The sequence below is a fragment of the Bradyrhizobium sp. MOS001 genome (genome assembly GCF_004634465.1).
GTDB lineage: Bacteria > Pseudomonadota > Alphaproteobacteria > Rhizobiales > Xanthobacteraceae > Bradyrhizobium > Bradyrhizobium barranii.
In genome coordinates, this window is sequence record NZ_SPVJ01000014.1 from 1 (window position 1) to 54,297 (window position 54,297).

60 protein-coding genes and 1 tRNA gene (1 of these 61 only partly in view) are annotated in these 54,297 nt (G+C 63.6%); 28 read left to right on the top strand and 33 right to left on the bottom strand.

Going from position 1 to position 54,297, the window contains the following annotated elements:
- Positions 1 to 364, top strand: a 364-nt coding sequence (locus CT676_RS44855) for a hypothetical protein (RefSeq protein WP_205124605.1), incomplete at its 5' end; no start/stop codon positions are given.
- A 170-nt stretch (positions 365 to 534) separates the two neighbouring features.
- Here the strand turns inward: CT676_RS44855 and CT676_RS19105 are convergent.
- Genes CT676_RS19105 through CT676_RS19120 form a run of 4 tightly spaced genes read right to left on the bottom strand, consistent with a single transcriptional unit; the run spans position 535 to position 2,291 of the window.
- Positions 535 to 1,182: a hypothetical protein gene (locus CT676_RS19105; protein WP_135215184.1), complete on the bottom strand. Its 648-nt coding sequence runs from the start codon at positions 1,180 to 1,182 to the stop codon at positions 535 to 537.
- Positions 1,179 to 1,397 (bottom strand): hypothetical protein, encoded by a 219-nt coding sequence (locus tag CT676_RS19110; RefSeq protein ID WP_085400407.1) that lies wholly within the window; start codon positions 1,395 to 1,397, stop codon positions 1,179 to 1,181. Before CT676_RS19110 ends, CT676_RS19105 begins: the two co-directional genes overlap by 4 nt.
- A gap of 51 nt (positions 1,398 to 1,448) precedes the next feature.
- Complete coding sequence (locus tag CT676_RS19115) at positions 1,449 to 1,853, bottom strand: nuclear transport factor 2 family protein (protein ID WP_085400409.1); 405 nt, start codon at positions 1,851 to 1,853, stop codon at positions 1,449 to 1,451.
- A 21-nt stretch (positions 1,854 to 1,874) separates the two neighbouring features.
- Positions 1,875 to 2,291 (bottom strand): AEC family transporter, encoded by a 417-nt coding sequence (locus CT676_RS19120; RefSeq protein WP_244623201.1) that lies wholly within the window; start codon positions 2,289 to 2,291, stop codon positions 1,875 to 1,877.
- 92 nt (positions 2,292 to 2,383) lie between these two features.
- On the opposite strand from CT676_RS19120, the gene CT676_RS19125 reads away from it, so the two are divergent.
- Positions 2,384 to 2,950 (top strand): DUF4126 domain-containing protein, encoded by a 567-nt coding sequence (locus tag CT676_RS19125; protein ID WP_244623203.1) that lies wholly within the window; start codon positions 2,384 to 2,386, stop codon positions 2,948 to 2,950.
- A gap of 20 nt (positions 2,951 to 2,970) precedes the next feature.
- On the opposite strand, the gene CT676_RS19130 is transcribed toward CT676_RS19125, so the two are convergent.
- A complete protein-coding gene (locus CT676_RS19130) occupies positions 2,971 to 3,915 on the bottom strand; it encodes an AEC family transporter (RefSeq protein WP_038932208.1) in 945 nt (314 codons plus the stop codon).
- A gap of 372 nt (positions 3,916 to 4,287) precedes the next feature.
- Here CT676_RS19130 and CT676_RS19135 point away from each other — a divergent pair, with 372 nt between their 5' ends.
- A complete protein-coding gene (locus CT676_RS19135; RefSeq protein ID WP_085400415.1) occupies positions 4,288 to 4,623 on the top strand; it encodes a hypothetical protein in 336 nt (111 codons plus the stop codon).
- A gap of 432 nt (positions 4,624 to 5,055) precedes the next feature.
- Complete coding sequence (locus CT676_RS19140) at positions 5,056 to 5,733, top strand: ParA family protein (protein ID WP_028150667.1); 678 nt, start codon at positions 5,056 to 5,058, stop codon at positions 5,731 to 5,733.
- A 75-nt stretch (positions 5,734 to 5,808) separates the two neighbouring features.
- Here the strand turns inward: CT676_RS19140 and CT676_RS19145 are convergent, their stop codons facing one another.
- The 5 genes from CT676_RS19145 to trxB all read right to left on the bottom strand — a co-directional run bounded on the left by CT676_RS19145 (position 5,809) and on the right by trxB (position 9,802).
- On the bottom strand, positions 5,809 to 5,955 hold the full coding sequence (locus CT676_RS19145; protein WP_014492080.1) for a hypothetical protein: 147 nt from the start codon (positions 5,953 to 5,955) through the stop codon (positions 5,809 to 5,811).
- Between the two features lie 294 nt (positions 5,956 to 6,249).
- Positions 6,250 to 6,420 (bottom strand): hypothetical protein, encoded by a 171-nt coding sequence (locus CT676_RS44105; protein ID WP_167768094.1) that lies wholly within the window; start codon positions 6,418 to 6,420, stop codon positions 6,250 to 6,252.
- A gap of 115 nt (positions 6,421 to 6,535) precedes the next feature.
- Entirely contained in the window at positions 6,536 to 7,444 is a 909-nt protein-coding gene (locus tag CT676_RS19150) for a 4-hydroxy-tetrahydrodipicolinate synthase (RefSeq protein WP_085400417.1), read from the bottom strand.
- A gap of 463 nt (positions 7,445 to 7,907) precedes the next feature.
- Positions 7,908 to 8,831, bottom strand: coding sequence for a LysR family transcriptional regulator (locus CT676_RS19155; RefSeq protein ID WP_027534296.1), 924 nt, complete (start codon positions 8,829 to 8,831; stop codon positions 7,908 to 7,910).
- Between the two features lie 5 nt (positions 8,832 to 8,836).
- Positions 8,837 to 9,802, bottom strand: coding sequence for a thioredoxin-disulfide reductase (trxB, locus tag CT676_RS19160; RefSeq protein ID WP_028150669.1), 966 nt, complete (start codon positions 9,800 to 9,802; stop codon positions 8,837 to 8,839).
- 265 nt (positions 9,803 to 10,067) lie between these two features.
- Here trxB and CT676_RS19165 point away from each other — a divergent pair, with 265 nt between their 5' ends.
- Positions 10,068 to 10,547 carry an Lrp/AsnC family transcriptional regulator gene (locus tag CT676_RS19165; protein WP_028150670.1) on the top strand — a complete coding sequence of 160 codons (480 nt, stop codon included), beginning with the start codon at positions 10,068 to 10,070 and terminating at the stop codon, positions 10,545 to 10,547.
- A gap of 119 nt (positions 10,548 to 10,666) precedes the next feature.
- Here CT676_RS19165 and greA read toward each other — a convergent pair whose 3' ends face one another.
- The 3 genes from greA to CT676_RS19180 all read right to left on the bottom strand — a co-directional run bounded on the left by greA (position 10,667) and on the right by CT676_RS19180 (position 16,129).
- On the bottom strand, positions 10,667 to 11,140 hold the full coding sequence (greA, locus tag CT676_RS19170; protein ID WP_007596674.1) for a transcription elongation factor GreA: 474 nt from the start codon (positions 11,138 to 11,140) through the stop codon (positions 10,667 to 10,669).
- A 210-nt stretch (positions 11,141 to 11,350) separates the two neighbouring features.
- Positions 11,351 to 14,815, bottom strand: coding sequence for a carbamoyl-phosphate synthase large subunit (carB, locus tag CT676_RS19175; protein ID WP_038942752.1), 3,465 nt, complete (start codon positions 14,813 to 14,815; stop codon positions 11,351 to 11,353).
- Positions 14,816 to 14,959: 144 nt separating this feature from the next.
- Entirely contained in the window at positions 14,960 to 16,129 is a 1,170-nt protein-coding gene (locus CT676_RS19180) for an MFS transporter (protein ID WP_085400419.1), read from the bottom strand.
- Positions 16,130 to 16,241: 112 nt separating this feature from the next.
- On the opposite strand from CT676_RS19180, the gene CT676_RS19185 reads away from it, so the two are divergent.
- Positions 16,242 to 16,613: a helix-turn-helix transcriptional regulator gene (locus CT676_RS19185; RefSeq protein ID WP_135215185.1), complete on the top strand. Its 372-nt coding sequence runs from the start codon at positions 16,242 to 16,244 to the stop codon at positions 16,611 to 16,613.
- A 132-nt stretch (positions 16,614 to 16,745) separates the two neighbouring features.
- Here the strand turns inward: CT676_RS19185 and CT676_RS44110 are convergent.
- Positions 16,746 to 16,821, bottom strand: a tRNA-OTHER gene (locus tag CT676_RS44110).
- A gap of 54 nt (positions 16,822 to 16,875) precedes the next feature.
- Positions 16,876 to 17,577 carry a class I SAM-dependent methyltransferase gene (locus CT676_RS19190; protein ID WP_135215186.1) on the bottom strand — a complete coding sequence of 234 codons (702 nt, stop codon included), beginning with the start codon at positions 17,575 to 17,577 and terminating at the stop codon, positions 16,876 to 16,878.
- Between the two features lie 115 nt (positions 17,578 to 17,692).
- Between CT676_RS19190 and CT676_RS19195 the strand changes: the two genes are divergently transcribed.
- A complete protein-coding gene (locus CT676_RS19195) occupies positions 17,693 to 18,217 on the top strand; it encodes a DNA starvation/stationary phase protection protein (protein ID WP_063985503.1) in 525 nt (174 codons plus the stop codon).
- Positions 18,218 to 18,336: 119 nt separating this feature from the next.
- On the opposite strand, the gene CT676_RS19200 is transcribed toward CT676_RS19195, so the two are convergent.
- Positions 18,337 to 18,864 (bottom strand): cupin domain-containing protein, encoded by a 528-nt coding sequence (locus tag CT676_RS19200; protein ID WP_085400424.1) that lies wholly within the window; start codon positions 18,862 to 18,864, stop codon positions 18,337 to 18,339.
- Between the two features lie 155 nt (positions 18,865 to 19,019).
- Positions 19,020 to 20,210 (bottom strand): glutamine-hydrolyzing carbamoyl-phosphate synthase small subunit, encoded by a 1,191-nt coding sequence (gene carA, locus CT676_RS19205; RefSeq protein ID WP_063985501.1) that lies wholly within the window; start codon positions 20,208 to 20,210, stop codon positions 19,020 to 19,022.
- 146 nt (positions 20,211 to 20,356) lie between these two features.
- Here carA and CT676_RS19210 point away from each other — a divergent pair, with 146 nt between their 5' ends.
- From CT676_RS19210 to CT676_RS19240, 7 genes are all read left to right on the top strand, one after another.
- A complete protein-coding gene (locus CT676_RS19210; RefSeq protein WP_085400425.1) occupies positions 20,357 to 21,085 on the top strand; it encodes an alpha/beta hydrolase in 729 nt (242 codons plus the stop codon).
- A 33-nt stretch (positions 21,086 to 21,118) separates the two neighbouring features.
- Positions 21,119 to 21,574 (top strand): GatB/YqeY domain-containing protein, encoded by a 456-nt coding sequence (locus CT676_RS19215; protein WP_085400427.1) that lies wholly within the window; start codon positions 21,119 to 21,121, stop codon positions 21,572 to 21,574.
- A gap of 214 nt (positions 21,575 to 21,788) precedes the next feature.
- Positions 21,789 to 22,931 carry an epoxide hydrolase family protein gene (locus CT676_RS19220; protein WP_085400429.1) on the top strand — a complete coding sequence of 381 codons (1,143 nt, stop codon included), beginning with the start codon at positions 21,789 to 21,791 and terminating at the stop codon, positions 22,929 to 22,931.
- Positions 22,932 to 23,055: 124 nt separating this feature from the next.
- A complete protein-coding gene (locus tag CT676_RS19225; protein ID WP_085400430.1) occupies positions 23,056 to 24,666 on the top strand; it encodes an acyl-CoA synthetase in 1,611 nt (536 codons plus the stop codon).
- A gap of 13 nt (positions 24,667 to 24,679) precedes the next feature.
- A complete protein-coding gene (locus CT676_RS19230; protein WP_028159428.1) occupies positions 24,680 to 25,147 on the top strand; it encodes a MarR family transcriptional regulator in 468 nt (155 codons plus the stop codon).
- Positions 25,148 to 25,227: 80 nt separating this feature from the next.
- On the top strand, positions 25,228 to 25,596 hold the full coding sequence (locus CT676_RS19235; protein ID WP_085400432.1) for a nuclear transport factor 2 family protein: 369 nt from the start codon (positions 25,228 to 25,230) through the stop codon (positions 25,594 to 25,596).
- Between the two features lie 2 nt (positions 25,597 to 25,598).
- Positions 25,599 to 26,042, top strand: a complete 444-nt coding sequence (locus tag CT676_RS19240) for a hypothetical protein (protein ID WP_028159430.1) — start codon at positions 25,599 to 25,601, stop codon at positions 26,040 to 26,042.
- A 2-nt stretch (positions 26,043 to 26,044) separates the two neighbouring features.
- Here the strand turns inward: CT676_RS19240 and CT676_RS19245 are convergent, their stop codons facing one another.
- Positions 26,045 to 28,276, bottom strand: coding sequence for an ATP-binding protein (locus CT676_RS19245; protein WP_085400434.1), 2,232 nt, complete (start codon positions 28,274 to 28,276; stop codon positions 26,045 to 26,047).
- A 299-nt stretch (positions 28,277 to 28,575) separates the two neighbouring features.
- On the opposite strand from CT676_RS19245, the gene CT676_RS19250 reads away from it, so the two are divergent.
- Entirely contained in the window at positions 28,576 to 29,349 is a 774-nt protein-coding gene (locus CT676_RS19250) for a DUF2189 domain-containing protein (protein ID WP_085400435.1), read from the top strand.
- A 28-nt stretch (positions 29,350 to 29,377) separates the two neighbouring features.
- Here CT676_RS19250 and CT676_RS19255 read toward each other — a convergent pair whose 3' ends face one another.
- The gene (locus tag CT676_RS19255) at positions 29,378 to 29,563 is read right to left on the bottom strand and encodes a hypothetical protein (protein WP_085400437.1); all 186 of its coding nucleotides are present in this window, start codon (positions 29,561 to 29,563) and stop codon (positions 29,378 to 29,380) included.
- Positions 29,563 to 30,369 carry a transglutaminase family protein gene (locus tag CT676_RS19260; RefSeq protein ID WP_085400438.1) on the bottom strand — a complete coding sequence of 269 codons (807 nt, stop codon included), beginning with the start codon at positions 30,367 to 30,369 and terminating at the stop codon, positions 29,563 to 29,565. Before CT676_RS19260 ends, CT676_RS19255 begins: the two co-directional genes overlap by 1 nt.
- Before the next feature lie 394 nt (positions 30,370 to 30,763).
- Here CT676_RS19260 and CT676_RS19265 point away from each other — a divergent pair, with 394 nt between their 5' ends.
- Entirely contained in the window at positions 30,764 to 30,943 is a 180-nt protein-coding gene (locus CT676_RS19265; RefSeq protein WP_063985493.1) for a hypothetical protein, read from the top strand.
- 18 nt (positions 30,944 to 30,961) lie between these two features.
- Here the strand turns inward: CT676_RS19265 and CT676_RS19270 are convergent, their stop codons facing one another.
- Genes CT676_RS19270 through CT676_RS19280 form a run of 3 tightly spaced genes read right to left on the bottom strand, consistent with a single transcriptional unit; the run spans position 30,962 to position 32,248 of the window.
- Positions 30,962 to 31,474 (bottom strand): SRPBCC family protein, encoded by a 513-nt coding sequence (locus tag CT676_RS19270; RefSeq protein ID WP_085400442.1) that lies wholly within the window; start codon positions 31,472 to 31,474, stop codon positions 30,962 to 30,964.
- Positions 31,471 to 31,941 (bottom strand): SRPBCC family protein, encoded by a 471-nt coding sequence (locus CT676_RS19275; protein ID WP_085400444.1) that lies wholly within the window; start codon positions 31,939 to 31,941, stop codon positions 31,471 to 31,473. Before CT676_RS19275 ends, CT676_RS19270 begins: the two co-directional genes overlap by 4 nt.
- Complete coding sequence (locus CT676_RS19280; protein WP_085400445.1) at positions 31,934 to 32,248, bottom strand: helix-turn-helix domain-containing protein; 315 nt, start codon at positions 32,246 to 32,248, stop codon at positions 31,934 to 31,936. Before CT676_RS19280 ends, CT676_RS19275 begins: the two co-directional genes overlap by 8 nt.
- A gap of 116 nt (positions 32,249 to 32,364) precedes the next feature.
- Between CT676_RS19280 and CT676_RS19285 the strand changes: the two genes are divergently transcribed.
- The 4 genes from CT676_RS19285 (at position 32,365) to CT676_RS19300 (ending at position 36,092) form a co-directional block, all read left to right on the top strand.
- Positions 32,365 to 33,813: a hypothetical protein gene (locus CT676_RS19285; RefSeq protein ID WP_085400447.1), complete on the top strand. Its 1,449-nt coding sequence runs from the start codon at positions 32,365 to 32,367 to the stop codon at positions 33,811 to 33,813.
- A 2-nt stretch (positions 33,814 to 33,815) separates the two neighbouring features.
- Positions 33,816 to 34,358: a hypothetical protein gene (locus CT676_RS19290; RefSeq protein ID WP_085400449.1), complete on the top strand. Its 543-nt coding sequence runs from the start codon at positions 33,816 to 33,818 to the stop codon at positions 34,356 to 34,358.
- Positions 34,359 to 34,403: 45 nt separating this feature from the next.
- Positions 34,404 to 35,024: a LysE family translocator gene (locus tag CT676_RS19295; protein ID WP_081369126.1), complete on the top strand. Its 621-nt coding sequence runs from the start codon at positions 34,404 to 34,406 to the stop codon at positions 35,022 to 35,024.
- A gap of 84 nt (positions 35,025 to 35,108) precedes the next feature.
- Positions 35,109 to 36,092, top strand: a complete 984-nt coding sequence (locus CT676_RS19300; RefSeq protein WP_085400488.1) for a DUF3592 domain-containing protein — start codon at positions 35,109 to 35,111, stop codon at positions 36,090 to 36,092.
- A gap of 80 nt (positions 36,093 to 36,172) precedes the next feature.
- On the opposite strand, the gene CT676_RS19305 is transcribed toward CT676_RS19300, so the two are convergent.
- Entirely contained in the window at positions 36,173 to 36,976 is an 804-nt protein-coding gene (locus CT676_RS19305; protein ID WP_135215187.1) for an N-formylglutamate amidohydrolase, read from the bottom strand.
- Positions 36,977 to 37,181: 205 nt separating this feature from the next.
- Between CT676_RS19305 and CT676_RS19310 the strand changes: the two genes are divergently transcribed.
- Complete coding sequence (locus tag CT676_RS19310; protein ID WP_028150696.1) at positions 37,182 to 37,580, top strand: gamma-glutamylcyclotransferase family protein; 399 nt, start codon at positions 37,182 to 37,184, stop codon at positions 37,578 to 37,580.
- A 76-nt stretch (positions 37,581 to 37,656) separates the two neighbouring features.
- Here the strand turns inward: CT676_RS19310 and CT676_RS19315 are convergent, their stop codons facing one another.
- Positions 37,657 to 38,220 (bottom strand): chlorite dismutase family protein, encoded by a 564-nt coding sequence (locus CT676_RS19315; protein WP_085400452.1) that lies wholly within the window; start codon positions 38,218 to 38,220, stop codon positions 37,657 to 37,659.
- 203 nt (positions 38,221 to 38,423) lie between these two features.
- Here CT676_RS19315 and dnaG point away from each other — a divergent pair, with 203 nt between their 5' ends.
- A complete protein-coding gene (gene dnaG / locus CT676_RS19320) occupies positions 38,424 to 40,442 on the top strand; it encodes a DNA primase (RefSeq protein ID WP_085400453.1) in 2,019 nt (672 codons plus the stop codon).
- Positions 40,443 to 40,821: 379 nt separating this feature from the next.
- A complete protein-coding gene (gene rpoD / locus CT676_RS19325) occupies positions 40,822 to 42,981 on the top strand; it encodes an RNA polymerase sigma factor RpoD (RefSeq protein ID WP_038942760.1) in 2,160 nt (719 codons plus the stop codon).
- 109 nt (positions 42,982 to 43,090) lie between these two features.
- On the opposite strand, the gene CT676_RS19330 is transcribed toward rpoD, so the two are convergent.
- The 4 genes from CT676_RS19330 to CT676_RS19345 all read right to left on the bottom strand — a co-directional run bounded on the left by CT676_RS19330 (position 43,091) and on the right by CT676_RS19345 (position 46,202).
- A complete protein-coding gene (locus CT676_RS19330; protein WP_028150700.1) occupies positions 43,091 to 43,327 on the bottom strand; it encodes a hypothetical protein in 237 nt (78 codons plus the stop codon).
- A 634-nt stretch (positions 43,328 to 43,961) separates the two neighbouring features.
- Entirely contained in the window at positions 43,962 to 44,900 is a 939-nt protein-coding gene (locus CT676_RS19335; RefSeq protein WP_085400455.1) for an OmpA family protein, read from the bottom strand.
- Between the two features lie 337 nt (positions 44,901 to 45,237).
- Entirely contained in the window at positions 45,238 to 45,678 is a 441-nt protein-coding gene (locus CT676_RS19340) for a hypothetical protein (protein WP_135215188.1), read from the bottom strand.
- Positions 45,675 to 46,202 carry a hypothetical protein gene (locus CT676_RS19345; RefSeq protein WP_135215189.1) on the bottom strand — a complete coding sequence of 176 codons (528 nt, stop codon included), beginning with the start codon at positions 46,200 to 46,202 and terminating at the stop codon, positions 45,675 to 45,677. Before CT676_RS19345 ends, CT676_RS19340 begins: the two co-directional genes overlap by 4 nt.
- Before the next feature lie 533 nt (positions 46,203 to 46,735).
- Between CT676_RS19345 and CT676_RS19350 the strand changes: the two genes are divergently transcribed.
- The gene (locus CT676_RS19350) at positions 46,736 to 47,548 is read left to right on the top strand and encodes a lytic murein transglycosylase (RefSeq protein ID WP_085400458.1); all 813 of its coding nucleotides are present in this window, start codon (positions 46,736 to 46,738) and stop codon (positions 47,546 to 47,548) included.
- Positions 47,549 to 47,735: 187 nt separating this feature from the next.
- Here the strand turns inward: CT676_RS19350 and CT676_RS19355 are convergent, their stop codons facing one another.
- On the bottom strand, positions 47,736 to 48,572 hold the full coding sequence (locus CT676_RS19355; protein WP_085400459.1) for an SDR family NAD(P)-dependent oxidoreductase: 837 nt from the start codon (positions 48,570 to 48,572) through the stop codon (positions 47,736 to 47,738).
- Positions 48,573 to 48,692: 120 nt separating this feature from the next.
- Here CT676_RS19355 and CT676_RS19360 point away from each other — a divergent pair, with 120 nt between their 5' ends.
- The 4 genes from CT676_RS19360 (at position 48,693) to CT676_RS19375 (ending at position 52,251) form a co-directional block, all read left to right on the top strand.
- A complete protein-coding gene (locus tag CT676_RS19360; RefSeq protein ID WP_085400461.1) occupies positions 48,693 to 49,067 on the top strand; it encodes a response regulator in 375 nt (124 codons plus the stop codon).
- A 55-nt stretch (positions 49,068 to 49,122) separates the two neighbouring features.
- The gene (locus tag CT676_RS19365) at positions 49,123 to 49,734 is read left to right on the top strand and encodes a LysE family translocator (protein ID WP_085400463.1); all 612 of its coding nucleotides are present in this window, start codon (positions 49,123 to 49,125) and stop codon (positions 49,732 to 49,734) included.
- A gap of 644 nt (positions 49,735 to 50,378) precedes the next feature.
- Positions 50,379 to 51,590: a GGDEF domain-containing protein gene (locus tag CT676_RS19370; protein WP_167768095.1), complete on the top strand. Its 1,212-nt coding sequence runs from the start codon at positions 50,379 to 50,381 to the stop codon at positions 51,588 to 51,590.
- A gap of 34 nt (positions 51,591 to 51,624) precedes the next feature.
- Positions 51,625 to 52,251 carry a peptidoglycan recognition family protein gene (locus CT676_RS19375; protein WP_085400466.1) on the top strand — a complete coding sequence of 209 codons (627 nt, stop codon included), beginning with the start codon at positions 51,625 to 51,627 and terminating at the stop codon, positions 52,249 to 52,251.
- Positions 52,252 to 52,362: 111 nt separating this feature from the next.
- Here CT676_RS19375 and CT676_RS19380 read toward each other — a convergent pair whose 3' ends face one another.
- The 3 genes from CT676_RS19380 to rpoH all read right to left on the bottom strand — a co-directional run.
- Positions 52,363 to 52,755, bottom strand: a complete 393-nt coding sequence (locus CT676_RS19380; RefSeq protein ID WP_085400468.1) for a hypothetical protein — start codon at positions 52,753 to 52,755, stop codon at positions 52,363 to 52,365.
- A gap of 289 nt (positions 52,756 to 53,044) precedes the next feature.
- Positions 53,045 to 53,386 carry a hypothetical protein gene (locus CT676_RS19385; protein ID WP_063985480.1) on the bottom strand — a complete coding sequence of 114 codons (342 nt, stop codon included), beginning with the start codon at positions 53,384 to 53,386 and terminating at the stop codon, positions 53,045 to 53,047.
- A 389-nt stretch (positions 53,387 to 53,775) separates the two neighbouring features.
- A protein-coding gene (gene rpoH, locus CT676_RS19395) for an RNA polymerase sigma factor RpoH (RefSeq protein ID WP_014492123.1) crosses the window boundary here: on the bottom strand, positions 53,776 to 54,297 show its 3' portion. 378 nt of this gene lie beyond the right edge of the window; only the last 522 of its 900 coding nucleotides appear in the window; the start codon falls outside the window, past its right edge; its stop codon occupies positions 53,776 to 53,778.

Sequence of the window (54,297 nt, forward strand, 5' to 3'; positions counted from 1 at the left end):
CGCCCCGGGCGACATCAAATCGGAAGGGTGGGCGAGATCATCTCGGAATCCTGGGCGAGATCAAATCGGTACACCCGGGCGAGATCATCGGAATCCGCAGATCGGCGACGGTATGCGGCGCGTGCTCGATCCCAAGATGGGTTTGCGAGAGCAAATTTTGTTGTTGCTCTGCACATCGCCTGGCAAAATCGCGACCGCAGAACTGAAGAATTGGACTGGCTACAAGAATAATACCTACTTTAGGAAGCTTCTTCGCGAGATGCACGAAGAGCGTCAGATCGAATTGGACAGCGATGGCAGCGCGGCGCTCATTTTGCCACCCGGGGACAAGATCGCTTCGGAAATTATAGCGAAGCGAGTTTGATAAATGTCCGATTGGATAACGGCAGTGCATCTGCGCCGAAATAGCGGACGGCATCTACCTACTGCATCTCCATAATGCCAAAGCAGTGCGAGCACTCGATCCGCAATGAAAGACGCTGAATGTCAGCAACGTTAATGGATTGGCGCCTTGGGCTTCCATAACGGACGACCCTATGGACTGATTGCTAAGAGCAGATTGTCGAGGTCTCGTGGCGACATTCTAATCCCAAAGCGAGATTCGCAATACGACCTCAGCGTGACGCATTTCAGGACAAATACCCTATAAGTTGGATCGCAGTCGTATTGTGTTTTCTCGTCTGCGCTTTCGGGAAAGGAAAGTGATCGGATGCCCCGGTTCGCACGAGAATCATAGATGAAGAAAAGAGTTGGTACGTGGAAGTGGAGATATTTTGAGGCGAGAGATCGCTTGTTGAGTTCGGTAATTTGGCCGAATAAGTCTGTTGTGCGCTTATGAATCTCCAGCATCACTGGAAGCGCAGATGAGCCATAGGGGGCCACTGACTTGGCTTGGCTTATCCACTTGTCCAGCCCAGACTTCATTATCGCGGGTGCCACTCGCTCAAGGTAAAATTTGTCGTTTGTCTCACCGGGCGAGACGACCTTGCGCCGCTCTATTGCTGCTGCATAGACGCGACCGATGATGTTTAGCTTTGCCAAGATTACTTGCTCGTCCGTGTGATACGGATGTTCGCGACAGAGTCGATAAAGGATTTCATTTGTTAGACTCCAAGGCGTCGTCTCTCTAGCGCTTTCGGCTTGTTTGCGCGTTACGCAACTGATTGACCTGAGTTCTTTCATCGCTCAGCTATCCTTACCCCGCAACGATCACCACCAACCACCGGCAACGTCACCGCGGCCAGCAATGTCGCCAGCGTCACCGTGCCCGACACCGGGTTCACCAGCCGCCGATACTGAACCGCAAAGATATACGCGTTCGCGCCGGTCGGCAGCGCCGCGAACAGCACGACGACGCCAGCCGCAAGCAGGGGCAAGTTCAGGCGCTTTGCGAGCACGAAGGCCTCACGCCCTCCTCAACGCGCGATCCAATCCCGTCTCATCGCGCGTCAGGAGACGATGGCCTTGATTTGCGCAGTGTCCGCGAATTCAATCAGCTCAATGATTTTGCCATCCTGAAATTTGAAGAGGTCCAGGACTTCCGTGCTGAAGACTTTCCCGCTTGGACGGTATCGGATGACAAGGCGGGACCGTATTGCAGCACAATTCCCTTCAACCAATTCGCTCAGGATCTCGCGCTTTTCGAAGTCGAAATGGTCAATGAATTGACCGAAGGCGCCACGCAGTGGTTCGTGCCCCTGCACACTTCCTGTCAGGTGCAGTGCGCTTTTGTCGCCCACCAGGTTGAACAGGCCCTCGGGATGAAAAGCGGCCACCAGGCCTGCCGCGTCACCATCACCGCGCGCGGCGTAAGCGCGCTTGATCACGTCGAGCATTTCCTCGCGATGTCCCATATCCGCCTCCTGCTATGGGTATCATCGCAGGATAGCTACCTTTGCGTGCAAAGGCAAAATTAAAACCACCACCATCACCGGCAACGTCACCGCCGCCAGCAGCGTCCCCAGCGCCACCGCGCCCGACACCGGGTTCACCAGCCGCTGATACTGGGCCGCGAAGATGTACGCGTTGGCGCCGGTCGGCATCGCTGCGAACAGCACGATCACGCCGGCTGCGACCGGAGGCAGACCGAGCAGCTTGGCCAGCACGAACGCGGCCGCCGGCGTCGCCAGAAGCTTGAGCGCGCCCATCACTGCGATGCTCCTCGCCTTTGATCTCGAAGCGGAAGAAATGCGCAGAGTGATCGGCTGCGTCAACATTTCTGGCTTGGTTTGCTCATCCTCGGCGATGTAGCCTGATTGCGCATTGCGATCTGCGTCGATGGCCGTACGCATCCCAATGACCTCGGCCGCATCACGTCTGGCCTTTCCGAGGAAATTCGAGCGCAACAATCGTTGGAGATCTCATGTCGAACTCCGATCTCGCGTTGTCGATTGCGCTCGGTGTCGGTCTTGCGGCCGCGACGGGCTTCCGGGTGTTCCTGCCGATGCTGGTTGCCAGCGTGGCCGCTTACTCGGGTTCGCTTCCTTTGGGCGACGGTTTCGCATGGCTTGGAACACCTGCTGCAATGCTCATGCTTGGCGTGGCCGCGCTCCTGGAGGTTGGTGCGTATTTCATTCCCGGCGTGGACAATTTGCTCGATGTCATCGCCGCGCCTGTCGCCGTGATCGCCGGAGCCATCCTGTCAGCGGCGACCATGGCAGATCTTCCACCGATGATGAAATGGACGGCCGCCATCGTCGCGGGCGGCGGCGCGGCCGGCATCGTGCATGGCGTCACCGCGGCCGTGCGGGCCAAATCGACGGTCCTGACGGCTGGCCTCGGCAACTCAACGGTTGCGACCGCCGAACTGGGCGGTGCACTCCTCGTATCGCTTCTTGCCCTGGCTGCGCCGGTTGCCGCCTTCGTGCTCGTCGTTCTGATGCTCTGGCTGGCGATACGTTTGATCCTGCGCTTGCGGAGGTCAGCTCCTCGCGCGGATCTACCGGAATGACCGCGTGACTGCTCGTGCGGCTACCTCGCCCCCGCCACGATCACCACCACCACCGGCAACGTCACCGCAGCCAGCAGCGTCCCCAGCGCCACCGCCCCCGACACCGGGTTCACCAGCCGCTGATACTGGGCCGCGAAGATGTACGCGTTGGCGCCGGTCGGCATCGCCGCGAACAGCACGATCACGCCGGCTGCGACCGGAGGCAAACCGAGCAGTTTTGCCAGCACGAACGCCACCGCCGGCATCGCCAGCAGCTTGAGCGCGCTCATCGCGGCGACGCTCAGCATCTCGCCTTTGACCTCAAATCGAAACAGGTTGATGCCGAGCGCGATCAGCGCTGCCGGCGATCCGGCCTGTGCAAGCAGCTCGATCGTCCGGTCGACGACGGGGTTGAGGCCGAGTCCCGTAAAGCGCCAGACCACGCCAAAGCCGATCGCCAGCATCAGCGGATTGCGCGCGAGATCCGCGAGCACGGGGCGGATGACCGACAGGACCGAACCTGTCCGCTTGCGGCTGACAAGCTCCATCTGCAGGATGCCGCAGAGCCAGAGCAACGGCGTGTTCACCGACAGGATCAGCGACATCGGCCCCGCGGCCTCGTTGCCCAGCGCCGAGAGCACCAGCGGAATGCCGAGCATCACGATGTTGCCGTAGACCGAGCCGATCGCGAACACGACGCCGTCCTCGCGGTCCTCGCGCCGTTCGCGCAAGCATGCCGAGAGCGCCAGCGCCGCGATCCAGGTGATGGCGAGCGCGCCGTAATAGGCGCCCCACATCCGGTAGGGGCTGACATCGGGGAATTCGGACACGACGATGGTGCGGAACAGCAGCGCCGGGATCGCGATGCTGAAGGCGAATTCGGAGATGCCCTTGTGCGCGGTCTCGGAGACGAAGCGAAACAGCACCGACGCATAGCCGGCCGCGATCAGGGCGAACACCGGCGCGACGATCAATACTGTGGCCATGCGCCCCTCATCTCACGGGGACATCACACGACCACCCCACGTCCTCGATCATGCCATCATGCCGCTGTTTTGCCCGACGAGTCAAATCGATTTCGTAAAATCCGTAACTGGCCGCCGTGGCCTGGCTACTGTGCATGGGGTTGTTTTCGCGTTTTTTTGTTGGACCGAAGCTGAAGCCGCGCGCGGACCCGATCTCGCCAGCCCTGCCAAGGGCTTAGCCTGATAGCGCGACATCGTGCCCGGGATGGGACCGCGCCGGGCCGACCGGCCTGTTGCCCGGAGCGCACAGGTGGCCGTTTTCGCTTCAGGCCTCGTTGCCAACGAACGCCCGTTCACCCACTATTCGCTCTGACTCGACATGTGGGGGGATCGATGCCGGCGCTCCGTTTCAAAAAATCCTTGGCTGCTGCGATCTCGGGCATTGCGCTCGCCGTCCTGGTCCATCCCGGCGCCGGCTTCGCCTACACGCAGGAGGAGCAGCAGGCCTGCTCGCCGGACGCGATGCGGCTGTGCGGCGAGTTCGTTCCGAACGTTGATGCCATCACCGCCTGCATGATCCAGAAGAAATCGCAGCTCTCGCCGCAGTGCAAAGTGTTCTTCCGCCAGGGACCCGAGCCCGGCGAGGCCCGCGCCGGTAAGCCGACGGCCAAGAAGAGCACCAAGCCTTCGCAGAAGGCGGCCAAGAAGAAGAAATCCAGCGAAAGCTGAGCGCGGGGCTAGCGTTCTTTCTTTGAAGCTCGTCGCGTCAGGGCAACAGCGCGAAGCGTCTTCGCGTCGGTGTCCCCTGCATGTGTGTTGCCGGCATCAGCTGCGCGCCAGCCTCCGGACTCCTTTTGTTCGCCTCGCCGTGCGGACGCCTGCGACAATTACCAGCGCGTTCGACGGAAAAGAGTCGCGAGAGGGTTTGCGCGGCGAGGTTGCATTCCGTTTTTCCCGCGTTGCTGCCGAAAAAGCGTGGGATTGCCGGCGTGGAGGGCGTTTCGTTGCGATTGGTATCCTGGTCGCGCGAAGCAGTGTGACTCAAAAGCCAACACGTCTTGTTATTTCGTGGCTCTGAGGCAACTGCCGGTAAATTTTTCTTTCCCGAATCAGCGCGGTGATTCATTTTCGTGATCTGGGGTCAATCTGGAGGCCAGAGGTATGAACGTAATTGTTTTTGCATCGCGTAAAGGCGGCTCGGGCAAGAGTACCCTGGCCGCACATCTCGCCGCGCAGATCAAGGCGAGCAAGCAGGTGATGCTCGTGGACGCGGATCCGCAGGGCTCGCTCACGCTGTGGCACAAGCTGCGCGGCACCAACGAGCCGCCGATCAAGGCTGCGGTGAACTCGGTCAGCGGCATCGTCTCCGCTGCCAAGCGCGACGGTTATGAATGGGTGTTGATCGACACGCCGCCGAATCTGTCGGCCGTCGTCGACGACGCGATCAAGAACGCGACCATGGTGGTCATTCCGGCACGTCCCGGCGTGTTCGACGTCAACGCGGTGCAGGAAACCATCCAGATGTGCCGCGCGGCGCGCAAGCCCTACGCGGTCGTGCTCAACGGTGCGCCGGCGCGCCGCGACGAGTCCGAAAGCCCGATCGTTACCATCGCCCGCGAGGCGCTGGCGAAATTCCGCGCGCCGGTGTGGGGCGGCCAGATCACCAACCGTTCGGATTTGCTGATGGCGCTCAGCCACGGCGAAGGCGCGCGCGAGTATCAGGCCGAGAGTCGTGCGGCCCAGGAAATCGCAAGGCTGTGGGCGGCGATCGAGCGTTCAGTGAAGGCTATTCGCGGCACGGCGTCGGCATCCGGCGCAATGCACAAGCAGGCGGCATAATTTTCATAAATCATTCCCCGGACGGAAAGCGCGCGGAAGTCCGCGCGTTTTGCGTTTCGGCCCGGTGGAGACGCGTTATGCCACCATCAGCATGTAGAACACGATGACCGGCGACAGCGTCAGGATCACCGACCAGATGCCGGCGGCCCAGAGAATGTCCTCGGTGGTAAAGCTCTGCTGTCCGGCGTCGTAATGCGACGCCACTTCATTCTGGATATTCACAAAACGCCCCCGCGATTTCTTCGCTTATGGGCGCCAGTGATAGCCGGGATGTTTTAAGAATCCGGGTCGCAATTTCGGGCGCATTCGAACACAGGTGCTACCACGGATTAACCATGCCGGCGCAGTGCGCGCGTTCGCGCGGGGTTAAGCACGGGGCACGTTCTTACCCTCCCCTGGAGGGGGAGGGTCGCTGGGCATTGCGCGAAGCGAAATGCCTAGCGGGGTGGGGTGACAGTCTCTCCGCATCGAATAGTGCCCGAGTGGAGAGATCACCCCACCCCGCTCGCGCCGCCGCTAAACCCACTCACTGTATTTCCTTCTGATCTCGTCGATGTAGTCCGCGCGCGGTTTCACCTCATCCGCGGTCAATCCGATATCGCGCCGCAGCCAGTCGGATAACTCGCTCGCATATGAAACGCGTTCCCATGCCGCCTTCAGCGCATCGCGCCATTGACGAATGTCCATAGGTCGATCTCTTTTCCGGATTGAGATGGTGTCGAGCGGACACGACGCTGCCTTCCCTCTCCCGCACGGGGAGAAGGGGGTGGCGGCGTGCGTGTGAAGAGAGGAAGCGGAGGCGCTACGCGGCGACTTTCATCCGTCGCTCGATCTCGCGGTCGATCTGGGCTGCGAGCTCGCTGCTCACTTCGACCATCGGCAGGCGCACTTCGGGGCTGTCGATCAGGCCGCACCGCCACAGCCAGTACTTCGCCGGCGCCGGGCTCGGCTCGGTGAACAACAAGCGCGTCAGCTCGGCGACCTCGTGCCAGCGCGCCTGCGCCGCGTCGTGGTTGCCTCGCTTCACCTCGGCATACACGGCGGCAAACGTCGCGGTCTCGACATGGGCGGACAGCACGATGCCGCCGTCGGCGCCGTCGGTGAGCGCCTCAAGGTAGTTCGCGTCCTCGCCGGTGAGCACGCGAAAGCCCTTCGGCCTGTCGCGCAGGAGCGCGATGGATTGCTCGCGGTTCGCGCCGCAATCCTTCAGCCCGACGATGTTCCGATGCTCGGCAAGCCGCAGCAGCGTCTGGTTGGTGATGTTGACCGAGGTGCGATAGGGGATGTTGTAGAGCGCGATCGGCCACGCCGCGTGATCGGCAAGGGCTTCGAAATGAGCCAGGAGCCCGCGCTGCGAGGGCCGCACATAATAGGGGCTCGCGATCAGATAACCGTCGATCGGCCAGTCCGCGGTCTCGTCGAGGCGTTCCTTCAGCCGCGAAGTGTCCGCGCCCGACAGTCCGAGGCAGATCGGCGGCGTGCGGCGCCCCGCCGCCATCTCGTCGCGCACGATGGCGACGAGGCGCTCGAGCTCGGTCTCGCGCAGCGTCATGCCTTCGCCTGAGGTCGCCCCCAGGATGAAGCCGTCGACGGCCTGCCCGCTGTAATGTCGCGTCAGCCGCCGCAGCGACCTCTCGTCGAGAGCGCCGTCGCGAAACGGCGTCACCAGCGGCAGCCAGAGTCCGTGCAAATGATCTTGTAGACCGGTCATGTTCCATCTCCTTCTCGGGAAAAAAACCTGAGACGGAGGGCACATGAAAAAACCCCGTCCAGGCGGCGGGGTTTCGGGATTTGCTTGCGATGACGAAGCTGTGTTAGCGCGCGCAAAAATCCGAGGTCCCCGGATGGGGGCCTTTTTTCGAGGCGACTGCCTTGAACGAGATTGCGCACGACTTCGTGATCATTCGCAAATGATGCGGGGTGTACGTGGAACTGTCAATACACGCGGAACGTGAAACCCGATGGGACAGAAAAAAAGCCGGGCTCAAGTGAGCCCGGCTTAAGGTATTGGCCACGTGAGGCCGACACAATCACCTTCCAAGAGGGATTACTGAACTCCCGCGCCACTGGAGGAGGGGGACAAATGCGCAACGCGAAGGCTCAGCGTGGAAACATTATGGGCTTGCCAAGCGCCATGCAGCAACCGTTCAGGTCGCATGTCAGACATGCGGAAATCAGGAAGGCCAGCGCTGCGCCTTGCTCACCACGAAGTCGCGGAACACCTGCACACGCGCGACCGTCTTCAACTCCTCGGGATAGACGAAATAAGTGTCGAGCTGGATCGAATCCGATTCTCCGAACAGCTGCACCAGGCGGCTCTGTTCCTCGATCAGATAGTCCGGCAGCGCCGCGATGCCGAGGCCCTGCTGACAGGCGCGGACGAGGCCGAGGATGTTGTTCACTCTGAAATAAGCCTCGCGCGGACCAGAGCCGTTGCGGCCGGCTTCGACCAGCCAGTTACGGTTCTGAAGATGCGGCGCGAAGTTGCCGTCGGAGAGCGTGATGATGCGGTGGGAGTCGAGCTCCTCGAGCGTGCGCGGCGTGCCGAAGCGCTTGATGTAATCCGGCGAGCAATAGGCGTGGAAGCCCATCGCGAACAGCTTGCGCTGGATGAGATCCGGCTGCGTCGGCTTGCGGGTGCGGATCGCGACGTCCGCCTCGCGCATCGACAGGTCGAGCTCCTCGTCGGTGACGATCAGCGAGATCCGGATCTCCGGATAGAGCGCAGTGAACTCGCCGAGCCGCGGGATCAGCCAGTTGATGCCGACGCCGGGCGTGGTGGTGATCTTGAGATCGCCGCTCGGCCGCTCGCGGCTGTCGGTCAGCTTGGCGCGCGCCGCCTGCAGCTGCATGAACACGTCATGCGCGGTGCGGAAGAGCAGGTCGCCCTGCTCGGTGAGGATCAGGCCGCGGGCGTGGCGGTGGAACAGCGAGACCGAGAGCTCCTGCTCCAGCGCCGACACTTGGCGGGACACCGCCGATTGCGACAGGCCGAGCTGCTCGCCCGCATGCGTGAAGCTGCCCGCTTCCGCCGCCGCGTGAAACACCTTCAGCTTGTCCCAATCCATATCCGTAAATCCGTCGCGTGTTCGAGGCATGATCTTTATTCCGCTGCAGCGCGCTCGCTGGCGCGCAGGGCCAGGAAACGTTCGGCTTCGAGAGCTGCCATGCAGCCGAGGCCGGCGGCCGTCACGGCCTGACGATAGGTCTCATCGGCGACGTCGCCGGCGGCGAACAGGCCGGGCACCGAGGTGGCGGTCGAGTTCGGGGCAACCTCGACATAGCCCGACCGTTTCAGCTTGACCTGGTCCTTCACGAGCTCGGTCGCCGGCGCGTGCCCGATGGCGATGAAGACACCGTCGGTCTTCACGTTCGTGAGTGCGCCGGTCTTGACGTTCTTCAGTCGCACATGGGTGACCTTGTTCGGGTTCTCGGTGCCGCAGATCTCGTCGACCGCCGAGTCCCAGACCACCTTGATCTTCGGGTGCTTGAACAGACGCTCCTGCAGGATGCGTTCGGCGCGGAAGTGATCGCGGCGATGCACGATGGTGACCTGCGAGGCATGGTTGGTGAGGTACAGGGCTTCCTCGACCGCGGTATTGCCGCCGCCAACCACCACGACTTCCTTGTTGCGGTAGAAGAAGCCGTCGCAGGTGGCGCAGGCCGAGACGCCGCCGCCCTGGAATTTCGTTTCTGACGGCAGCCCGAGCCAGCGCGCCTGGGCGCCGGTGGCGAGGATGACGCTGTCGGCGAGATAGACGTCGCCGCTGTCGCAGGTGAGGCGGAACGGCCGCTGCGTCGTCTCCAGCTTGGTGACCAGGTCGGAGACGATCTTGGTGCCGACATGGACCGCCTGCTTCTCCATCTGCTCCATCAGCCAGGGGCCCTGGATCACGTCGGCGAAGCCCGGATAGTTCTCGACGTCGGTGGTGATGGTGAGCTGGCCGCCCGCCTGGATCCCCTGGATCAGGATCGGCTCGAGCATCGCGCGCGCGGCGTAGATCGCCGCCGTGTAGCCGGCGGGGCCGGAGCCAATAATGACGACCTTTGCATGAACAGTGGCAGACATTTTGACGGACGCCTTTCACGGGGGATCTGCAGCGCGGGTGCGGAACGTGCCGGGAGGCGTCGCGGAAGCGCTGAAATATCAGAGCTAATCTAAGCCTTCTGGTGAGCTATGCAAGAATTGCATTCCCTGTCGGCGGATTTTTCCAACAGGGAACAAAAGTCGATTGCGCTGCACGCGCAATAAAATTGCGCAATTGCTGCGGACTGGCTATGAGGATTGCGTCAAATCCACCAATACAGCCGCAAAGGCCAGGAGTTCCAATCACGTGTCGCGGAACCTAGACGAGATCGACCTGAAAATTCTCACCGAGGTCCAGGCCGACGGTCGAATCACGAATGTCGAGCTGGCCAAGCGCGTCGGCATCTCGCCACCACCTTGCCTCCGCCGCGTCCGGGCGCTGGAGGAGGAGGGCTATATCCACGGCTATCGCGGCCTGCTCGACGCCCGCAAGCTTGGCTTCGACGTCACCGTATTCGCCGCGGTGCACCTGTCCAGCCAGGCCGAGGCGGATTTGCGTGCCTTTGAGGAGTTCGTCCGCGCCGAGCCGCTGGTGCGGGAATGCTGGATGCTCTCGGGCGAGGTCGATTTCATCCTGAAATGTGTCGCGCCAGACATGGCCACCTTCCAGGATTTCGTGACGCACCTCACCGCCGCGCCCCATGTGCGCAACGTGCGGACGTCGCTGGTGCTGCATAATTCGAAATACGAGGCGGCCGTGCCGCTTGATGTGAAGGGAAGAAGGTAAGCCTTCTCCCTCTCCCGGTTCTTGCGGGGAGAGGCACACGGCTCTCGCAATACCCCGAAACAAAAAGGCCGCGCAGGGCGCGGCCTTTTCGAAATATCATCGCGCCTTGCGGCAAATGCTTACCGCCACTCCACCTTGGTGATCTCATACGCCTTGGCGCCGCCGGGGGCGTTGACCTCGACCGTCGAACCCTTCTTCTTGCCGATCAGCGCGCGCGCGAGCGGCGAGGTGATGGAGATGCGGCCCTTCTTGGCGTCGGCCTCGACCTCGCCGACGATCTGCCACACCGTCTTCTTCTCGGTATCCTCGTCGACCAGCGTCACGGTGGCGCCGAACTTGATGGTGTCGCCCGACAGCTTGGAAATATCGATGATGTCGGCGCGCGCGAGCTTGTCCTCGAGCTCGGCGATGCGGCCCTCATTGTGGGACTGCTCTTCCTTCGCGGCATGATATTCCGCGTTCTCCGACAGGTCGCCGTGCGAGCGCGCTTCCGCAATATGCTCGATGATGCGCGGACGGTCCTCGGACTGGCGCTTCTTCAATTCTTCCCCGAGCGCGGCAAAGCCGCCCGCTGTCATCGGAACCTTTTCCATCTCTTCTCTCGTCCTTCGGCCGCGCGCCCCGGCAAGACACAGGGCGCGGCAACCTTGATTCGTCAGTACTTCCGGGGCTGAATATACGGCCACCGGAACGGTTATGTGGGTCTGGCGCCGGAACAGAACAACCACAACGGCCGGACAGTTCCTCCGGCCATTGTGGCTTCATTGCCAGTCACTTAGCGGAAGCGTCGCCGTTGCTAGCGATCAGGTTTCCGAAAAGTAGCTCTGCAGGGTACGAACCTCAAGGTCCCCGCCCAGATAGGCGCGGATGCCCTGCGCGGCCGCCACGGCCCCGGAAAGAGTGGTGTAATACGGCACTTTATGCAAGAGGGCCGCGCGCCGCAGCGAGCGGCTGTCGGCGAGCGCCTGCGGGCCCTCGGTGGTGTTGAGGACGAGCTGGACGTCGCCATTGGTGATGGCATCGACGATGTGCGGCCGTCCCTCAAGCACCTTGTTGACCCTCTCGGTCGGGATGCCCTGATCGGTCAGGAAGCGCGCCGTGCCCGATGTCGCCAGCACCTTGAAGCCGAGCGAATGCAATTCGCGAACGGCCTCGGCGATGCGCGTCTTGTCGCTCTCGCGAACCGAGACGAACACCGTGCCCTTGCGCGGCACCCGCGTGCCGCCGCCGAGCTGACTCTTGGCAAAGGCTATCGCGAAGGAGCTGTCGATGCCCATGACCTCGCCGGTCGAGCGCATCTCGGGGCCGAGCACCGTGTCGACGCCGGGGAAGCGGGCGAACGGAAACACCGATTCCTTCACGCCGACATGCTTGAAGTCCGCCTTCTTCAGCTTGAAGTCGGCGAGCTTCTCGCCGGCCATGATGCGCGCTGCGATCTTGGCGACCGGCGTGCCGACCACCTTGGCGACGAAGGGCACCGTGCGCGAGGCGCGCGGGTTGACTTCGAGCACGTAGATCTCGCCGTCCTTGATCGCGTACTGCACATTCATCAGGCCGACGACGTCGAGGCCGAGCGCCAGCTCACGCGTCTGCCGCTCCAGCTCCTCGATCATCCTGGCATCGAGCGAGTGCGGCGGCAGCGAGCAGGCGCTGTCGCCGGAATGGATGCCGGCTTCCTCGATGTGCTCCATGATGCCGACGATGAAGGTGTCCTTGCCGTCGCAAAGGCAGTCGACGTCGATCTCGGTGGCATCGGACAGATAGCGGTCGAACAGCAGCGGGTTCTTGCCGAGCACGGTGTTGATCTGCCCGGTCTTGTCGTTCGGGTAGCGCGCCTTGACGTCCGCCGGCACCAGCTCCGGCAGCGTGCCGAGCAGATAGTCGCTGAGCTGGTTCTCCTCGCGGATGATCTGCATCGCGCGGCCGCCGAGCACGTAGGACGGGCGCACCACCAGCGGCAGGCCGAGATCGGTTGCGACCAGGCGCGCCTGCTCGACCGAATAGGCGATGCCGTTCTTCGGCTGCTTCAGCCGGAGCTTGTCGAGCACGCGCTTGAAGCGGTCGCGGTCTTCGGCAAGGTCGATGGCGTCGGGCGAGGTGCCGAGGATCGGCACTTCGGCGGCTTCCAGCGCACGCGCCAGCTTCAGCGGGGTCTGGCCGCCGAACTGCACGATCACGCCGTGCAGCGTGCCGTTGGTGCGCTCCTTCGCGATGATCTCCAGCACGTCCTCGGCGGTGAGCGGCTCGAAATAGAGCCGGTCGGCGGTGTCGTAGTCGGTCGACACCGTCTCGGGGTTGCAGTTGACCATGATGGATTCGTAGCCGGCGTCATGCAGTGCGAAGCAGGCGTGACAGCAGCAATAGTCGAACTCGATGCCCTGGCCGATCCGATTGGGCCCGCCGCCGAGGATGATGACCTTCTTCTTGTCCGACGGCGAACTCTCGTCCGCGGGCGCGCCTGCAAACAGCGCCTCATAGGTCGAATACATGTAGGCGGTCGGCGACGCGAACTCGGCCGCGCAGGTGTCGATGCGCTTATAGACAGGGCGGACACCGAGCGCGTGGCGCTTCGCCGTCACGTCAGCTTCCGTCGTCTCGGCGAGCACAGCGAGCCGCGCATCGGAGAAGCCCATGGCTTTGAGCGTGCGCATGCCGAAGGCGTTGCCCGGCAGGCCGTTCTTCCGGACCTTCTCCTCCATGTCGACGATGCCGCGCATCTCGCTGAGGAACCACGGATCGATCTTGCAGGAGTTGAAGATGTCCTCGTTCGACCAGCCGAGCCGCATGGCCTGGGCGACCTGGAGCAGCCGGTTCGGCGTCGGCGTGCCGAGCGCGGCGCGGATCGCGTTCTTGTCGTCGTGCTGGCCTAGCCCCTCGATCTCGATCTCGTCGAGCCCGGTCAGGCCGGTCTCGAGTCCGCGCAGCGCCTTCTGCAGGCTCTCCTGGAAGGTACGGCCGATCGCCATCACTTCGCCGACCGACTTCATCGACGTGGTCAGCGTGGTCGACGCGCCCGGGAATTTCTCGAAGGCGAAGCGCGGAATCTTGGTGACGACGTAGTCGATGGTCGGCTCGAACGAGGCCGGCGTCGCTCCGCCGGTGATGTCGTTGGCGATCTCGTCCAGCGTGTAGCCGACCGCGAGCTTGGCGGCGACCTTTGCGATCGGAAAGCCGGTGGCCTTCGAGGCCAGTGCGGACGACCGCGACACGCGCGGATTCATCTCGATCACGACCATGCGGCCGTCTTCGGGATTGACGCCGAACTGCACGTTGGAGCCGCCGGTCTCGACGCCGATCTCGCGCAGCACCGCCAGCGAGGCGTCGCGCATGATCTGGTATTCCTTGTCGGTCAGCGTCAGCGCCGGCGCGACCGTGATGGAGTCGCCCGTGTGCACGCCCATTGGATCGAGGTTCTCGATCGAGCAGACAATGATGCAATTGTCTTTCTTGTCGCGCACGACCTCCATCTCGTACTCTTTCCAGCCGAGCACGGATTCTTCGATCAGCACTTCGTTGGTCGGAGACGCATCCAGGCCGCGCTCGATGATGTCGAGGAATTCTTCCTTGTTGTAGGCGATGCCGCCGCCGGTGCCGCCCATCGTGAAGGAGGGACGGATGATCGCGGGCAGGCCGATCTCGGACAGTGCCATCAGCGCCTGGCCGAGCGCGTATTCCTGGTAGCGCTTGCGGCGGTCGCTTTCGCCGAGCACCCATTGCCGTTCGTGTTCCTCGAGGGCGGCACCCGACAGCTTCTCGCGTTCGGCCCGGTGCTTGTCGCGGAAGGACTTCTTCAACTCGGACGCGTTGGCGAGCCGCGACTTTGGCGTCTCAAGTCCAATCTTGGTCATGGCCTCGCGGAATAGCTGACGGTCTTCCGCCTTGTCGATCGCATCCGCGGTCGCGCCGATCATCTCGACGTCGAACTTTTCCAGCGTGCCCTGCCGGCGCAGCGACAGCGCGCAGTTCAGCGCGGTCTGTCCGCCCATGGTTGGCAGCAGCGCGAAGCCGCCGGGAATGACGTGACGTTCCTTCTCGATGATCTTGGCGACGATCTCGGGCGTGATCGGCTCGATGTAGGTGGCGTCGGCCAATTCCGGGTCGGTCATGATGGTGGCCGGGTTGGAATTGACGAGGACGATGCGATAGCCCTCCTCCTTCAACGTCTTCACCGCTTGCGTGCCCGAATAGTCGAACTCGCAGGCCTGGCCGATCACGATGGGGCCGGCGCCGATGATCAGGATGGTGGTGATGTCTGTACGTTTGGGCATCAACTCTCGCCGAAGTGGATTTTGGGCACAAAAAAAGGGCGCGCTTGCCGCGCGTCCCCTTGAGCCGAGAGCGCGGGGTCTCCCCTCGCGCGCGGGTGGGTCTTAGACCAGTTTTCGGGGCGGCGAAACCCCGAAAAACGCCCATCAACCGGCAATTTTGACGGGTTTTGGCCGTGCCTGCCAGCCACGGGCGAGATGCACCAGCAGCGAGGCCGCAACGCTCGATCCGCCGATCCAGCCAAGGTCGGTTGGCGAGAGGGTGGCCAGCACCGCGCCGCCCAGGGCCCCGCCGATGGCGAAGCCGAGATACATCGCGGAGGCGTTGAGCGAGAGTGCGATCATCGAGGCCTGCGGCTCGATCCGGATGATGCTGGCGATCTGAGCCGGATAGAACGCCCAGCCCGAGATGCCCCAGAGGAAGATCGCGCCCAGCACCGCATAATGCGCCTGTCCGGGCATCAACTTCAGGACCAGCGAATGCAGGATCAGGGCGCTCGCCATGCCGGCGAGCCCGAGGCCTGCGGTGGCGAGCGTGCCGAGCCGGTCGGCCAGGACACCGCCCAGCATGTTCCCGATGGCGGCGGCGCCGCCGAACACCAGCAGCGCGAGGCTGATCTGCGCGGCGTCGAAGCCGAGGCCGCGCAGCGGGACCGCGAAGTAGGTGAACACAGTGAAGCCGCCGAGCGCCCATAGGATCGTGATCAGAAGCGCGATCACGACATTGCTGTGACGCGCCACCGCCAGCCGTTCGCTGAGCGAGGCGGTGTTGCGCGGCAGGCCGCGGGGCAGGCCAAGCAGCAGGCCGGCAAGCGCAACCGCGCCGATCAGGGCCACCATGGCAAAGGTCGCGCGCCATCCGAGCAGGCTGCCGACGAGATTGCCGAGCGGGACGCCGATCACGGTTGCAACCGTGAGGCCCGAGGTGACCAGCGCCACCGCGCGGCCGCGCCGTTCGGGCGCGGCGACCGCCACCGATACGGCGAGCGCCGTCGGCATGCACAGTCCGGAGCCCAGCGCCATCAGCATGCGGGAGGCCAGCAGCAGGGCGTAGCTGGAAGCCACCGTCGCGACGAGATTTCCGGCAATGAAGGTCGTCAGCGCGAGGGCCAGCACGGTGCGGCGGTCGATATTGTTCAGCGTCACCGCCAGGATCGGCGAACCCACCGCATAGGTGAGGGCGTAGGCGGTGACCAATTGGCCGGCGGCAGGGACGGAAATCGAAAGATCGGCGGCGATCGACGGCAAAAGCCCTGCAATGACAAAGCCTTCGGTACCAATCGCGAAGGCCGCGAGAGCCAGCCAGAACACGCTCATTGGACAATATCCCTATGTTCAACGTTTATTGAACTATTGAATGCAAAGGCTAAGAAGTCAATTGGTTCAAGAACTATTGAACAACGCGGCCAATTTGCTATGATTCCTCACCATGAGCCGCACACCCCTTCATCCCACCCGCGAGCAGATCGAGCTGCCGATGGTTCTGGATTGCCTGAGCGATCCGATCCGGTTGGCCATCGTCTATCAGCTCGCCCAGCAGGAACGTGTCAGCAGCGAACTCTGCTGTGGCGACTTCAGCGGCCTTTCCGGCAAATCCAACCTCGCCTACCACTTCGCCAAGCTGCGCGAATGCGGCCTGATGCTGACGCGCGTGGCGGGCACCAACCGCTTCATGCGGCTCCGCCGCGAGGATCTGGACGCGCGCTTTCCGGGGCTGCTCGATGCTGTGCTCAGCTCCGCAGCCAAGGATGTCGACCGGCTACAGCTGCTGTCGGAGTGCGAAACGGTTGAAATGGATTGAAGTTTGCGAGTTTTCGAGAATTTGCTTTGGGCGGTCCGTCGAAGCGTGCCCGTCTTCGCCCTTCGGGCTTCGCCGAGGCAGCCTTCGCACGATACGGCTTGCCTAGCCGAAGCTGGCGGAGCCAGCGAAGGCTGGAGACCCGGCCTGGATTTGAACCAGGATGAAGAGCGTTGCACCGCCCTCGCGTAGACGCTTCCGCCACCGGGCCGCGGCGATCTTTACCTATCAGCGTGTGACAAGCCACCTCGGGCAGTCATTATGCTTAACGGACCAGAGGCGGCCGCGCGATGAAGGTCATGCGCCAGCGATTATGGCCGATATTGGTGTGGGCGCGCTGGACAGAGAAGCCCGCCGCGGTCAGCTTGGCGACGATCTCGTCCTCGCCATAGCGCTGAAGCCCGATGCGCGTGCGCAGATGACGGTAATCTGACAGCGCGGTGCTGATCAGCCCGATCAGCGCGTCCTTCAGGAAGCCGTGACGCAGGCCGAAGCTGAGCAGCGCCATCACATCCCTGAACATGCCGACATTGGGCTGCAAGATATCTCCGAGCACGAGCTTGCCGGACGAGGTCAGCAATCGCCGGATGTTGACAAGCGCGGCATCGAGCTCGTCCGGCGTCATGTATTGCGCGACCGAGTTCATCACCGCGAGGTCGATCGACTGGTCCTGCATTTTGCGGACGTCGTCGAGGGAGCGGACGCGGATCTTGGTGTTCGGGGCAAATCGCGCGATCAGCCGGCCACGCACGCCGGGGGCGGGCTCGGCGAGAATCAGCTTGCCGCAGGCCGCGGCCACCTGGCTCGCCGACAGCGCCTCGCCGCAGGCATAGTCGAGCACGGTCGCCTCGGGCGATGAGATGTAGCCGATGATGTCCCGCGCGATGATCTGGAAGTGCAAGTCGCGATGCAGCTTGCTGACATAGATCGTATGCGTGGAGTCGTAATAATCGATCCAATCGTCCATGGTATTTCGTAGGTCCCGGCCAAACGGTTCCTGTCAAGGAACCGGCGCTGCCCGCCTTGCGTTAGGGGTGCGACGGCGCGCCGTCAATGTCCGCGTCCTAACAGGAAGGTTTCCCGTGAGCAAAGCCCCCACCAAGGTCTCGCCCGATCTCGATACCCCCACCGATCTGTCGCCCGATGGGGTCAAGAAGGTCTCTGAGGCGCTCAACGTGCTTCTGGCCGATGCGTTCGCGCTCTATCTGAAGACCAAGAATTTCCACTGGCACATCAGCGGCCGGCATTTCCGCGATTATCATCTGCTGCTCGACGAGCAGTCCGACCAGATCTTCGCCACCACCGACCAGCTCGCCGAACGCGTCCGCAAGATCGGCGGCACCACGCTGAAGTCGATCGGCCAGGTCGCCAAGCTCCAGACCATCAAGGACAACAACGAGGACTACGTCCCGCCACGCGAGATGCTGCGCGAGCTGATGCAGGACAACAAGCACGTCGCAAGCGCGATGCGCAAGGCGCACGAGGTCTGCGACGACGCCGGCGATGTCGCCAGCGCCAGCATCCTCGAAAACTTCATCGACGAGACCGAGCGCCGGACGTGGTTCCTGTTCGAGGCCACCCGCCAGGAAGGCGGCAACGAGGCGTAAGGGACATTGCCGTAGGGTGGGCAAAGGCGCGCTTCTTGCGCGCCGTGCCCACCATCCGTCCTTGCGGCTTGAACTGATTGGTGGGCACGCTCCGCTTTGCCCACCCTACGGCGTCGCGCTTATGGCCGGCTCCACAGCCTCATCAACGCCCCGTTCTTGCCCGTCACCGGATCGGCCGGCGGCAGCGCGACCTCGGGAATTGTCTTCAGTGCCCTGGCGTGGTTTTCCGGCGTTGCCCGCGTCACCACCATCTTCGATCCCGGCGGATAGGCCCCGATGATGCAGAAATCGTCGCTCGCACTGATGCACTGATGCCCCGTGCCGGCCGGCAGGATCGCGATGTCGCCCGCCTTGATCTCCAGCTCCTGGCCATGGTCGCCGCCGAAGCGGACGCGGGCACTGCCACGCGCGACGCCGAGCACCTCATGCACCGTCGCGTGATAGTGCAGATAGTCGTAGACGCCGTTGCGCCACGTGCCGCCCCAGCTATTCGCTTCGAACAGGTTTTCGATGGTCGCCTCGGGGCGCCTGGAATCGAGCTTCACCGCATCCCGATAGACCAGGAAGGGAAGGATGTTGTTCGGCACGAGCCCGTCATCTTTGAACACGATGGCGCGTGGCTCGGCATTGTCGCGGACAACGAACATGGCAGGGCTCCTGCGTGAGCGTAGCAGGAATCAACGAGGGGCGTGAGACGACGTTCCTTGCGTCCAGGCGAACCGCAGCGTCGAGCCCGGAACGACAAGAGCCCGGGTCAAGGCCCGGGCTCGATGTCGTCAAGGCAACTGCAGGAGAGCCAGCGTTACGCGCTCTTCTTCTGCCGCATCAGGTCCGCGAAGCGCTGGAACAGATAGTGCGAGTCGCGCGGGCCCGGCGAGGCCTCGGGGTGGTACTGCACCGAGAACACCGGCTTGCCGTCGAGCTGAATGCCGCAATTGGAGCCGTCGAACAGCGAGATGTGGGTCTGCGTCGCGCCCTTCGGCAGCGTCGCCTCGTCCACCGCAAAACCATGGTTCATCGAGGTGATCTCGACCTTGCCGGTGGTCTCGTCCTTCACGGGATGATTGGCGCCGTGATGGCCCTGATGCATCTTCTTGGTCTTGGCGCCGACGGCAAGGCCGAGCATCTGGTGACCGAGGCAGATGCCGAAGGTCGGTGTGCCCGACTTGATCACGTCCCGGATCACCGGCACCGCGTATTTGCCCGTCGCGGCCGGATCGCCAGGGCCGTTGGACAGGAACACGCCGTCCGGCTTCATCGCCAGAATGTCTTCCGATGAGGTCGTCGCTGGCACCACCGTCACCTTGCAGCCGACGCCGGCGAGCAGGCGCAGGATGTTGCGCTTGATGCCGTAGTCGATGGCGACGACGTTGAACTCGGGCTTGTCCTGGCGGCCAAAACCCTTGTCCCACAGCCAGGGCGTCTCGTCCCAGGTGAAGCGCTGGCCCGAGGTGACCATCGGCACGAGGTCCATGCCCTCGAGGCCCGGCCATTCGCGCGCTTCTTCCTTCATGCCATGCAGGTCGAACTCGCCGTTCCTGGCATGCGCGATCACGGCGTTGGGCATGCCCTTGCTGCGGATCAGCGCGGTCAATGCGCGGGTGTCGATGCCGGAAAGGCCGATGATGCCGCGCGCCTTGAGCCAGGCGTCGAGATGCTTGGTGGCGCGGTAGTTCGAGGGATCGGTGATCGCGGTACGCAGGATCACGCCACGCGCACCCGGCGTCGCGGCCATGTTCACCGTCTCGATGTCTTCCTCGTTGGTACCGACATTGCCGATATGCGGGAAGGTGAAGGTGATGAGCTGGCCGGCATAGGAGGGATCGGTGAGGATCTCCTCATAGCCGGTCATCGCGGTGTTGAAGCAGACCTCTCCGACGGCATGGCCTTCGGCGCCGAGACCGAAGCCTTCAAGCACCGTGCCATCGGCGAGCACGAGGAGCGCGGTCGGTTTGTGGTCCGGCCAGGCGGTATCGTTGTCATGTTGTGTCATGAGCCCGGTTCATAGTCCGGGCCGGCGCCGCCGTCAAAGCGGACGAGCGCCGATTCACATGCGTTTTTGCATATTTGACAGGTCCCCTCAGGCACTTAAGCTTGGGAGGATAATTTCCGCCAATTTCCCGGGCTCGCGAGGCAATAATGGACCAGACCACCCCGCTTCTGCTGGTTCCGGGGTTGGCCTCCTCGGCCCGGATCTACGCCCCGGTTGTCCCGGCACTCTGGCGGTTCGGCCCGGTGATGATTGCCAACCATATCCGCGACGACAGCATGGCGGCGATCGCCCGGCGCGTGCTGAGCGAGGCCCCGCCGCGCTTTGCGCTCGCCGGCCACTCCATGGGCGGCTATATCGCGCTCGAGATCATGCGCCAGGCGCCCGAGCGGGTTTTGAAGCTCGCGCTGATCAACACCCAGGCCCGGCCCGATACACCGGAAGCGACCGCGCGCCGCCGCGGCCTGATGGAACGGGCGAGGCGCGGCGAGCTGAGCGCGGCGCGCGAGGAGATGTTTCCCGAGCTGGTGCATCCCTCGCGCCACGACGATGCCGGCATTCGGAAGCTCGTGCACGAGCAGGGCGAGGACGTCGGCGTCGAAGGCTATCTGCGGCAGCAGACCGCGATCATTGCGCGGGTGGATTCACGGCCGACGCTGGCGACGATCAAATGCCCGACGCTGGTGCTGACAGGCGATCAGGACAACACGATTCCGAACGCGTTCTCCAAGGAGATGGCGGAGGGCATAGCGGGCGCGAGGCTGGTGATCCTGGCCAATTGCGGACATCTGCCGCAGCCGGAGCAGCCCGAGGCGACGACGCGAGCGCTGGTCGAATGGCTGGGAGCCCCGGTTGTCTCGGGGCCGCGAACGGCCTAGATCAGGCGTCGGATATTCGAAGGGATCACGATCATGCTGCGCGACGACATCAACAACGCGGTCAAGGAGGCCATGAAGGCCAAGGAGGAGCGCAAGCTCTCCACGCTGCGCATGGTCAACTCGACCATCAAGAACGCCGACATCGAGGCGCGCGGCAACGGCAAGCCGCCGCTGTCGGACGCCGACCTGCTCGGCGTGTTTCAGAAGATGATCAAGCAGCGCCAGGAGTCGGTCGAGCTCTACGACAAGGGCGGCCGTGCCGAGCTCGCTGCCCAGGAGCGCGAGGAGATCGCGGTGATCTCGGCCTATCTGCCGAAGCAGATGTCGGACGACGAAGTGAAGAAGGTGATCGCGGATGCGATCGTGGAGACGGGCGCTGCCGGCATGAAGGACATGGGTAAGGTGATCGCGGTGTTGCGCGCGAAGTACGCCGGCCAGATGGATTTCGGCAAGGCCAGCGGCCTGGTGAAGGCCGCGCTGACGGGCTAGCTTCTTCCCTCTCCCCTTGCGGGAGAGAGTGCCTCGCGAAGCGAGGCGGGTGAGGGGTCTCTCTCCGCGGGCGACCCTCTCGCAGTAGTTTCCGCGGAGCGAAACCCCTCATCCGGCGCTTCGCGCCACCTTCTCCCGCAAGGGGAGAAGGGGCACCTTTGATGGCGCTGCAATCCGGTCTACTCTCTCCCGCAGAAACAATCGGGGGCAACCGATGACCGGCGCCATCAAACCGTTTCGCATCGCCATCAGCGACGACATTCTCACCGACCTCAAATCCCGCCTCGCCCGCACGCGCTGGCCGGAGGCGGAGCTGGTCGAGGACTGGAGCCAGGGCGCGCCGCTGAAATGGATTCAGGAGATCTGCGCCTACTGGGCCAACAGCTATGACTGGCGCGCCCGCGAGGCAAAGCTCAACCGCTTCGACCAGTTCACCACCGAGATCGACGGGCTCGACATCCACTTCCTGCATGCGCGCTCGAAGGAGCCATCGGCGCTGCCGCTGATCATCACCCATGGCTGGCCAGGGTCGATTGTCGAATTCCAGAAGGTGATCGCGCCGCTGGTCGATCCTGCCGCGCATGGCGGTAATCCTGCGGATGCGTTTCACGTGATCTGCCCGTCGCTGCCGGGCTTTGGCTTCTCCGCCAAGCCAAAGACCACCGGTTGGGGCGTCGACCGCATCGCCGCGACCTGGGCGAAGCTGATGGATCGGCTCGGCTACGCGCGTTACGGCGCGCAGGGTGGCGACTGGGGCTCGGCGGTGACGACATCGCTGGGCGCGCAGGACGCCGAGCATTGCGCCGGCATTCACATCACGCTCGCCTTCAACGCGGCACCGAAGGTCGAGGGCGAGCCGACGGCGGAAGAGAAGAGCGCGCTCGCCGGCCTGAAGCATTATGTCGATCTCGATTCCGGTTATTCCAAGCAGCAATCGACGCGGCCGCAGACGCTCGGCTATGGCCTGACGGATTCGCCAAGCGGGCAGGCGGCCTGGATTTTGGAAAAATTCTGGGCCTGGACCGATTGCGACGGCCATCCTGAAAACATTTTTGACAAGGACGAGCTGCTCGACAACGTCATGCTCTATTGGGCGACGGAGACGGCGACCTCCTCAGCGCGGCTCTACTGGGAGAGTTTTGGCAAACGCCGCACCACGCCTAGGGTCAACGTGCCGACCGGCGTCGCCGTGTTCCCCAAGGAGATCATCACGCCGGTCAGGCGCTGGATGGAGCCGAACTTTCCCAACATCACGCACTGGAGCGAGATGGAGAAGGGCGGGCATTTCGCCGCATTCGAGCAGCCGGAGCTGTATGTTGGCGACGTCAGGAAATTCTTCCAGACGGTGCGCCGTTAGGGGATGCCTCCGCATCGTCATGCCCGGGCTTGTCCCGGGCTCCCACGCGCTTAAACTCAGGTCGAAACAAGAACGTGGATGGCCGGGACACGCCCGGCTGTGACGACGCTGCCGGGAAACGACCATGCTGACCGAAGCCGCAACCTACGACGAGCTCTATCGCAACTTCCGCTGGGACGTCCCGGCGCGCTTCAACATGGCGGAAGCGTGCTGCGACCGCCATGCCGACGGCACGGGCCGCCTCGCGCTGCTCTATGTCGACGAGAACGGCGCAACCACGCGCACCTCGTTCGACGAGGTCGCGGAGATGTCGCGCCGCTTCGCCAATGTGCTGAAGGCCGATGGGCTCGTGCGCGGCGACCGCGTCGCGGTGTTCCTGTCGCAGTCGCTGGAGCTGCCGATCGCGCATATGGCCGCGTTCCGATCCGGGCTGATCTCGATCCCGCTGTTCGCGCTGTTCGGCGAGGACGCGCTGGAATTCCGCCTGTCGAATTCGCAAGCAAGGGCCATCATCACTGATGAGGCGGGCTGGGAGAAGCTCACGAAGATCCGCGATCGGCTGCCCTATCTGCAGGACATCTATGTCACGAGCGGCGCCGTCCATGCCGGTGCAAAACCGTTCTGGTCGGCGATCGAAACCGCGTCCGAGGACTTTGCGACCGTCGACACCTCCGCCGACGACCCCGCCCTGATCATCTACACGTCAGGCACGACGGGCAATCCGAAGGGCGCGCTGCATGCGCATCGCGTCGTGCTCGGCCACCTGCCGAATGTCGAGATGTGCCACAACTTCCTGCCGCGCCCCGGCGATCTGATGTGGACGCCGGCGGACTGGGCGTGGATCGGCGGCCTCGTCAACGGCCTGTTCGCGTTCTGGTATCACGGCATCCCCCTGGTCGGTCACCGTGCGCGAAAGTTCGAGCCGCAGGCGGCGATGCAGATGATGGCCGACCTCGGTGTCCGCAACGTCTTCCTGCCGCCGACCGCGCTGAAGCTGATGCGGCAGGCCGGCGTGAAGCATCCGGACGTCAAGCTGCGCAGCATTTTCACCGGCGGTGAATCGCTCGGCGGCGAGCTGCTCGGCTGGGTGCGCGAGACATTCGGCATCGATGCGCATGAAGTGTTCGGTCAGACCGAGTGCAATCTCGTGATCGGCAGCAACTCCAACCTGTTTCCGATCCGCCCGGGTTCGATGGGCAAGGCGACGCCGGGCTTCGACGTCCGCATCGTCAACGACAAGGGCGAGGAGCTGCCGACGGGGCAGCGCGGCATCATCGGCGTGCGCCAGCCATGCCCGTGCACGATGCTCGAATACTGGCGCAATCCGGACGCGACGGCGAAGAAATATGCCGGCGAATTCCTGCTGACCGGCGATCTCGGTACGCGGGATGAGGACGGCTATTTCTGGTATGTCAGCCGCGAGGACGACGTCATCACCACCGCCGGCTACCGCGTCGGCCCGTCCGAGATCGAGCACACGCTGATGAAGCATCCGTCGGTGGCGATGGCGGCGGTGGTCGGCATCCCCGATTCGATCCGCACCGAATCGATCAAGGCCTGGATCGTGCTGCGTCCCGGCTTCGCGGCAAGCGACACGCTCGCGCGCGAGATCCAGGAGTTCGTGAAGGTGCAACTCGCCGCGCACGAATATCCGCGCTTCGTCGAGTTCGCGGAGACACTGCCGATGACGGCCACGGGCAAGGTGCTGCGGCGCGAGCTGCGGGCGCGAGGTTAGGCTCTTTCAGACAATGGCAAAGACGTCTCAAGCTGCGGGGCTTCACCGCGCCTCACTTCCGAAACTGCACGATCTCGATGCGGCGCTGGAGCTGATGTATTACGGCTGGCGCGGGATGACGCTGGAGGCCGATGAATATCTTGCGAAGCAGGGCCTGTCGCGTCCACACCACCGCATCCTCTACGTGGTGGCGCGCCGTCCCGATATCGCGATCGGCTCGCTGATCGAGATCCTCGGCATCTCCAAGCAAGCCCTGAACCGGCCGCTCAACCTGCTGCTGGAGCGCAAGCTCCTGACGTCGAAGCGGGCACCCGAGCAGCATCGCTCCAAGCTGCTGCGCCTGACGGAGGCCGGGCGACGCATCGAGCAAAAGGCATCGGATCACGAGCGCAAGGTCCTGCGCGAAGCGTTCGACCGTGCCGGGGCTTCGGGTGCGGCGGCATGGATGGCCGTCATGGGGGCGATCGCCGACAACAACTGACGATTCTTGAAGTCAACATAGTTGACATGAGGTGCGAGCTTTGCCACTTTCCCGGCAACGAGCCAGGGGAGGGCTCCGCCATGAGCGGACGGACAATGGATCGCGCAGCCGCCGAGCGCTTCGTCGCGGCATGGTGTGCGAGCTGGTGCCGGGTCGATATCGACGCGGTCGTCGCGCATTTCGCTGACGATGCGCAGATGCGCAGCCCTCTGGCACTATCACTGACCGGTTCTCCGGTCGTCACCGGCGCCGAGAACATCCGCGCTTATTGGCGCGAGGCTTATGGCCACATCGAAAGCGCCGACCTCAAGATCCTGAGCTGGAGCTGGGACGAGGCGATCGCGCGCGTGACGGTGTGGTGGCAGCTCGGCGACACGCGCGCCAGCGAGTTCATGGATTTCGACGATGCGGGCCGTGTGGTGCGCAGCGAAGCCTTCTACGGAAAATGATCATGCACCTTTCGGATTTCGTCCTGCTCCTCAACACACTCTGGTTCGGCGGCGCGTTCATCCAGTTCAGCGTCGCGCAGGGCAATACGCTGAAGATACTCCTGCCGCGCGAAGAGCGCAGCAATCCGATCGCGCCGACGCTGGCGGCCAGCGTGGCGTTCCTGGGCGGGATGAATCTGCCGATCGGGCTTTTGTCGTTCTACCTTCTGGCCGCTCGTCCGGCTTTCTTCCAGCCGATCGAGGCCCAGCTCGCGCTGTTCCTGTTCTTTGCCGCCTGCCACTTCAGCCAGTTCGCCTATAACCTTCCGGTCCTGATGCGCGGTGGGCGCGTCGGGGTGGCCTACTGGCCTGTGCTGAAAGGTCCGATGCTCAGGATCTTCGTCATCGACGCGGCTCTGTTCGTAGCCAATCTCGGCGTAGCGCTCCGGCTGGCGTTCTCTTCCTGATTTCAGCGCGGCGACGCCGACAGGGCGGACCGCAGCATCGCGGCAAGATCCTTCCGCCGGAACGGTTTTGTCAGGATGCGGGCGTCGCCGACCCCGTCGGGCGTCTTGACGGGATTTTGGGTGTAGCCCGAGGTGAAGAGCACCTTGAGCCCGGGCCGCAAGCTGGTCGCTTGCCTGGCAAGCTCCGGCCCGAACATGCCGCCGGGCATCACGACGTCGGTGAGCAGCAGGTCGATGTCGCCGGGGCGGCGCAACAGTTCGAGAGCCGCGGGACCGTTCGACGCCGCGATGACGCGATAGCCGAGGGTCTTCAGCTCGCTCTCGACATAGGCCCGAACCATGTCGTCGTCCTCGACGACAAGAATGGTCTCGCTTCCGTCGGGGGCGACGATCCGTTCCGCGGGTGACGGCTGCTCGTTCGGTGGCGTTGCAAGGCGGGGAAAGAACAGCCTGACGACGCTGCCTTGTCCCGGTTCGGACTGCATCTGCACAACGCCGCCGGATTGCCGCACAAAGCCGTAGACCATGCTCAGGCCGAGCCCGGTGCCCTTGCCGACCTCCTTGGTGGTGAAGAACGGCTCGAACGCCCGGCTCGCCACCTCGGCGGTCATGCCGCTGCCGGTGTCGGTCACGGCCACCATGACGTAGTCGCCCGGCCGCGGTTCGCCGTTGACGTCAAGGTCGGATTCACCGAGCGAGGTGTTGCGCGCCTCGATCGTCAGCTTGCCGCCGAGCGGCATGACGTCGCGCGCGTTGAGCACGAGATTGAGCAGCGCAGTTGTCAGCTCGCCGGGATCGACGCTGGTCAGCCACACATCCGGTTCGAGCGCGAAGGTGCATTCGATGTGCTCGCCCAGGGGCCGGCGCAACAGCTGCTCCATCTCGTGAATCTTCGCGGCGATGTCGATGTCTCGCGGCCTCAGGGGCTGCTTGCGCGCGAAGGCGAGCAGGCTCCGCGTCAGGTCGGAGCCGCGCTCGGCGGCGGTCGCGATGTCGTTGGCGATCCGGTGCAATTCCTCGTTGCCGGCCAGCCTGTCGGCAAGATGCTCGGAGTTGCCGAGGATGACGGTTAGAAGATTGTTGAAATCGTGCGCCACGCCGCCGGTAAGCTGGCCCATGGCTTCCATCTTCTGGGACTGGCTGAGCTTGTGGCTGAGGTCGGCGATGGCGGCGCGTTGCTGCTCGAGCGACTCGGCGGTGTCGTTGAGCAGGGTCATCAATCCGCCCAGTTCGCCGCCCGGGTGGGGAGGCGGAATTCGCGCGCTGAGATCTCCGAGCCCAAGTTTCTTCGCCATGGTGGCGAGACGTCCGACCTGGCGCCCGACGCTCACGGTTGCAAGGATCCAGACGGCCGCGAGCAGCAGCAGCGAGGCCACCGCGAGTATCGCCACATCCTCGTAGAGCCGGCGATTCGCCGCGGCGACCAGTCCGTCCTTGGACCGTCCGACCATGATGTAGAGGCCGGCATCGCGGGTCGAAGGCGAGCGCGCGGCGACAGCCCAGACATGCGTCCGGCCGTCGCGATCGGTCACCTCCTGATACGCCTTCCGGTCCGGCGTTGCAGCGAAGCGGAGCAGATCGGATCCCGCGACCGACGTGCCGACCGGCTCGGTCCATCCTCCGCGGGAGGGGGCGACCAGAACCGTTCCCTTGCTGTCGAGGAGCAGGATCTCCTTCTGGCCGAGCAGCCGCTTGTCGTGAAACTCCGCGAATTTGCGCAGGTTGAAGGATGCGAGCAGGATCAGCTTCAGGGCGCCCGTCTCCGATCGCACCGGATAGGCGATCTGGAGCACCGATAGGCCGGTCAGCCGGCCGAATACCGGCTCGAGCGCGATGCCGCGCGACGCCAGGGCCTGCTTGAAATAGGCGCGATCCCGGAGGTCGAGGGTGCGGTTGGTCCGCAGCGAATCGCAGAACAGGCTACCGTCGGGATCGATGGTCAATATCCCGGTGAACTGTGGGTATTCCTCGCGCACTTCCGACAGGAACGCCGAGCACGCCGCCTTGTCGCGCGTGTCGAGATCGCGTGCACGGGCGAGACCATAGTGAAGCTGGGCGGTGCCCTGGATCTTCTCGTCCAGGTCGCTCGCAATGTCGTCGGCTGTCGCGGTCAGATTGGCCAGGGCCGCGTTGATTTCGCTGCTGCGATTTTGCACGAAACGTAAGCCGACGAGGATGGCCGGCACCAGCATGGCCGCAATGACGAGTATCAGTAGCCGGGTACGCAAGCTCATCGGTCGGGCGGTCCAATTTGGTCGTCGCGCGTGCTGGTTCGAAGATGCAATCTGCGGCACCACCCTCCGCCCAGTCCATAGGCATCGCGCCGAAAAAGCCCTCGCGCGGAAAATTTCGGCCGCGCACATCACGGATGAGTCCCCGGAAGGTTCGCCCGCGAGGCTCTGTCGGGCTGGTGTCGGGCCTCCCGGGATACCGTCATCCCGCAATCAACGCGCGCGTGCGCGCAGGTCGCGAGGGCGCTAATATCGGGATCGCGCGCGACGGAGATCGTGCCGGTGACGAGGAGAGGAGCCGCATGTCGATCTCGGGCAAAGTCGATCCGGTGGTGCGTCCCGTGGCGGCGACCGACATCGCCGAGGCGCTGGTCGAGGGTTTGCGCGATTTCCAGGCGCTGCCGCTCTACGGACTCTGCTTCGGCGCGCTCTACGCAGGCGGCGGCATCGCCATCATGCTCTGCCTCACCGCCTTCGGCATGGTCTATCTCGTCTATCCCCTTGCGGCCGGCTTTGCGCTGATCGGGCCGTTCGTGGCGATCGGCCTCTACGAGGTCAGCCGCCGCCGCGAGCGCGGCGAGCCGGTCTCCTTCGGCGCGATCTGGTCGGCGATACGCGCGCGCAGCGAGATCGGCTGGATGGCCTTCGTCACGCTGTTCGTGTTCGTGATCTGGATGTACCAGGTGCGGCTGCTCATCGCGCTGCTGCTCGGCCTGCACGCCTCGTTCTCTAGCTTGCAGGAATTCATGACGGTGGTGCTGACCACGAATGAGGGCCTGCTGTTCCTCGTCATCGGCAACGCGGTCGGTGCCGCGCTGTCGCTGATCTTGTTCTCGCTGACGGTGGTGTCGTTTCCGCTGCTGCTCGACCGCGAGGTCGATTTCGTCACCGCCATGGTGACGAGCGTGCGTGCGGTGGTGACCAGCCCGCTGCCGATGATCTCGTGGGCCGCGGTGATCGTGATGCTGCTGATCGTCTCGGCGCTGCCGTACTTTCTCGGACTGGTCGTGACGCTGCCCGTGCTCGGGCATGCGACGTGGCATCTCTATCGGCGGCTGGTGGTACCGGTGCCGTAAGAGGGGAGCCGGATGCAACGGAAGCGAGCTATTCGCCCGTTGCCAGGCGGCGAGCGCCGGATGAAGTCAGCTCGAGTTCGCCGAGCCGCCTGATCGCATAACCCAAATTGGCCAGACGTTCGCCGTGCGCGTGCGGAATGTCGCCTTGACCCTTGCCGACCAGGGCCAAGGACGCAAATTCATCGGCGGTGAGCGCTGGGGTGCTGTCTGTCATCAGGCAACCTCGTCGGTCCATACCTTGAAATTGAGCAGGGTATTCGGACCGAAGGTCTGGACGATCGGGACGTCTGCGGCATCGCGCCCCTGCGCAATCAGCACGCGGCCGATCCGCGGCGTATTGTTGCGCGGATCGAACATGTGCCAGCTTCCACCGACGAAAGCCTCGAACCAGGCGGCGAAATCTCCAGCAGGCCACGGTTGTGGGGTGCCGATGTCGCTGAGGTAGCCGGTGCAGTAACGCGCCGGAATGTTCATGCTGCGGCAGAACGCGATGGCGAGATGGGCATAGTCACGGCACACGCCCTTGCCTTCGTCGTAGGCTTCCCGGGCTGTCTTGGTCGCGCGCGCGTGCTCATGGCCGAACGTGATGTGGCGATGAACAAAATCGCAGATGGCCTGGACCCGCGCCCAGCCCGGCGGCGTGTGTTCGAACAACTTCCATGCGATATCCGACAGGCGATCGGTCTCGCAATAGCGGCTGCCGAGCAGATAGACGAGCGTGTCGGCCGGCAGCGCTTCGACGGCGTGCTGAAACGCGTTCGGAAACACCGGGTCGGGCAGGCCGCTGTCGCGAACGACGCCATCGCCGGCAAGACGGAAGGCGCCGGCCGGCGCAACGATGCGGCTGCACCAATTGCCGAAGAGGTCGCGATAGGGATTGATCGCCACCGAAGGTCGGGTGGTCAGCAGGTCGGGCACGACGATATCTGAGGCGCGCGTGAAGTGCGTGCCCAGCACCATGATCATAGGCGTCGGCTGCGGGAACTCGTACAGCATCTCGAACCCGACGCGGAGCTTCATACGAACTTCTTTCTCTTGGCTAAGCTCCCAACATGGCTACGAAGCGATCGAACACAAGGCATTCACGGCCTTATTCGATCGAGAGCGGCATTTGGCGCTTCAAAAGCGCGGCGCGGGCGAGAAAACGATAGCTAATTGCGGCGATTGCGCGCACGGTGCGCCAATGTCGGAAAGAGCGGTCGTCTGTGCGCACACGCTGCGTCACGACGATCCGCGCGCGATTTGAAACGACTGATTCTTCGCACCGGCGGAGCCTTCTCATCGCGACGTCGTAACGGCGATCGTCGCGCCTATTGCCACTTCCCGCGGGCGAGCCGGACGCAGCAGGCGTGCCGCGGACGCCTGAAAGATTCCACCGCGGTTCGATACGAGATCGAACGCCAACCGAAAGCACATGATGCAAACTCTCTCCCCACGGCACGTCAAGACAGACGAAGCGCTCCGGCTCGGCGTGGAGTCAGGCTGGTACGCGATCAAGGTCAGCGGGACCTTCGTCTCGGGCCCGCACGACTCGGAAGGGGATTGCCGTCGCAAGATCGACGAGATTCAACCGCCGGTGAAGAAGAAGCGATAACAGCGCCGATTTCGGCCGCTACGGCGTCTTGATCCCCATCGCCTTCAACGCCGCCAGCATCTGCGCTGGCGGTGTCATTTTGATCTGCGGCGCCTTGCCGGTTTCCAGCAAACTCTTAAGTCCCGACAGGATCGCGGGCCAGCCGGTGCGGCCGCCGGAGAGGATGTCGTCGCCGAGCGCACGGTCGTGGCGTTCGCTCATGGTGAGGCGGACGGCCTCGCCGGCTTGCTCGATCTCGTAGGTGACGAGCGTGGTGCCGAGCTTTGCGACGAGGTCGGGCCAGTTGACGTTCCACGTCACCGTCAGCTTGTTCGGCGGATCGTATTCGAAGACTTCACCGGAGATGTGCTCGGAACCGTCGGGCGCGCGCACGATGAAACTGCCGCCGAGCCTCCGTTCCATCTCCACCGCAAAGCCGGAAAAGTACCTCCTGCTGAACTCGGCCGAGGTCAGCGCTTCCCACACCTTCTCCGGCGTGGAGACGATGTAGATGGTGTAGACCGTCAGCGGCTTGAACTGATCGAGGTTCATTTTGCGTCGAATCCCTTGTTGAGGGCTGCGCGTGGAATGCCGAGCAGCTTGCCGGTCTCGAGCAGGCTCTTGAGCTGGGACAGGATCGCCGGCCAGCCGTTGGAGACGGCGCCGAGATATTTGCCACCCTCGACGAAGCCGTCATGCAACACGGTCAAACGCACGAGCGAGCCGAACGGTTCGATCGTGAAGACGACGCGCGATATCGGCTCGCCGCGCAGCTCTTCGAACTTCTGGTGCTTGAAGCTGTAGGACAGGCGGCGCGGCGGATCGGCCTCCAGAATCTCGCCGGAATCGGTGACCTCGCCGTCGAGCGTGAGCGCGAAGGGTGAGCCGACCTTCCAGTCCGACCTGACCTCGGCGCCGAACCAGTATTGCCTGGTGAATTCGCTCGACGTCAGCGCCTCCCACAGTCTTTCCGGCGTGGTCTCGATATAGCTAACATAGACGAATTGGGGCTTACTCATCGCGCTTCTCCAACTGACGTTTCAACTCGCTGAGCGCGGCGAGCTTGCCGCGCTCGAATTTCCTGATCCAGCGTTCGCCGATCTGATGGATCGGCACCGGATTGAGGTAATGCAGCTTCTCGCGGCCATGCCTGACGGTCGTGACCAGGTTGGCCTCTTCGAGAATGACAAGGTGCTTGGTCACGGCCTGGCGCGTCATCGCGAGGCCCTCGCAGAGTTCGTTCAGCGTCTGGCCGTTCTTGGCGTGAAGCCTGTCCAGCAGCGACCGTCGTGACGCATCGGCGAGCGCTTTGAAGACCTCATCCATGGCGGCGATAATAGGCAACCAAATGGTTGCATGTCAAGATGGTGTCTTTGGCGCCCGGAAATGGCTGTGCTAGCCTCGAAGCTCAGCCAACGCAGATTGGTTCCGGGAGAGCTTTGATGTTCCGTTGCGTCCCACTCGTTGCAGGCCTTGTCCTTTTCGCCTGCAGCACCACGGCCCAGGCACAACAGAAGCAGACCATCGGCGCGCCGCCGGAAGCGTCCAATATGAAGCTGGTCGGCACCAACGACCTGCAGGCGCGCAGCGCGTACCAGCCGACCATCCATCATCAGGGCGATCGCTGGATCGCCTATATCGGCCATCACGGCGGCACCGACGACGTGCCCGCGCCGGTCAACCCGATGACGGGGCAGGCCGAACCGAACGGAACGTCCATCGTCGACGTCACCGATCCCGCGCGTCCAAAATATCTGCGGCATCTGCCGGGCCAGGAAGGCAAGTACGAATCCGGCGGCGCGCAGATGGTACGGGTTTGCGACGGCAAGTCGCTGCCGAAGGGCGATCCCAATGCGGTCTACATGCTCCGCACCTTCGGCAGCGAGGCGCATGAGATCTGGAACGTCGCCGATCCCGCCAATCCCGTGCTCGTTACCCGCATCGGCGGGCTGAAGGACACCCACAAGAGCTGGTGGGAGTGCGACACCGGCATAGCCTTTCTCGTCTCCGGCGCGCCGGACTGGCGCACGCGGCGCATGACGCAGGTCTACGACCTCAGCGATCCCGCGCATCCGCAGAAAATCCGCGACTTTGGCCTGCCCGGCCAGGAGCCCGGCTCGACCGGCGCCGTGCCGACCGAATTGCACGGGCCGATCTCGACCGGACCCGACGGCAATCGCGTGTTCTTCGGCTACGGGACCAACAAGGGCGGCATTTTGCAGATCGTCGATCGCGACAAGTTGCTGAACGGGCCGAAGGAGCCGATGCCGGACAATCTGCGCTATCCCGAGATTTCGCGCATGCCGATGTCCGCCTTCAACGGCGCGCATACGACGTTCCCGATGCTCGACATGCCCGTCGCCGAATTCGCCGAGGACAAGGACGGCAAGACCCGCGACATCGTCATGATCGTCGACGAGGCGATCTTGAACGAATGCGGCGAGGCGCGGCAGATGGTGTGGTTCGCCGACGTCACCACCGAGACGCGGCCGATGATGATCTCGAGCTACACCGTGCCGGAGGCGGGCGGACAGTTCTGCCAACGCGGCGGCCGCTTCGGCTCGCACTCCTCGAACGAGAGCATGGCGCCGGTCTATTACAAGAAGATGGCCTTCATCGCCTTCTTCAATGCGGGCGTGCGCGCGCTCGACATCCGCGATCCCTATCATCCGAAGGAGGTCGGCTATTTCATCCCCGCGATCACGCCGGCCACCGACAAGCGCTGCATTCCCGTCGAGGGCGGCGAGCGTTGCAAGGTCGCGATCCAGACCAACAATGTCGAGACGGACGATCGCGGCTACATCTACATCGTCGACCGCGCCAACACCGGTCTGCATATCCTCGAACTGACCGGACCGGCGCGCGCGGCCGCCGGCCTGCCGAGGAACTGACGATGCGGCGCGGGGCGGCGATTGCGGCCGTGGCCATCGCGCTCGGTGCATCCGGCGTCGGGGCCTATCGGCTTGCGCCGGCGCCGGCGGCGGAATCGGCGGGCTGGCGCGAAATCGCATGGCCGTTCCCGCGCGACGGCTGGCCCGCCGGCCGCGCGTTCCGCTGCGACGGTGTCTGCGCGGGCACCCTGCTCTACGTGCGCGCCAAGCGCGGCTTCTGCAATTGCGACCGCGGCGTCGCCGACGATGATGAGGTCGATCGCGTTGCCGACATCGATCTGATCACCCCGCGCTTTGCCGCCGTCGCGCCGGGTGAGGAAGTGGGACTTGGCGAGATGCGTGGTCGTGCCAGGCGCTATGATCTCGATATGGCCGACGGCGTCCGTCATGCCGCGATCGGCATCGCCGTCTCGCGCCGCTGCGATCTCTTCGTCGCTGCGGCCCAGGGGCGTGGCGAAGCAGGCGCCGTGCAGCGCGCAGCGCTGGCGTTCCTGGAGACGCCGGAGATGAAGCTATGGGCGACCGCGGCGCTGGACGGACAGTGAGTGTCATGCATTAATGCGCCAAACCGCTCTCAGCGAGTCCTCCCCATGATGTCCATGCAAGCCTATTTCGCCTTCGTCGCCGCCTGCATTGCGCTGGCCTTGCTGCCGGGGCCGATCGTCACCCTCGTCGTCGCCAACGGCCTGCGTCACGGCACGCGCGCGGCGTTGACCAATGTCGCGGGCGCGCAGGCCGGGCTTGCCATCGTCATCGGCATCGTCGCGGTCGGCCTGACCTCGCTGATGGCGACCATGGGTTACTGGTTCGACTGGGTGCGCTTTGCCGGCGCCGCCTATCTGATCTGGCTCGGCATCAAGCTGATCTGGGCGCCGGTCGAAGGCCTCAATGTCGACGAGCCGCCGGCGCCGCCGCGCGGCGGGTTCTTCCTGCAAGGCTTCCTTGTGCTGCTGTCGAACCCGAAAGTGCTGATCTTCTTCGGCGCCTTCATTCCGCAGTTCATGGACATGAACCGCGATCACTTCCCGCAAGTCGCGCTGCTGGGCGCCACGTTCATGGTCACCGCGGCGATGACGGATGCGCTCTACGCTCTCGCCGCGGGGCGCGCGCGAAAATTCTTTTCGGCCCGCCGGACGCGGCTGATGTCGCGCATCTCCGGCGGCTTCATGATCGGCGGCGGTATCTGGCTGGCGCTGACACGGGCAAAATAACCTCCCTCGTACCGGTTCGCGCTTGAACCCTTCGCGGCGGCGATGCGTCCAATCGGGCATTGCCGCTGACGAAGGAATTTGGCCGTGCCCGATCTGCCCTGGTTCGTCTATGCGATGCTGTTCGCACCGCTCGGGCTGTTACTGGTCGCCGCCGTCGTGAAGACCTGGCAGGCGCGCGAGGCGCGAAGCTGGCCGCAGGCATCGGGCAAGGTCGTCCGCTCGGTCGCCGAGGTGCGCGAGGTCAGGGTGTCCGACAGCGACCGCGAGGAAGGCTATCGGCTCGAGAGCCGCAATTTTGCGAACGTGACTTACGAATATCCGGTCGGCAGCCGCAAGCTGAGCTGTAACCGCATCTCGATCGGCGAGGACCTCGGCAATTTCGAGGTCGCCGAGAAGCTCGCAAAATATCCCGCCGGCAGTGTCGTCACCGTCTATTACAATCCGCGCCATCCCGATCAGGCCGTGCTCGAGCGCGACCTGCCCAAGGGGCTGTGGGGCTGCCTCGGCATCGGCACGGCGATCGCGTTTGGCATCGTGTTCGGCTCGGCGTTCGGTCTCAACCAGACTTATGCCTACCTTGCGCACCACATCGGGCGGCCCGATCTCGCCGGCCTCGTCGTCGGCTTCGGCGCGTTCGGCTTCGTCATCGCGCTGATGGGTTATGGAGTGCGGCGGCAGGCGTTGAAGGCGGCGCGCTGGCCGGTGGTGCCGGGCACGATCAAGCTGTCGGGGATCGAGCAATATCACGAGGCCAGCGAGCCGGGCGAGCGCCGCGGCACCGAGATGTTCGGCAAGCGCGTGACCTACACCTATCGCTATCAGAATATCAGCTACACCAATGAATGCGCGCGCGTCTCGGCCGGGACGCAGTCCGGGTCCGACGAGATGTTGAAGAAGCTGATGTCGCGCTACAAGCACGGCGCGACCGTCGAGGTGCGCGTCAATCCCGACAACCCGGCCGAGGCAACGCTCGATACAAGCGGCCCCGTCCGCATCGCCTGGCTGCTGTGGGGGATCGCTGCGATTTTCGCTGCGCTCGCGGTGTTCGTCGCGACGCGGGGCGGATGAGCCTGAGACAGTTGCTCAGCAGCTTCGTCGTACTCCGCTGCGTTCCCTCCCCCGCAAGGGGGGAGGGAACGCAGCGTGCCCTACACCAACAGCTCCGCCTTCAACTCCAGCTCGATCTCCGCAAAAATCCTCGCCAGCCGCTCCGCCCATTGCTGCTGGCCGGACTGATCCGCGATCAGATCCTGGCGGATCTCGATGCCGGTGTTGACGAGACCGCGGGCTTCGCCGTGGACGGGGATGGTGTAGTCGCTGAGGTCGCTCACCGCATAGGGCTCGTTGTCGCCGACGACGAGATCGCCTTCAGCGCGCAAATGCTTCAGCAGCAGCTGCGGCAGCACGGTGTCGCGGTTATACAGCGCGGCGATGTGCCAGGGCCGGGCGACGCCGGCATAAACCGGCGTGAAGCTGTGCAGCGACACCAGCACCGCCGGCCGCGTGTCGTGCAGGCGGCGGTCGATCGCGGCATCGATGCGGCGGTGATAGGGCTCGAAGATCTCGCGCCGCCGCGCCGCGCGCTCGCCCTCTGAGATGCCCTCGTTGCGCGGGATCGCGGTCGCCTCGGATATCACGGGAATCGAGCTTGCTACGCCGGGCGAGCGGTTGCAGTCGATCACCAGCCGCGAATAGCGCTGCGCGATCAGATGCGCATCGAGCATTTTTGCCAGCCGCTCGGCGACGCCGGCAATGCCGATGTCCCAGGCGATGTGCCGCGTCAGCTCGCTTTCCGCGACGCCGAGGTCGCCGAGCGCGCGCGGCAGAATCCGTCCGTAATGATCCGAGGTGAGCAGGAAAGGCGATGCCCCATCCGCATTGACCTCATGCACCGGCGGAATGTCCCCCGCGCCGAGCAGTTGATCGGTCGCGTCGGCCGTGTTCAAGTCCATCCTGATTGCCTATGGAAAAAGCAGGTACCGTCCAAATTGGGCAGCAATCGCTTGCAGGTCGGTCCACCCAAAATCATCATGATCGCCAGACGATGCCGTTGCCGGCGATTCATCACAAGACCAAATCTCGCTTGCCCCCGGGACTTCGCTCGGACGTGGAAATGTGCGGCTGTCGTTTCGCTCGATTGACGGCTATAGACACCCCATGACCTCCGATCGTCTTTTCGTCTACGGCACCCTGATGCGCGGCTTCGACCATCCGATGGCGCGGCTGCTTGCAGGGCATGCGGACTTTTTGGGTGACGCGACGTGTCGCGGGCGGCTCGTTCTCGTGAAGCATTATCCCGGATTGCTGCTGTCGAACGCGGCCTCCGATGTCGTCCATGGTGAGCTTTTTCAATTGCGCGTGCCCGATGAGCTCCTGCGCGAGCTCGACATGTACGAGGCCTGCGGCGAGGGCTTTCCGGAGCCGACCGAATATCTGCGCAAGCTGATCGACGTGACGCTGCCTGATGGCACCACGGAGAAGGCCTGGACTTACGTCTACAATTGGCCCGTCACCGATCTGCCGCGCATCGAGTCCGGGCGCTTTCTCGAGCACTAGGCGCGGATGCGGACTTCACCTCTCCCGCGCAAGCGGAGCGAGGGATCGCACCTTCATCGTGGCCGGCGTTCGATCACTAAGCCGACAGCACTTCCTTCACCAGGCGCACGTCGATCTCGTGCTCGACGTAGCTCCACTCCTCGGTCTGCCTCAGCATCGCCACCAGCTCCTCGAACAGCGAGGCATCGGGGGGCGCGAACTCGAACCATGTCAGGAAGTCGAAGGGACCGCCGAGATCGCGGCTGTGATAGAGCTGCCGCGCGATGGCGGGCAGGAAACGAAGAGTGCTGGCGATGTGGTGCGACTTGTCCTCGAAGATCTTGCGGCGCTCTTCCTGCGTCAGCTCCCACCACGCCTCCGATTTGCGGATCGGAATCAGCGCCGCGGAAGTGGCCTCTAACCGGCCGAGCTCGGCCTGCACCGCGGTGAGCTGCTGCTTCTCGGCGCGCTCAGTGTAGCGCGTCGTGCTCGCAACGCCGACCAGCCGCCACGCATTGCGAGAGGGCACCAGGGGCAATGAAATCGCCTCGCTGTCGGTCACCGACAGCGCCGGCACGAAGGGCAGGGGCTCGCCCACCACGGGTGAAATCGAGGTCACACGCCAGCCCCCGCTGTGGCCGCCGCGAAACATCCTGAACATGGCCTATGGAAGCGCGGAACCGGTCCGGGTTCAAGTCTTTCCGCGGTCATTCCGGGCTCGATGCTTCGCATCGCCCCGGAATGACGCCTGTGCATAGGTCGAATAACCCGGATAAGCCGGACAAACCTGACTTTTGGGCAGGCCGCGCCTATATCCGTAACCCTTCGCCCGACTTACGTTGATTCGCGCCAGACCCAGAGCCCATGCGCTTCACGCCCCAGTTCCTCGACGAGCTTCGTGCCCGGCTTTCGGTCTCCGAAGTCGTGGGCAAGCGCGTGAAGCTGAAGAAGGCCGGGCGGGAATGGAAGGGGCTGTCGCCGTTCCAGCAGGAGAAGACGCCCTCCTTCTACGTCAACGACCAGAAGGGATTTTACCACGACTTCTCCTCCGGCAAGCACGGCGACATCATCACCTTCGTGATGGAGACCGACGGCCTCCCGTTCGCGGAGGCCGTGGAGCGGCTCGCCAACATGGCGGGGCTGGCGCTGCCGGCGGTAACGCCGGATGCGGCGCGGCACGAGCAGCGGCGCCGCACGCTGCATGACGTGATGGAGCTCGCTGCAAAATTCTTCGCCGAGACGCTCGCCTCGCGCGCCGGCGCCAAGGCGCGCGGCTATCTCGCTGACCGTGCGATCTCGCCGGCGACGCAAGTGCAGTTCCGCCTCGGCTATGCGCCGCCGCCACCCGAGCGCTTCGCGCTGAAGGAGCATCTCGGCAAGCTCGGCGTCTCCGTCGAGGACATGATCGAGACCGGCCTGCTCGTAGCCGGCAACGACATTCCCGTGCCCTACGATCGCTTCCGCGATCGCGTGATGTTCCCGATCACGGATCTGCGTGGCCGCGTCATCGCCTTCGGCGGGCGCGCGCTGGAAAAGGACGTTCCGGCAAAATATCTAAATTCGCCGGAGACGCCGCTCTTCCACAAGGGCGACAATCTCTACAATCACCAGACCGCGCGCAAAGCCACCCACGATGGCAGCGCGCTGATCGTGGTCGAAGGCTATGTCGACGTCATCGCCATGGTGACGGCAGGCTTTGTAGGTGCCGTGGCGCCACTCGGCACCGCGCTGACCGAAAACCAGCTCGCGCTGCTCTGGAAGATGGCGGACGAGCCGATCCTCTGCTTCGACGGCGATCGCGCCGGACAGAAGGCGGCTTACCGTGCCGCCGACCTCGCCTTGCCGTTTCTTGCGCCGGGCAAGAGCCTGCGTTTTGCGCTGCTGCCGGAAGGTCAGGATCCCGACGATCTCGCCCGCTCGGGCGGCCGCGGTGCGATCGAGGATGTGATCGCGGCGGCGAAGCCGCTCGCCGAGATGATTTGGTCGCGCGAGCTCGAAGGCGGCAACTTTGCCACGCCCGAACGCCGCGCCGCGCTCGAGGCGCGCGTCAAGGAGCTGTCCAACGGCATCCGCGACGAGGTGGTGCGGCGCTATTATCGCGACGATTTTGCCGAGCGGCTTCGGCGTACCTTCGCGCCTGAAGGCGGCCGCGGCGGATTTGCCGGCCGGGGCAATTTTCAGGGCAATTCCGGCCGCTCCTTCCAGCCGCGCAACGGGGGGCAGGCGAATCGATTCGGGGGGCAGGGATTCGGCAGCCAAGGGCGGCGTGGGGGCCCCGGTCCCGCCTTTATTCCCTCCGGCCCCTACCAGGCGGCGAGCCCCCAGCTGGCGGCCAGCCCGATCATGAAGGGCCAGCGCAGCGCCATATCCCGGCGCGAAGCCCTGATTCTGCAAATCCTGATCAACCACCCCTGGCTGCTGCACGACCACCTTGAGGAGGTCGCCGCCCTGGAGCTGGCCCATCCCGAGGCCCATAAGCTCCGGGCCGGCATCATCGCCGCCTTTGCCAACGACCACCACCACTCGCCGGACCCCGGCGAGCTGGCCGAGAAGATGCGAGCCGACATCGAGAAGGGTGGATTTTCACAGCTTCTTCAAAGGGTTGAGAACGGTATCACGACCGCGGCGGTGTGGGGTGCCCGCGAGGGCGCCGCCCGGGACGACGTTCTCTCCACCTGGCACCAGCTCGTTGCCTTGCATCGGCAATACCATTCACTACTTAGAGAACTGAAGGACGCCGAGCTGGCCTTGGGGGAGGACCCCAGCGAGGCCAATTTGGCGTGGCTGCGTGACGTCAAGGCTCGGATAGGAGAAGTCGACGGTACCGAGGCCCTGATCGAGGGTTTTGGCGAGCTGTCGGGCCGGTTCCAGAAGAGCGTGTGATGAAAGAATCATGCGGACGGCCGGGACCGGAACCGCTAAAAGACTCGCCAAATCCAAGGTTTGGCGGCAAAAACAGGGTTAATCGAGGCTTAACGGTCTTGTAGCACTTTGGCCACCAGGCGGCCGCAGGCAGAACAGACGCGTCAGGAATAAATCCGCGCAATCGCTGTTGGCACTACACCTGCATCCGCTGCGACAAAGAGGCTCACGAAGCGTTAGGCAAATCCGGCGAGAGAGAAGGTCGGGGTGGCGAGAGATATCCGCGCCGCCCTTTCCGTGTCGCGATCTGACGAAGCGAGAGCGTCGAACAACAGGTTCAAGTGAATTCAGGCGGGCGGGCCGTTCGGCCTTCTGCATGAAGCGCGTTTAGGAGCAATGGATGGCCACCAAGGCAAAGACGCTGCAGGCGAAGGACAAAGAGAAAGACGACAAGGCAGCGGACGCGCCGGAGAAGGACTCCCAGGACGCGCCGTCGCCGTTGCTCGATCTGTCCGACGCGGCCGTGAAGAAGATGATTAAGCAGGCCAAGAAGCGCGGCTTCGTGACCTTCGATCAGCTCAACGAAGTTTTGCCGTCCGACCAGACCTCCCCCGAGCAGATCGAGGACATCATGTCCATGCTCTCGGACATGGGCATCAACGTCACCGAAGCCGACGATAGCGACGGCGAGGAGGACAAGGACGAGGGCGGCGAGGACGAGACCGACAACGAGCTCGTCGAGGTCACCCAGAAGGCCGTCACCGAGGTCAAGAAGAGCGAGCCGGGCGAGCGCACCGACGACCCCGTGCGCATGTATCTGCGCGAGATGGGCACGGTCGAGCTCCTGTCCCGCGAAGGCGAAATCGCGATTGCGAAGCGCATCGAGGCCGGCCGCGAGGCCATGATCGCAGGCCTCTGCGAAAGCCCGCTGACCTTCCAGGCCATCATCATCTGGCGCGACGAGCTCAACGAAGGCAAGATCTTCCTTCGCGACATCATCGATCTCGAAGCGACCTATGCCGGGCCCGACGCCAAGGGCGGCATGAACACCGCGATGATCGGCGGTCCGACCGGCGAGAACGGCGAAGCGTCCGCCGAAGGCGGCGAAGCCGTTGTCGTGAACGGAGCTGCGCCGGCGCATGTCGCGCCGCCCGCCGCGCCGCCGTCGCCGACCCCGTTCCGCGCCGCGCCTGCGCCCGGCAATGCCGGCGAAGGCGAGAAGGATCCGGGCGAAGCCGCCGCCGAAGCCGACATGGACGAGGACGACGAGTTCGAGAACCAGATGTCGCTCGCGGCCATCGAGGCCGAGCTCAAGCCGAAGGTCGTCGAGATCTTCGACAAGATCGCCGACAGCTACAAGAAGCTGCGCAAGCTTCAGGAGCAGGACATCCAGAACCAGCTCGAGAGCACCTCGCACGGGCCCTCGCTGTCGCCGCACCAGGAACGCAAATACCGCAAGCTGAAGGACGAGATCATCGTCGAGGTGAAGTCGCTGCGCCTGAACCAGGCGCGTATCGACTCACTGGTCGAGCAGCTCTACGACATCAACAAGCGCCTCGTGTCGCACGAGGGCCGCCTGATGCGCCTTGCCGACAGCCATGGCGTCGCGCGTGAGGACTTCCTGCGCAACTACACCGGCTCGGAGCTCGACCCGCGCTGGCTCAACCGCGTCTCGAAGCTCTCAGCCAAGGGCTGGAAGAACTTCGTCCATATCGAGAAGGACCGGATCAAGGACCTCCGTCACGAGGTGCACCAGCTCGCCGCGCTCACCGGCCTCGAGATCGTCGAGTTCCGCAAGATCGTGCACTCCGTGCAGAAGGGCGAGCGCGAGGCCCGCCAGGCCAAGAAGGAGATGGTGGAAGCCAACCTCCGTCTCGTGATCTCGATCGCCAAGAAGTATACCAACCGCGGCCTGCAGTTCCTCGACCTGATCCAGGAAGGCAACATCGGCCTGATGAAGGCGGTCGACAAGTTCGAGTATCGCCGCGGCTACAAGTTCTCGACCTACGCCACGTGGTGGATCCGGCAGGCGATCACCCGCTCGATTGCCGACCAGGCGCGCACCATCCGCATCCCCGTGCACATGATCGAGACGATCAACAAGATCGTGCGTACCTCGCGCCAGATGCTCAACGAGATCGGCCGCGAGCCGACCCCGGAAGAGCTCGCCGAGAAGCTCGGCATGCCCTTGGAGAAGGTCCGCAAGGTCCTCAAGATCGCCAAGGAGCCGCTGTCGCTGGAGACGCCGGTCGGTGACGAAGAGGATTCACATCTCGGCGATTTCATCGAGGACAAGAACGCGATCCTGCCGATCGACGCCGCAATCCAGTCGAACCTGCGCGAGACCACGACGCGTGTCCTGGCGTCGCTGACGCCGCGCGAAGAGCGCGTGCTGCGCATGCGCTTCGGCATCGGCATGAACACCGACCACACGCTGGAAGAAGTCGGCCAGCAGTTCTCGGTGACCCGCGAACGTATCCGTCAGATCGAAGCGAAGGCGCTGCGCAAGCTGAAGCATCCGTCGCGGTCAAGGAAGCTGCGGTCGTTCCTGGATAACTAATTCGGATCGTCGTGCCCGGGCCTGATCCGGGCATTCATCCAAACGCAAACGGCGGGCCGAAAGCCCGCCGTTTTCTATTTGTACTGACGCTTCGCAAGTCGGGCGGAGCCTACTTCTTCTTCGCGCCGACCCGGTCGAGGGTCTTGATTGCCAGCGGCGGGCGGCCGGACTTTTCAGCGATCTCGCGGTCCTGCTCCATGATGAAGCCGCGCGCGGGCTCGTCGCCGTCCAGGCCTCCGAGCAGCTCCGCAGGCACGCGCCGGTTGGAGCGTTGGGAGCCGTCTTCGTAGAAGACGTTGAAAAAGGCAAACTCGCCCTTGGGATTGGTTCCAGGTTTTTTGGCCATGGCGGGCTTGTCGTCGATCAGGACGCTATAGTCAAATGACTTTGGCGGGTTTTCCGGTGGTCACACGGACCTGTCGCGGCGGTATCGGCTGCGCAATCGATCGATGAAGTCCGTTTGCGGGATGTTCGGATGCATCCGGCGCTTCGTAAAATCCGATGCGACCCCTCGCTCAATAAACGGCGGGCCGCAAAGCCCGCCGTTTATTTTTGGTCTTCAGCGTCGCCCGGGGCTGGCGGGGCGACAACCTAGACTAGAAGACTATAACTTGCGCCATAACGTGGCAAGGCAAATCGTTGACGCTGTGATGTCGCATCGAGCGCGTCAGATATGCGCCGGTCGCGACATCTGGTTTCGATGCACATCAAAGCAATTGTTTGGATGGCCAAATCACTTTGTTCATATTTCCCGCTCTCGCAACGCAACGAGAGGTGCGTGCTTTGTAAAAAAGCGCGTTCGCCTGCACGTCTTCCGTCCGCGTGCACAGGTTGTGTTCCATTGTGCGAACGAGTTCCATGTCCACGGTTGCACATCTCACTGCGTACACGTGACGAGTTCCGCTACGACGAACCACTTCTCCACCGACAACGCCATTCAAGAGATACTCAGCGTGCAGGTGGGAAGATGAGTGAGGCCGTCACGGTGCTACCAGCTCCACGCGCCGGTTGAGCGCGCGGCCGGCGTCCGTAGCGTTGGAACCGACTGGTGCCAGCAATCCGACGCCGGCGGTGCGCAGCCGCGTCTGCGCGATCCGAAAGCTTTTCACGAGTTCGGCTGCGACCGCTTCGGCGCGGCGCTTCGAGAGATCGAGATTGTATTCGTAAGCGCCCTGGCCGTCGGTGTGGCCGACGATGAAGACGTTGAGCTGCGGCTGACTCGTCAGCAGCTTTGCGATCTGCTCCAGCGTCGGGCGGCTCTCCGGCTTCAGAACCGCCTTGTCGGTATCGAAATAGATGCCGTAGAGCGCGATGTGGCCGGTCTCGCCAAGGCCCTTCGCCATCGCGGCAGCATCGACCATCTTGTTCGCGATGGCGCCGAGCTCGGCGACCGTGACCTGCGCGGTGATGTCCTGGTTGTTCTGGCTGACGATGACGCTGGCATAGGTCTCGCGTCCGCCCTCGCTCTTGCGGCCAGAAAAATAGCGGTAGTTGAAACCGTCGACCCACATCTGCGGGACCGGCAGCGTGTCGATGCTTTCCGTGAAGGGAATGGCGCCGCAGGCGTCGGTGTCGCAGGCGAGTAAGGTCTCGAAGCCCGCTTTCGCAAGCTGCGTCTCGAAATTGCGCGACACTTCCAGGATCGAGGGGCCGGGATTGGTGCGATAGGCGATGCGGAAGATTCGGCCTTCGAGCCGCCGCGCATCGGCCGGCTGGCCGTCCCTAAAGGCGGCCGCCTGCATCCGTGCGGCGTCAAAATCCTTCGTCACGTAGCCGGTGATGACGCTGCCGGTGAAGCGGCCGATGCCGGGATAGTCGCGGCTGCCTGCGACATCGCGGGTCTGCGCGGCGGCGGCGGTGGCGGTGAAGGAGAGCAGGGCGAGGACAGCGAGCATCCGGTGCGGAATGGGCATGGTCATCTCGATCGGTTGGGGACGGGGCGAGCGCAATTCATTTGTCGCTCCCAAGATGCGATCGGTTCTGGTGAGGATCTGCCGCTTTGACGCGAATCCGGTTCCCGGGCATGATCCACATCCGCTGCGCACATTTTTAGGAGTTTCTCGCATGTCGAGATACTCCCTGGCTACCGCTTTCGTCGTCTGGCTGCCGGTTGGATCGGCAAACGCGACGGGGCGAGAGTGAATTTCGCGGTACAGCCTTCGGACGCATCTGGGACAGCAAGATTGCGCCGCGCCAAGCTGAGGTCGACTCTTGCGGACTAGCGCGGCACTTCGAGATAAGCGCAAGCGGCTGCAATCACCTTACGGCCAGCGTGAAGCAAGCTTCGATCTCGCTAAGTATACTTTCAGTTTCTCGAGCCGATCTTGGAAAAGCGTTTGCCTCGTGGGCGAACCGGTTTCGCGCGACGCGGACGTTTTGTCCAAAACGGCGAGCATTGGCTGCATTCAAATACCCAGGTTGTCCATACGGGATGCTCTCGAGTTGCCGGAAGATTGGGCCCAGCGAATGACCAGGCGAAATTCCGTGACTTCGGACAACTTCCTTAAGGGCAGTTTCAAGTGATCTGATCGCGTGCAGTAATTGCAAGAGGTTCTTGCGTTTTTCCGGATTGATGCGCGCGACTGCGGCAAGCTCCTGCAGTTCTTGGTCGACATGATTGAAGATGTTTGAACCAATTCGGGTGCGAGCACTCTTTGCGATTGCGCGCAAGGTATTTACTCTGCGAAGTGAACTCATGACCTTCGTCCTTGGCGCATTCGTTTCGCAAACCGAGGAAGTTCGCTGCGAAGCTCGGCAAGCACAAAAGCCCATCCGCCAAACGCGGCAGAAAGAATCAGCTTTTCTGAATCTCGAGGTCTGGCCGGCCAATCTTCAATCACCGCTATTCCTAATGGTTCTCTCGCGGCGAATGGAATCCCGCCGTCCAATGAAAAATAGTAATTGGCTTGTTCATACACGAGATCGTTCACCGTCGATGAGTCAACGTCGGCATCCGATAATTCTGACAAGTCGACCTGCTGCTCCGTCGAGGCGGAATTTCTATCTATCTGCGGTCGTCGCTTGCTGTGTCTTATCGCAGATCTGATCGGGCGCCTAAGTTCTGAGACTTTTTCGTCAAATGCCGCGCTGAATGGTCGGTTTGTCAGTCGACTACTCAGTCGCATCACAGCCATTGCATTTGCGAAACGTATCTGGGCGTCGCCAGAAATGTCTGGCGGGACATCCTTATGATGGCCAAAAGCAGTCACGTCCGTAATCATTTCGGAAATTCCTGCCCGATTGTTCCATTCCAGAATATTTGCAAAATCGTTCGCGAAAGAGTTGGCAATCGAGTAGTCCTTTTCTTCAGCTACTAGTATGCAGCGAACATAAGGAGGTAAAGCCAGACGACTAAGTATAAAGCGCGCTTTGAGTAGACCTTAGTTTGTTCGCTCCGCGGCTAGAGGCATAAAGACGGCAGTCGTCGCTCTCTCTCCCGCAACAAGGAGATCCGGGCCACGAAGTAACAGAGGATGGTCGGGATTGGGTACAACTAGGAATTCATTTGGTAGCTCCCGACGCAACAACTGGGTGAGCGTCTTTCTCCGATAATAAATGTTGGCCATGCCGGTCCGCGCGGAGTTCTTGTGTTCAACCAAAAATAGAATCTAAGCAATGCTCCACTGGTCTGACAACCGATTTCTGCTATCAACTGCCGACGCCTTCTGAGATTCTCGTGGAAAGATGTGGCTTTGACGATCCTATTTCCTGCAGGATTAAGGCTCGCGCGAAAATTTGAAAGGACACTTAGGGCATGTGGCGGTTTGGGCTAATCTGTCTGTTTGGGTCTGTCCTCTGTCTGGCCGGCGGATCGGCGCAGGCCGCGCGCTGCGGCGGCGACTTCAACAGCTTCGTCGCCAGCATGAGCTCGGAAGCGCAAGGAGCCGGCGTCTCGGCGAGCGTGACCAGCGCGGCCTTCAGCGGCATCGCCCAGGACGGCGCCGTGCTCGCCTTCGACCGGCGCCAGCGCTACACCTTCAACAAGAGCTTCGAGCAGTATGTCTCGACCCGCGTCGGCCCCGGCCGCATCAATGGCGGCAAGGCACTGTTGCAGCGTCACGCGGCGCTGCTCTCGCGCATCGAGCGGCAGTTCGGCGTGCCCCGCTATATCCTGGTCGCGATCTGGGGGCTGGAGAGCGATTTCGGCAAAGGCGACATCGGCAAGCTGCCGGTGATCCGCACGCTCGCCACGCTCGCGCATGATTGCCGCCGCACCGAGCTGTTCCAGGGCGAGCTGCTCGCCGCGCTCAAGATCGTGCAGCGCGGCGACCTGCCGCTGCGCGACCTCATTGGCGCCTATGCCGGCGAGATCGGCCAGACCCAGTTCCTGCCGTCGTCCTACATCAAATACGGCGTCGATTTCGACGGCGACGGCCACGTCGACCTGCGCCACAGCGTGCCCGACGTACTCGCCTCGACCGCGAACCTGCTTCACACCAGCGGCTTCAAGATGGGCCAGCCCTACGGCGAAGGCACCGCCAATTTCGAGGCGATGCGGGAGTGGAACAGGGCGGTGATCTACCGCAAGACGATCGGCTATTTTGCGGACCGGCTGGCGGGGCAGTGACCACATACTCGGTGTCATCGCCCGCCTTGTGCGCACTTGCGCACTGGGGCGGGCGATCCAGTATTCCAGAGGAGGCGCGGCTAGAACCGAGAAGCCGCGGCGTACTGGATGCCCCGGTCAAGCCGGGGCATGACAGCGGTGGTGTGGCGACAGCGGAGCACGCAGCGGCGATGCCGTCGCGTCACGCCTACTTCGCCGTCCCCTTCGCCATCTTCTCCAGCTTGCGCTGCAACGGCGCCCAATAGGTGCCCGGGCGGAAGCGCTGCAAAATGTCCATGAAGCGGGCGTCGTTGCCGATCAGGATGCGGGGCTGGTTGTTCTCGATGCCCTTGATGATGCGCAGCGCGGCGTCTTTCGGCGTGGTCTTTGCCGCGTTCTCGAACCGCTCGATCGATTGCGCGCGGCGCGCATTGTCGGTGACGCCGACCCCGGTGCGCGAATTGCGCGCGATGGCAGTGGCGACGCCACCGGGATGCACCACCGACAGTTTTACGGGGCTGCCCGCGACCGCAAGCTCGTGCCGCACGCTCTCGGAAAAGCCGCGCACCGCGAACTTGGCGGCGGCATAGGCCGACTGTCCCGGCGGCGCGATGATGCCGAAGATCGAGGAGACGTTGACGATGTGCGCCTCTGCCAGCGTCTTCAGATGCGGCAGGAAAGCGCGCGTGCCGTGCACCACGCCCCAGAAATTGATGTCGAACAGCCACTCCATCTGCGCCTGGTCGATCTCCTCGAACGTCCCCATCAGCGCCACGCCGGCATTGTTGATGACGATGCCGAGCGCGGGATGTGCCGCGATCGCATCACGCGCGAACTCTGCGATGTCGCCGGGCTCGCTGACGTCGACGCGATGCACGCTGACCTTGCGTGCGGCACCGATCTCGGCGGCGAGCGTCTTCAATCCGGCCTCGTCGCGATCGGCGAGCGCGAGATCGCAGCCGCGATTGCCGAGCTCGATTGCCAGCGCGCGCCCGATGCCGCTCGCCGCTCCCGTGATTGCGGCGGCACCGCGAATGGCAGTCATGATGTCCCCCCGTCAAGCCGGTCGTGTGGAACTATGATCTACATTTTTCATGATGGAACTGAACCACCGGCGAACTGGCTCCTTAACATAGGTTACGCAAGCAAGCACTGGAGCGGCCCCATGGGACAGGCAGAACCATTTCGCGCGACGGCGCTGATCGTCGAAGACGACGTCATGCAACGGGAGATGCTCAGTCTTCTGCTGGAGGAGAGCGGCTACCAGGTCATCCAGTGCGATAGCGCCGAGGCTGCCCAACGGGTGCTCGACAGAAGCGCCGGCGCGCTCTGTCTGATGCTGACGGACGTTCAGCTTGCGGGGCACATGACCGGGGTCGAGCTCGCGCACGTCGCCAAGGACCGCAATCCAAAGCTCGACATCGTCGTCACCTCCGGCCGCCCCTTGGCGCAGCCCTTGCCCGATGGCGCGAAATTCTGGGCCAAGCCATGGGCGCCGCTCGACGTGCTCCGCGAAGCCGAGCTCGCGCAGCCGTCCTGATGGTCGATGCGGGGGCTCGCTTTCTTGCCGTGAGGCACGGTGATAGGGTCTGCCCATGACCTTTTCCTTCCTGCTCACCTCGCTCATCGTCGTCGCCTCGCCCGGCACCGGCGTGCTTTACACCCTGGCTGCGGCGCTGACACGCGGCTCGCGCGCGAGCGTCGCTGCCGCCTTCGGCTGCACGCTCGGGATCGTGCCGCACATGATAGCTGCGATGCTCGGGCTTGCCGCGGTGCTGCATACCAGCGCGCTTGCCTTTGCCGCGCTGAAATGGGGCGGCGTCGCCTATCTGCTCTACATGTCCTGGCAGGCGCTGCGTGAGACCGGGGCGCTGGCGGTCGATGGCGAGATCAGGGAGCGGTCGAGCCGCCGCGTCATCGTCACTGGCTTCCTGATCAACATCCTCAATCCGAAACTGTCGATCTTCTTCCTGGCCTTCCTGCCGCAGTTCATCGCGGTGGACGAAGCCCATGTGCTGGCGCGGATGCTGGAATTGAGCGGCGCCTTCATGGCGATGACCTTTGCGGTGTTCGTCCTCTACGGCCTCTGTGCGGCGTCGGTACGCGAGCGCGTCATCTCCCGCCCACGTGTCATGGCCTGGCTGCGCCGCAGCTTCGCCACCGGCTTCGCCGCGCTCGGCGCCAAGCTTGCGTTTGCGGAGCGGTAGGCTTCGCCTTCACCTCTCCCCGCTTGCGGGGAGACGCCGCAGCTGAGTGCGGCCAATAAAAAAAGCGGGCCTTGCGCCCGCCATCTCCAAACTCTCTCGACCTTTTACCCGACGCCCGGGCGGAGCGAGGCTCCACCCGGGCAAAGAACATGCTGGCTACTTCTTCTTCGCGGCCTTCTTGGCCTTTTTCTTCGTCGCCTTCTTCGCCTTCTTCGCTTTCTTAGCCATAGTATCCTCTCAAGGGTTCATGGTTAAACGCGACACGAGGGATGCTCGGCGGAGGGCCAGCCTCGCAACATCCTCGACCACAAACTCAGCAGATTCGCGGGCGGCTGCCCCGTGCTGTCACATCTGTGTCATTACGTTATCCACAGCTCAGATGCATTTTCGGGTGATTTTTGCCCGCGAATCCGCATCGCAATGCGCATCGGCGTGGCCGCGCAGGGAGGCCGCGACATGCCTAACGATCCGATAATCGCGGCGCACTGTTCATGAATCCAAAACCAAGGGCGAGCTTTCGCAGATCGCAGTGAGGTTCCGTTAAGTGCAATCCGCGCATTCTTCCCCGCAAGAACGCGGGGAAGGGTCATGGACGAACGGCTGCCAGAGACGGGGGGGGCGACGCTGCGCGTGCCGCACGCGCCATGCTGAACGTACCGACACTCTGGACGGTCTTCGTCGTCAACTTCCTGGCGCTTGGCCTGATCTGGGCCTACGTGACGCGCTCCTATCCGAAATTTGCAGCGGCGCGATTCTGGATGGCATCGTCGTTCGTCGGCGCCGCCGGCGCGATGACAGCCCTGGTCCGCCTGTTCGTCGCCTCTCCCCTGCCGCTTCTTGTCGGCGCTGCCGGTATCATCGCGGCGAGCTGCCTCGCCGCCATGGGCATTCAGCGCTTCTATGACCGGCCGGTCTCATGGCGCGTCATGGCCGCAACGGGGGTGCTAAGCCTCGCCGGCGTCGTGTTCTTCATGGTCGGCTTCGAGCACATGCAGCTGCGCATGCTCAGCTACACGCTCGGCCAGGCCTTGCCGCTGGTGCTGGCGCTGCGTCTGCTCCTGGCGCCGCCGGAAGGCCGCGTCAGCCCGGGTGCGCGGCTGTCCGGCATCGTCATCCTCACCATCATCGGGATCTTTGCGGTTCGCACGCTGGGCAATCTGCTCGGCCACGATTTCTCGGCGCGCGCCGGCGGTCAGGCTCATGGCGTCATGGTGCTGGGCCTCCTGTTCCTGTCGATGACGCTCAATTTCGGCTTCCTGCTGATGGCGATGGATCGCCTGCGCAACGAGGTCGCCGACCTCGCGCTGCTTGACGATCTCACGGGCGTCGCCAACCGGCGCCATTTGTTGCAGCGCCTGTCCGAGGAATGCGCCCGGTCTGAGCGCAGCGGCGAGCTGTTCTCGCTGCTGGTGATCGATCTCGACGGCTTCAAGGCCATCAATGACTCCCATGGTCACGCCGCGGGCGATGCCTGCTTGCGGCACTTCACCCTGATGGCGCAAACGCGGCTGCGGCCGGGCGACATGCTGGCCCGCACCGGTGGCGACGAGTTCTGCGTCGTGCTGCCGTCCTCGTCCCTGCGCGAGGCTGCCGCGATCGCCCGCCGCGTGCTCGAGGTCTGCCGCCAGGACGCCGCGGCCTGTACAACCAGGGACATCCCGATCGCGATCTCGATCGGCGTTGCCGAATGGGACCGCGGCATCGGCCAGTTTCCGGACCGCCTCATCGCCCATGCCGACCACGCCCTCTATGCCGCCAAGAAAAACGGCAAGAACGACTTTGCCGTCTACGATCCGGCTCCGCCGCTCTCGCCTGAGCGGCCCGGGCTCGGCGAGGCCACGCGCAAATTCGCATAAAGCCTGCTAGGATTTGGGTCCGCCTTGGACCCGTATGATGATATTCCGCCTGCTCGCGACTTTTCTCGCCGCCCTTCTTCTGCTCACCCCAGCCGCCGCAACGGACGCCGAACTCGCGAAGATCGCGCGCGTCTCCGGCACGCCTGACATTCCCGGCCTGAAAATGGTCTGGCTCGCGCCATGGGGCGATGTCCGCGACGCCCATCCCTGGCGCAACATCATCGTGCACCAGACCGAGGGGCCGACAGGCTCGGCGCGCGGCGGCGCGGCGGAGCAGTCGAAGAACCCGACGCGCCGCGGCGTCACCGTGTGGGTCGAGACCGACGGCACGGTCTATTGGGCGGTCGCCGAGAACCTGGTGCCGACCCATGGCGACGGCGCCAACCGTAACGACAACAAGTACATCGACAACAGATCGACCTATCGCCAGGTCGTGCGCGACAACTCGATCGGCGTCGAGTTCGCCGGCAACTATCCGGATGTCACCACAGGCCCGACCGAGGCGCAGGTCGCGGCATGGAAGATCCTCGTGAAGGTGCTGCGCGCGCGCTACGGCATCCCGCTCGACCACGTCTATGCGCACAACTGGATCGACTACAAGGACGCCCGCTATTGCGAAGGCTGTTGGCTCGCGACGCTGGCGCGGACTTGGGGGGAGTGACGAGCAGGCGCGTCCGGCAACCGAAGGCCGAAACCTCCGGTGCCGGACGGCCATCGAGAGCGATCGCTATCGGCTCTCATCGCCATCCTAAGTCCACCGGTCTTCCCGGGCTCAGGGGAATGCCTTGGGAAGATCGGCGGAAGGCTTCGTGACGATCTGGTGCGCGTCGCGCCAGATCACTTCGCGCTGGCGTGAGGTTGTAATCGTGCGCACCGGCAGGCCGCCCTCCTCGAGCAGCCAAGCGCAGTAGCGCGCGCAGCTGACAGCCTCGCGGGCTTGAGGATCGAACCAGCAAATGCCCCAGATCGAATCGCGCCGCTTGAAGTGACGCGCGATGCGTCCAGGAAGCGGCAGATGCTGCGCGAACCAATTGAACTGGTCCGAGAGCTCATGCCGGATCCAGTCCGGACAGTTGTTTCGCTGGACATACCAGGACGCACGAAAGAAGCCGCTCTCCACGCGACTGTGCGGGTGGATGAGCGGTGTAACGAACCGCAAATGCATGACGACACGGCGCGACGCCTTGTTGCGTCGCGCCCCTCGCAGCCAGATGCAATGAATGGAGAACAGCGCGCGAAGCGGCGTTCAGCTTATGACCGATTGCCGATCAAAGAGTTCGGCGGTCAGAACGTATCGATCTACTTTTCATGCCGCCTCCCTTGGTTGCGCTGAACAACAAAGGCGCGATAGCGCGCCGGGCGGCAGCACATACATCAGCAATCGTCCTGCGGCAAGCGTGATCGACAAGGACGATTGAGCGGGAAGCATTCATGACGCGCTCCGGAATGACGAGCTAAACCGGCTGCGCCATCCAGCCGAACAGCCGTCGCATCAATCCCGGCCGCCGTGGCAATTCCGGCGGGCCGTCCGACGCCAGCACGCGTTTGAAGAAGTAGTCCAGGAACACCATGTCGTTCGGCTCGGTGACGGTGAATTGTTCGTCGCCGAAGAACACGCTGTAATTATAGAAGAACGGGCCCATGAGCGGGATCGTCGCGGTCGAGGCATAGTCCTTGGAGATGACGAACTCTGCGGGATCGAGCCCGTGCTCGCGCATCGCCTGCTCGACCAGCGGCAGCTTGCGCATGAACTGGGCGGAGAAGCCGCCGACGGTGGATTGCAGGATGATCGACACGGTTGGTGTCCGTTCAGTTGAGGCCGCCGGCCCGATCATTCTGGGTCGGTCGACCGGACGCGCGGGTTCAAGGCAAGCCCGGTTCTACGTCGGCCAGGGGAAGGAGACTGTGACGGCGGTCTCACTTGGCAGGACCTTCCGCCACAACCACCGCTGTCATCGCCCGGTTCAACCGGGCGATCCAGTATTCCAAGGGCCTGCGTTCGAGATCTCGCTGCCGGTACCGGTTCAAGCCGGGGCATGACAGCGAGTGCGGCGCGCTTCGCATCGCGCAGAGAAAGCACGGCGGATCACTCAAACAGAGCATCGCCACAAACAAAAAAGCCGGCGTTGCCGCCGGCTTTCTGTCTCTTGTCGATCCGCCAATATCTACCGCGAGAAGAGCCCGCTTAATGCGCGGCTTCCAGCGCGGCCTGTTCCGCCCGTGCGATCGTGCCCTTGACCGCGGCCTGCACCTTTTCGAAGGCGCGGACTTCGATCTGGCGGACGCGCTCGCGCGACACGCCGAACTCGGCGGCAAGGTCTTCCAGCGTCATCGGCTCATCGGCGAGGCGGCGCGCCTCGAAGATGCGGCGTTCGCGCGGGTTGAGCACGCCCATGGCGCCGTTCAGCGCGTCACGGCGTTCGTCATACTCCTCGTGCTCGGCCAGCATGGCTTCCTGGTTGGGCGTGTTGTCGACCAGCCAGTCCTGCCATTCGCCGGCTTCGCCGTCATCGCGGATCGGAGCGTTGAGCGACGCGTCACCACCGAGGCGACGGTTCATGTCGATCACGTCCTGATCGGTGACGCCGAGGCGCTTGGCAATGATCTTCACCTGGTCGGGGCGGAGATCGCCCTCGTCCAGCGCGTTGATCTTGCTCTTCGCCTTGCGCAGGTTGAAGAACAGCTTCTTCTGGTTCGCGGTGGTGCC

Bases quoted from the DNA above. Each gene is read 5' to 3' on its own strand.
- CT676_RS19105 (WP_135215184.1), bottom strand. From the start codon at position 1,182: ATGAAAGAACTCAGGTCAATCAGTTGCGTAACGCGCAAACAAGCCGAA.
- CT676_RS19115 (WP_085400409.1), bottom strand. From the start codon at position 1,853: ATGGGACATCGCGAGGAAATGCTCGACGTGATCAAGCGCGCTTACGCC.
- CT676_RS19120 (WP_244623201.1), bottom strand. From the start codon at position 2,291: ATGCGTACGGCCATCGACGCAGATCGCAATGCGCAATCAGGCTACATC.
- CT676_RS19130 (WP_038932208.1), bottom strand. From the start codon at position 3,915: ATGGCCACAGTATTGATCGTCGCGCCGGTGTTCGCCCTGATCGCGGCC.
- CT676_RS19135 (WP_085400415.1), top strand. From the start codon at position 4,288: ATGCCGGCGCTCCGTTTCAAAAAATCCTTGGCTGCTGCGATCTCGGGC.
- CT676_RS19140 (WP_028150667.1), top strand. From the start codon at position 5,056: ATGAACGTAATTGTTTTTGCATCGCGTAAAGGCGGCTCGGGCAAGAGT.
- CT676_RS44105 (WP_167768094.1), bottom strand. From the start codon at position 6,420: ATGGACATTCGTCAATGGCGCGATGCGCTGAAGGCGGCATGGGAACGC.
- CT676_RS19150 (WP_085400417.1), bottom strand. From the start codon at position 7,444: ATGACCGGTCTACAAGATCATTTGCACGGACTCTGGCTGCCGCTGGTG.
- CT676_RS19155 (WP_027534296.1), bottom strand. From the start codon at position 8,831: ATGCCTCGAACACGCGACGGATTTACGGATATGGATTGGGACAAGCTG.
- trxB (WP_028150669.1), bottom strand. From the start codon at position 9,802: ATGTCTGCCACTGTTCATGCAAAGGTCGTCATTATTGGCTCCGGCCCC.
- greA (WP_007596674.1), bottom strand. From the start codon at position 11,140: ATGGAAAAGGTTCCGATGACAGCGGGCGGCTTTGCCGCGCTCGGGGAA.
- carB (WP_038942752.1), bottom strand. From the start codon at position 14,815: ATGCCCAAACGTACAGACATCACCACCATCCTGATCATCGGCGCCGGC.
- CT676_RS19180 (WP_085400419.1), bottom strand. From the start codon at position 16,129: ATGAGCGTGTTCTGGCTGGCTCTCGCGGCCTTCGCGATTGGTACCGAA.
- CT676_RS19185 (WP_135215185.1), top strand. From the start codon at position 16,242: ATGAGCCGCACACCCCTTCATCCCACCCGCGAGCAGATCGAGCTGCCG.
- CT676_RS19190 (WP_135215186.1), bottom strand. From the start codon at position 17,577: ATGGACGATTGGATCGATTATTACGACTCCACGCATACGATCTATGTC.
- CT676_RS19200 (WP_085400424.1), bottom strand. From the start codon at position 18,864: ATGTTCGTTGTCCGCGACAATGCCGAGCCACGCGCCATCGTGTTCAAA.
- carA (WP_063985501.1), bottom strand. From the start codon at position 20,210: ATGACACAACATGACAACGATACCGCCTGGCCGGACCACAAACCGACC.
- CT676_RS19210 (WP_085400425.1), top strand. From the start codon at position 20,357: ATGGACCAGACCACCCCGCTTCTGCTGGTTCCGGGGTTGGCCTCCTCG.
- CT676_RS19215 (WP_085400427.1), top strand. From the start codon at position 21,119: ATGCTGCGCGACGACATCAACAACGCGGTCAAGGAGGCCATGAAGGCC.
- CT676_RS19220 (WP_085400429.1), top strand. From the start codon at position 21,789: ATGACCGGCGCCATCAAACCGTTTCGCATCGCCATCAGCGACGACATT.
- CT676_RS19225 (WP_085400430.1), top strand. From the start codon at position 23,056: ATGCTGACCGAAGCCGCAACCTACGACGAGCTCTATCGCAACTTCCGC.
- CT676_RS19230 (WP_028159428.1), top strand. From the start codon at position 24,680: ATGGCAAAGACGTCTCAAGCTGCGGGGCTTCACCGCGCCTCACTTCCG.
- CT676_RS19235 (WP_085400432.1), top strand. From the start codon at position 25,228: ATGAGCGGACGGACAATGGATCGCGCAGCCGCCGAGCGCTTCGTCGCG.
- CT676_RS19240 (WP_028159430.1), top strand. From the start codon at position 25,599: ATGCACCTTTCGGATTTCGTCCTGCTCCTCAACACACTCTGGTTCGGC.
- CT676_RS19245 (WP_085400434.1), bottom strand. From the start codon at position 28,276: ATGAGCTTGCGTACCCGGCTACTGATACTCGTCATTGCGGCCATGCTG.
- CT676_RS19250 (WP_085400435.1), top strand. From the start codon at position 28,576: ATGTCGATCTCGGGCAAAGTCGATCCGGTGGTGCGTCCCGTGGCGGCG.
- CT676_RS19255 (WP_085400437.1), bottom strand. From the start codon at position 29,563: ATGACAGACAGCACCCCAGCGCTCACCGCCGATGAATTTGCGTCCTTG.
- CT676_RS19260 (WP_085400438.1), bottom strand. From the start codon at position 30,369: ATGAAGCTCCGCGTCGGGTTCGAGATGCTGTACGAGTTCCCGCAGCCG.
- CT676_RS19265 (WP_063985493.1), top strand. From the start codon at position 30,764: ATGATGCAAACTCTCTCCCCACGGCACGTCAAGACAGACGAAGCGCTC.
- CT676_RS19270 (WP_085400442.1), bottom strand. From the start codon at position 31,474: ATGAACCTCGATCAGTTCAAGCCGCTGACGGTCTACACCATCTACATC.
- CT676_RS19275 (WP_085400444.1), bottom strand. From the start codon at position 31,941: ATGAGTAAGCCCCAATTCGTCTATGTTAGCTATATCGAGACCACGCCG.
- CT676_RS19280 (WP_085400445.1), bottom strand. From the start codon at position 32,248: ATGGATGAGGTCTTCAAAGCGCTCGCCGATGCGTCACGACGGTCGCTG.
- CT676_RS19285 (WP_085400447.1), top strand. From the start codon at position 32,365: ATGTTCCGTTGCGTCCCACTCGTTGCAGGCCTTGTCCTTTTCGCCTGC.
- CT676_RS19290 (WP_085400449.1), top strand. From the start codon at position 33,816: ATGCGGCGCGGGGCGGCGATTGCGGCCGTGGCCATCGCGCTCGGTGCA.
- CT676_RS19295 (WP_081369126.1), top strand. From the start codon at position 34,404: ATGATGTCCATGCAAGCCTATTTCGCCTTCGTCGCCGCCTGCATTGCG.
- CT676_RS19305 (WP_135215187.1), bottom strand. From the start codon at position 36,976: ATGGACTTGAACACGGCCGACGCGACCGATCAACTGCTCGGCGCGGGG.
- CT676_RS19310 (WP_028150696.1), top strand. From the start codon at position 37,182: ATGACCTCCGATCGTCTTTTCGTCTACGGCACCCTGATGCGCGGCTTC.
- CT676_RS19315 (WP_085400452.1), bottom strand. From the start codon at position 38,220: ATGTTCAGGATGTTTCGCGGCGGCCACAGCGGGGGCTGGCGTGTGACC.
- dnaG (WP_085400453.1), top strand. From the start codon at position 38,424: ATGCGCTTCACGCCCCAGTTCCTCGACGAGCTTCGTGCCCGGCTTTCG.
- rpoD (WP_038942760.1), top strand. From the start codon at position 40,822: ATGGCCACCAAGGCAAAGACGCTGCAGGCGAAGGACAAAGAGAAAGAC.
- CT676_RS19330 (WP_028150700.1), bottom strand. From the start codon at position 43,327: ATGGCCAAAAAACCTGGAACCAATCCCAAGGGCGAGTTTGCCTTTTTC.
- CT676_RS19335 (WP_085400455.1), bottom strand. From the start codon at position 44,900: ATGACCATGCCCATTCCGCACCGGATGCTCGCTGTCCTCGCCCTGCTC.
- CT676_RS19340 (WP_135215188.1), bottom strand. From the start codon at position 45,678: ATGAGTTCACTTCGCAGAGTAAATACCTTGCGCGCAATCGCAAAGAGT.
- CT676_RS19345 (WP_135215189.1), bottom strand. From the start codon at position 46,202: ATGATTACGGACGTGACTGCTTTTGGCCATCATAAGGATGTCCCGCCA.
- CT676_RS19350 (WP_085400458.1), top strand. From the start codon at position 46,736: ATGTGGCGGTTTGGGCTAATCTGTCTGTTTGGGTCTGTCCTCTGTCTG.
- CT676_RS19355 (WP_085400459.1), bottom strand. From the start codon at position 48,572: ATGACTGCCATTCGCGGTGCCGCCGCAATCACGGGAGCGGCGAGCGGC.
- CT676_RS19360 (WP_085400461.1), top strand. From the start codon at position 48,693: ATGGGACAGGCAGAACCATTTCGCGCGACGGCGCTGATCGTCGAAGAC.
- CT676_RS19365 (WP_085400463.1), top strand. From the start codon at position 49,123: ATGACCTTTTCCTTCCTGCTCACCTCGCTCATCGTCGTCGCCTCGCCC.
- CT676_RS19370 (WP_167768095.1), top strand. From the start codon at position 50,379: ATGCTGAACGTACCGACACTCTGGACGGTCTTCGTCGTCAACTTCCTG.
- CT676_RS19375 (WP_085400466.1), top strand. From the start codon at position 51,625: ATGATGATATTCCGCCTGCTCGCGACTTTTCTCGCCGCCCTTCTTCTG.
- CT676_RS19380 (WP_085400468.1), bottom strand. From the start codon at position 52,755: ATGCATTTGCGGTTCGTTACACCGCTCATCCACCCGCACAGTCGCGTG.